Origin of the sequence: Chromobacterium sp. LK1 (assembly GCF_001043555.1) — a bacterium.
GTDB lineage: Bacteria > Pseudomonadota > Gammaproteobacteria > Burkholderiales > Chromobacteriaceae > Chromobacterium > Chromobacterium aquaticum.
Genome location: NZ_LDUI01000014.1, coordinates 1 through 48,772 on the forward strand (window position 1 = coordinate 1; position 48,772 = coordinate 48,772).

51 protein-coding genes are annotated in these 48,772 nt (G+C 65.4%); 31 read left to right on the top strand and 20 right to left on the bottom strand.

Going from position 1 to position 48,772, the window contains the following annotated elements:
• From VI26_RS06710 to VI26_RS06720, 3 genes are all read left to right on the top strand, one after another.
• Window positions 1–338 (top strand): efflux RND transporter periplasmic adaptor subunit (locus VI26_RS06710; protein ID WP_048408981.1); only part of this gene is annotated, 338 nt, incomplete at its 5' end.
• 19 nt (window positions 339–357) lie between these two features.
• Window positions 358–3,504: an efflux RND transporter permease subunit gene (locus VI26_RS06715; protein WP_048408982.1), complete on the top strand. Its 3,147-nt coding sequence runs from the start codon at window positions 358–360 to the stop codon at window positions 3,502–3,504.
• On the top strand, window positions 3,497–4,897 hold the full coding sequence (locus VI26_RS06720) for an efflux transporter outer membrane subunit (protein ID WP_048408983.1): 1,401 nt from the start codon (window positions 3,497–3,499) through the stop codon (window positions 4,895–4,897). Before VI26_RS06715 ends, VI26_RS06720 begins: the two co-directional genes overlap by 8 nt.
• Before the next feature lie 61 nt (window positions 4,898–4,958).
• Here VI26_RS06720 and VI26_RS06725 read toward each other — a convergent pair whose 3' ends face one another.
• The 12 genes from VI26_RS06725 to VI26_RS06780 form a co-directional block, all read right to left on the bottom strand.
• Window positions 4,959–5,252, bottom strand: a complete 294-nt coding sequence (locus tag VI26_RS06725) for a tail fiber assembly protein (RefSeq protein ID WP_048408984.1) — start codon at window positions 5,250–5,252, stop codon at window positions 4,959–4,961.
• A gap of 15 nt (window positions 5,253–5,267) precedes the next feature.
• Complete coding sequence (locus VI26_RS06730) at window positions 5,268–6,011, bottom strand: hypothetical protein (protein WP_048408985.1); 744 nt, start codon at window positions 6,009–6,011, stop codon at window positions 5,268–5,270.
• 254 nt (window positions 6,012–6,265) lie between these two features.
• Window positions 6,266–6,538, bottom strand: coding sequence for a hypothetical protein (locus VI26_RS06735; RefSeq protein WP_197081404.1), 273 nt, complete (start codon window positions 6,536–6,538; stop codon window positions 6,266–6,268).
• 14 nt (window positions 6,539–6,552) lie between these two features.
• Window positions 6,553–7,353, bottom strand: a complete 801-nt coding sequence (locus VI26_RS06740) for a hypothetical protein (protein WP_048408986.1) — start codon at window positions 7,351–7,353, stop codon at window positions 6,553–6,555.
• Between the two features lie 194 nt (window positions 7,354–7,547).
• Window positions 7,548–8,234 (bottom strand): phage tail protein, encoded by a 687-nt coding sequence (locus VI26_RS06745; protein WP_048408987.1) that lies wholly within the window; start codon window positions 8,232–8,234, stop codon window positions 7,548–7,550.
• The gene (locus tag VI26_RS23160) at window positions 8,231–8,887 is read right to left on the bottom strand and encodes a phage tail protein I (protein WP_053074283.1); all 657 of its coding nucleotides are present in this window, start codon (window positions 8,885–8,887) and stop codon (window positions 8,231–8,233) included. The genes VI26_RS06745 and VI26_RS23160 overlap by 4 nt, the downstream gene beginning before the upstream one ends.
• Window positions 8,880–10,025 (bottom strand): baseplate J/gp47 family protein, encoded by a 1,146-nt coding sequence (locus VI26_RS06755; protein ID WP_048408988.1) that lies wholly within the window; start codon window positions 10,023–10,025, stop codon window positions 8,880–8,882. The genes VI26_RS23160 and VI26_RS06755 overlap by 8 nt, the downstream gene beginning before the upstream one ends.
• Before the next feature lie 96 nt (window positions 10,026–10,121).
• The gene (locus VI26_RS06760; protein WP_156183780.1) at window positions 10,122–10,577 is read right to left on the bottom strand and encodes a hypothetical protein; all 456 of its coding nucleotides are present in this window, start codon (window positions 10,575–10,577) and stop codon (window positions 10,122–10,124) included.
• Between the two features lie 163 nt (window positions 10,578–10,740).
• Complete coding sequence (locus tag VI26_RS23165) at window positions 10,741–12,297, bottom strand: phage tail protein (protein WP_053074287.1); 1,557 nt, start codon at window positions 12,295–12,297, stop codon at window positions 10,741–10,743.
• A 30-nt stretch (window positions 12,298–12,327) separates the two neighbouring features.
• Window positions 12,328–12,978 (bottom strand): phage tail protein I, encoded by a 651-nt coding sequence (locus VI26_RS06770; RefSeq protein ID WP_048408989.1) that lies wholly within the window; start codon window positions 12,976–12,978, stop codon window positions 12,328–12,330.
• The gene (locus VI26_RS06775) at window positions 12,975–13,358 is read right to left on the bottom strand and encodes a GPW/gp25 family protein (RefSeq protein WP_048408990.1); all 384 of its coding nucleotides are present in this window, start codon (window positions 13,356–13,358) and stop codon (window positions 12,975–12,977) included. Before VI26_RS06775 ends, VI26_RS06770 begins: the two co-directional genes overlap by 4 nt.
• A 62-nt stretch (window positions 13,359–13,420) precedes the next feature.
• The gene (locus tag VI26_RS06780) at window positions 13,421–14,236 is read right to left on the bottom strand and encodes a nucleotidyltransferase domain-containing protein (protein ID WP_048408991.1); all 816 of its coding nucleotides are present in this window, start codon (window positions 14,234–14,236) and stop codon (window positions 13,421–13,423) included.
• Between the two features lie 203 nt (window positions 14,237–14,439).
• On the opposite strand from VI26_RS06780, the gene VI26_RS06785 reads away from it, so the two are divergent.
• The 9 genes from VI26_RS06785 to VI26_RS06825 all read left to right on the top strand — a co-directional run bounded on the left by VI26_RS06785 (window position 14,440) and on the right by VI26_RS06825 (window position 24,575).
• Entirely contained in the window at window positions 14,440–16,422 is a 1,983-nt protein-coding gene (locus VI26_RS06785) for a methyl-accepting chemotaxis protein (RefSeq protein WP_197081405.1), read from the top strand.
• A 228-nt stretch (window positions 16,423–16,650) separates the two neighbouring features.
• A complete protein-coding gene (locus tag VI26_RS06790; protein ID WP_048408992.1) occupies window positions 16,651–17,301 on the top strand; it encodes an MBL fold metallo-hydrolase in 651 nt (216 codons plus the stop codon).
• Window positions 17,302–17,307: 6 nt separating this feature from the next.
• Window positions 17,308–17,640 carry an MGMT family protein gene (locus VI26_RS06795; RefSeq protein WP_048408993.1) on the top strand — a complete coding sequence of 111 codons (333 nt, stop codon included), beginning with the start codon at window positions 17,308–17,310 and terminating at the stop codon, window positions 17,638–17,640.
• A 191-nt stretch (window positions 17,641–17,831) separates the two neighbouring features.
• Window positions 17,832–18,614, top strand: coding sequence for an outer membrane protein OmpK (locus VI26_RS06800; RefSeq protein ID WP_048408994.1), 783 nt, complete (start codon window positions 17,832–17,834; stop codon window positions 18,612–18,614).
• 230 nt (window positions 18,615–18,844) lie between these two features.
• Complete coding sequence (locus VI26_RS06805; RefSeq protein WP_048409026.1) at window positions 18,845–20,866, top strand: NADPH-dependent 2,4-dienoyl-CoA reductase; 2,022 nt, start codon at window positions 18,845–18,847, stop codon at window positions 20,864–20,866.
• Between the two features lie 470 nt (window positions 20,867–21,336).
• Window positions 21,337–22,071, top strand: a complete 735-nt coding sequence (locus VI26_RS06810) for a GntR family transcriptional regulator (protein ID WP_197081406.1) — start codon at window positions 21,337–21,339, stop codon at window positions 22,069–22,071.
• 75 nt (window positions 22,072–22,146) lie between these two features.
• Window positions 22,147–23,415: an MFS transporter gene (locus tag VI26_RS06815; RefSeq protein WP_048408996.1), complete on the top strand. Its 1,269-nt coding sequence runs from the start codon at window positions 22,147–22,149 to the stop codon at window positions 23,413–23,415.
• A gap of 40 nt (window positions 23,416–23,455) precedes the next feature.
• Entirely contained in the window at window positions 23,456–23,710 is a 255-nt protein-coding gene (locus tag VI26_RS06820; RefSeq protein ID WP_048408997.1) for a hypothetical protein, read from the top strand.
• A 10-nt stretch (window positions 23,711–23,720) separates the two neighbouring features.
• On the top strand, window positions 23,721–24,575 hold the full coding sequence (locus VI26_RS06825; RefSeq protein ID WP_053074292.1) for an amidohydrolase: 855 nt from the start codon (window positions 23,721–23,723) through the stop codon (window positions 24,573–24,575).
• On the opposite strand, the gene VI26_RS06830 is transcribed toward VI26_RS06825, so the two are convergent.
• Entirely contained in the window at window positions 24,529–24,900 is a 372-nt protein-coding gene (locus tag VI26_RS06830) for a cupin domain-containing protein (protein WP_048408999.1), read from the bottom strand. The genes VI26_RS06825 and VI26_RS06830 overlap by 47 nt on opposite strands.
• Window positions 24,901–25,136: 236 nt before the next feature.
• Between VI26_RS06830 and VI26_RS06835 the strand changes: the two genes are divergently transcribed.
• Complete coding sequence (locus tag VI26_RS06835; RefSeq protein ID WP_048409000.1) at window positions 25,137–25,934, top strand: hypothetical protein; 798 nt, start codon at window positions 25,137–25,139, stop codon at window positions 25,932–25,934.
• A 477-nt stretch (window positions 25,935–26,411) separates the two neighbouring features.
• Window positions 26,412–26,696: a hypothetical protein gene (locus VI26_RS06840; RefSeq protein WP_048409001.1), complete on the top strand. Its 285-nt coding sequence runs from the start codon at window positions 26,412–26,414 to the stop codon at window positions 26,694–26,696.
• Between the two features lie 45 nt (window positions 26,697–26,741).
• Here the strand turns inward: VI26_RS06840 and thiE are convergent, their stop codons facing one another.
• Together thiE and VI26_RS06850 are read right to left on the bottom strand one after the other, a co-directional pair.
• Window positions 26,742–27,368, bottom strand: coding sequence for a thiamine phosphate synthase (thiE, locus tag VI26_RS06845; protein ID WP_048409002.1), 627 nt, complete (start codon window positions 27,366–27,368; stop codon window positions 26,742–26,744).
• Window positions 27,352–28,194 carry a hydroxymethylpyrimidine/phosphomethylpyrimidine kinase gene (locus tag VI26_RS06850; protein WP_082150930.1) on the bottom strand — a complete coding sequence of 281 codons (843 nt, stop codon included), beginning with the start codon at window positions 28,192–28,194 and terminating at the stop codon, window positions 27,352–27,354. The genes thiE and VI26_RS06850 overlap by 17 nt, the downstream gene beginning before the upstream one ends.
• Window positions 28,195–28,325: 131 nt before the next feature.
• Here VI26_RS06850 and VI26_RS06855 point away from each other — a divergent pair, with 131 nt between their 5' ends.
• From VI26_RS06855 to VI26_RS06880, 6 genes are all read left to right on the top strand, one after another.
• Window positions 28,326–28,490, top strand: coding sequence for a rubredoxin (locus VI26_RS06855; protein ID WP_039756174.1), 165 nt, complete (start codon window positions 28,326–28,328; stop codon window positions 28,488–28,490).
• 67 nt (window positions 28,491–28,557) lie between these two features.
• Window positions 28,558–29,376, top strand: coding sequence for a M48 family metallopeptidase (locus VI26_RS06860; protein WP_048409028.1), 819 nt, complete (start codon window positions 28,558–28,560; stop codon window positions 29,374–29,376).
• A 2-nt stretch (window positions 29,377–29,378) separates the two neighbouring features.
• Entirely contained in the window at window positions 29,379–29,735 is a 357-nt protein-coding gene (locus tag VI26_RS06865) for an MmcQ/YjbR family DNA-binding protein (RefSeq protein WP_048409003.1), read from the top strand.
• Between the two features lie 73 nt (window positions 29,736–29,808).
• On the top strand, window positions 29,809–30,225 hold the full coding sequence (locus tag VI26_RS06870) for a CopD family protein (protein WP_048409004.1): 417 nt from the start codon (window positions 29,809–29,811) through the stop codon (window positions 30,223–30,225).
• A gap of 13 nt (window positions 30,226–30,238) precedes the next feature.
• Entirely contained in the window at window positions 30,239–30,709 is a 471-nt protein-coding gene (locus tag VI26_RS06875) for a hypothetical protein (RefSeq protein WP_048409005.1), read from the top strand.
• Between the two features lie 55 nt (window positions 30,710–30,764).
• The gene (locus VI26_RS06880) at window positions 30,765–31,226 is read left to right on the top strand and encodes a CYTH domain-containing protein (RefSeq protein ID WP_048409006.1); all 462 of its coding nucleotides are present in this window, start codon (window positions 30,765–30,767) and stop codon (window positions 31,224–31,226) included.
• A 45-nt stretch (window positions 31,227–31,271) separates the two neighbouring features.
• On the opposite strand, the gene VI26_RS06885 is transcribed toward VI26_RS06880, so the two are convergent.
• Entirely contained in the window at window positions 31,272–31,865 is a 594-nt protein-coding gene (locus VI26_RS06885; protein ID WP_048409007.1) for a DJ-1/PfpI family protein, read from the bottom strand.
• A 156-nt stretch (window positions 31,866–32,021) separates the two neighbouring features.
• On the opposite strand from VI26_RS06885, the gene hemL reads away from it, so the two are divergent.
• The 4 genes from hemL to VI26_RS06905 all read left to right on the top strand — a co-directional run bounded on the left by hemL (window position 32,022) and on the right by VI26_RS06905 (window position 37,385).
• Window positions 32,022–33,299 carry a glutamate-1-semialdehyde 2,1-aminomutase gene (gene hemL, locus VI26_RS06890; RefSeq protein ID WP_048409008.1) on the top strand — a complete coding sequence of 426 codons (1,278 nt, stop codon included), beginning with the start codon at window positions 32,022–32,024 and terminating at the stop codon, window positions 33,297–33,299.
• Window positions 33,300–33,339: 40 nt separating this feature from the next.
• The gene (locus VI26_RS06895; RefSeq protein ID WP_053074294.1) at window positions 33,340–36,066 is read left to right on the top strand and encodes a DEAD/DEAH box helicase; all 2,727 of its coding nucleotides are present in this window, start codon (window positions 33,340–33,342) and stop codon (window positions 36,064–36,066) included.
• 61 nt (window positions 36,067–36,127) lie between these two features.
• Window positions 36,128–36,586, top strand: coding sequence for a hypothetical protein (locus VI26_RS24400; RefSeq protein ID WP_048409009.1), 459 nt, complete (start codon window positions 36,128–36,130; stop codon window positions 36,584–36,586).
• Complete coding sequence (locus VI26_RS06905) at window positions 36,573–37,385, top strand: DUF2145 domain-containing protein (RefSeq protein ID WP_231580970.1); 813 nt, start codon at window positions 36,573–36,575, stop codon at window positions 37,383–37,385. The genes VI26_RS24400 and VI26_RS06905 overlap by 14 nt, the downstream gene beginning before the upstream one ends.
• 58 nt (window positions 37,386–37,443) lie before the next feature.
• On the opposite strand, the gene VI26_RS06910 is transcribed toward VI26_RS06905, so the two are convergent.
• A complete protein-coding gene (locus VI26_RS06910; RefSeq protein WP_048409010.1) occupies window positions 37,444–38,352 on the bottom strand; it encodes a DMT family transporter in 909 nt (302 codons plus the stop codon).
• Window positions 38,353–38,449: 97 nt separating this feature from the next.
• Between VI26_RS06910 and VI26_RS06915 the strand changes: the two genes are divergently transcribed.
• Complete coding sequence (locus tag VI26_RS06915) at window positions 38,450–39,313, top strand: LysR family transcriptional regulator (RefSeq protein ID WP_048409011.1); 864 nt, start codon at window positions 38,450–38,452, stop codon at window positions 39,311–39,313.
• Between the two features lie 48 nt (window positions 39,314–39,361).
• On the opposite strand, the gene ppc is transcribed toward VI26_RS06915, so the two are convergent.
• Entirely contained in the window at window positions 39,362–42,061 is a 2,700-nt protein-coding gene (gene ppc, locus VI26_RS06920) for a phosphoenolpyruvate carboxylase (RefSeq protein ID WP_048409012.1), read from the bottom strand.
• A gap of 295 nt (window positions 42,062–42,356) precedes the next feature.
• Between ppc and hemC the strand changes: the two genes are divergently transcribed.
• From hemC to VI26_RS06940, 4 genes are read left to right on the top strand one after another with little or no spacing between them, the layout of a single operon-like run.
• Window positions 42,357–43,286 carry a hydroxymethylbilane synthase gene (hemC, locus tag VI26_RS06925; protein ID WP_048409013.1) on the top strand — a complete coding sequence of 310 codons (930 nt, stop codon included), beginning with the start codon at window positions 42,357–42,359 and terminating at the stop codon, window positions 43,284–43,286.
• A 7-nt stretch (window positions 43,287–43,293) separates the two neighbouring features.
• Complete coding sequence (locus tag VI26_RS06930) at window positions 43,294–44,025, top strand: uroporphyrinogen-III synthase (RefSeq protein WP_048409014.1); 732 nt, start codon at window positions 43,294–43,296, stop codon at window positions 44,023–44,025.
• Entirely contained in the window at window positions 44,022–45,050 is a 1,029-nt protein-coding gene (locus VI26_RS06935) for a uroporphyrinogen-III C-methyltransferase (RefSeq protein ID WP_048409015.1), read from the top strand. The genes VI26_RS06930 and VI26_RS06935 overlap by 4 nt, the downstream gene beginning before the upstream one ends.
• Before the next feature lie 3 nt (window positions 45,051–45,053).
• Window positions 45,054–46,262 (top strand): heme biosynthesis protein HemY, encoded by a 1,209-nt coding sequence (locus tag VI26_RS06940; protein ID WP_048409016.1) that lies wholly within the window; start codon window positions 45,054–45,056, stop codon window positions 46,260–46,262.
• Between the two features lie 69 nt (window positions 46,263–46,331).
• On the opposite strand, the gene VI26_RS06945 is transcribed toward VI26_RS06940, so the two are convergent.
• The gene (locus tag VI26_RS06945) at window positions 46,332–46,739 is read right to left on the bottom strand and encodes a YqaA family protein (protein WP_369799196.1); all 408 of its coding nucleotides are present in this window, start codon (window positions 46,737–46,739) and stop codon (window positions 46,332–46,334) included.
• Window positions 46,740–46,744: 5 nt separating this feature from the next.
• Window positions 46,745–47,062 carry an iron donor protein CyaY gene (cyaY, locus tag VI26_RS06950; RefSeq protein WP_048409018.1) on the bottom strand — a complete coding sequence of 106 codons (318 nt, stop codon included), beginning with the start codon at window positions 47,060–47,062 and terminating at the stop codon, window positions 46,745–46,747.
• 102 nt (window positions 47,063–47,164) lie between these two features.
• On the opposite strand from cyaY, the gene VI26_RS06955 reads away from it, so the two are divergent.
• Together VI26_RS06955 and VI26_RS06960 are read left to right on the top strand one after the other, a co-directional pair.
• Window positions 47,165–47,347, top strand: a complete 183-nt coding sequence (locus VI26_RS06955; RefSeq protein WP_048409019.1) for a lipoprotein — start codon at window positions 47,165–47,167, stop codon at window positions 47,345–47,347.
• A gap of 205 nt (window positions 47,348–47,552) precedes the next feature.
• Entirely contained in the window at window positions 47,553–48,647 is a 1,095-nt protein-coding gene (locus tag VI26_RS06960; RefSeq protein ID WP_048409020.1) for a histidinol-phosphate transaminase, read from the top strand.
• Window positions 48,648–48,772: the final 125 nt, after the last annotated feature.

Here is a 48,772-nt window from a genome sequence, read left to right on the forward strand (position 1 = left end):
CCTTCGCCAACCCGGACGGCAGCATCCTGCCCGGCCAGTTCGTGCGCGTGATCCTGCAAGGCGCCAAGCGCAGCAACGCCATCGCCGTGCCGCAGCGCGCGGTGCTGACCTCGCAGCAGGGCAAGATGGTATGGGTCGTCGGCGCCGACAACAAGGTGCAGCCGCGCCCCATCACCGTGTCCCAGGATGTGGGCCTGGACGTGCTGGTGGAAAGCGGCCTGAAAGCCGGCGACAAGGTGGTGGTGGACAACATCATCAAACTGCGCCCGGGCGCGGACGTGAAACCGCATCCGTTCAAGGCCGACGCCAGCGCGCCCGCAGCTGCGCCCAAACAATAAGGCAAAGGGGTAACCATTCATGTTTTCCGCCTTTTTCATCAGGCGGCCCATTTTCGCGAGTGTGATCTCCATCGTGATCACACTGGCGGGCCTGGCCGCCCTCAAGGCATTGCCCATCGAGCAATACCCGGAAATCGTGCCGCCGATGATCTCGGTGAGCGCGAGCTATCCGGGCGCGTCCGCCGAGGTGATCGCCAATACCGTCGCTTCGCCGCTGGAACAGGCGATCAACGGCGTGGACGACATGCTTTACGTCCAGTCCACCAGCTCCTCCAGCGGCAAGCTGTCGCTGAGCGTGACCTTCAAGATCGGCACCGACGCCGACCAAGCCACCATCAACGTCAACAACCGCGTGCAGTCGGTGTTGTCGCAGCTGCCGGAAGAAGTGCGCCGGCAGGGCGTGAACGTGACCAAGAAATCCTCGGCCTTCCTGCAGGTGATTTCGCTGTTCTCGCCGGACAAGACCTACGACACCCTGTTCATCAGCAACTACGCGCTGCTGAACGTGGTGGACGAACTGAAGCGGGTGCCGGGCGTGGGCGACGTGATCAACTTCGCCGGCCAGGACTACTCGATGCGCGTGTGGCTGAAACCGGATCGTCTGGCCCAGCTCAAGCTGACGCCCAGCGACGTGGCCGCCGCCATCCGCGAGCAGAACGCGCAGTTCGCCGCCGGCAAGGTGGGCGCGGAACCGGTCAAGGGCAAGCAGGACTTCACCTACACCGTGACCACCCAGGGCCGCCTGTCCGAGCCGGAAGAGTTCGAGAACATCATCCTGCGCTCCAACCCGGACGGCTCCGCCGTGCGCTTGAAGGATGTGGCGCGCGTGGAACTGGGCGCCTTGTCCTATGACTTCACCGGCACGCACAACGGCCGCCCGACCATCCCGATCGGCATCTTCCTGGCGCCGGGCGCCAACCAGCTGGCCACCGCGCAAGCCGTGGAACAGACGATGCAGAAGCTGGCGGTGAGCTTCCCCAAAGGCCTGAACTTCGCGATCCCCTACGACACCACCAAGTTCGTGGAAGTGTCGATCAAGGAAGTGTATTCCACGCTGGGCGAAGCCATGGTGCTGGTATTCCTGGTGGTGTTCCTGTTCCTGCAGAACTGGCGCGCGACCCTGATTCCCTGCCTGGCGGTGCCCGTCTCCATCATCGGCACCTTCGCCGGCATGTACGCCTTCGGCTTCACCATCAACACCCTGACGCTGTTCGGCCTGGTGCTGGCCATCGGCATCGTGGTGGACGACGCCATCGTGGTGCTGGAAAACGTCGAACGCCTGATGACGCAGGAAAAGCTATCGCCGCTGCAAGCCAGCTTCAAGGCGATGGACGAGGTATCCGGCGCGCTGGTCGCCATCGTGCTGGTGCTGTGCTCGGTGTTCATCCCGGTCGCCTTCCTCGGCGGCATCGCCGGCCAGATGTACAAGCAGTTCGCCATCACCATCGCGGTGTCGGTGTCGATTTCCGGCCTGGTGGCCCTGACCCTGACCCCGGCGCTGTGCGCGCTGCTGTTGAAGGAAGGCCATCAGCATCCGGCCCGCTTCTTCGTCTGGTTCAACAACTGGTTCGATCGCCTGACCCAGGGCTATTCCCGCGGCGTGGTGTTCCTGATCAAGCGCAGCGCGGTGGGCATCCTGCTGTTCGCCGGCCTGATCGCCATCTGCGTTGGCCTGTTCCGCATGATCCCGTCCAGCCTGGCGCCGGACGAGGACCAGGGCTACATCATCGCCGCCGCCTTCCTGCCGGATGGCGCGTCGATGCAGCGCACCTCGGCCACCATGACCAAGCTGGACGCGATGACCAGCAAGAACCCGGCGGTCAAGGACGTGATGAGCTTCGCCGGCTTCGACATTCTGACAGGCGGCAACAAGACCAATGCCGGCGTGTCCTTCATCACCCTGAAGCCGTGGGATGAGCGCAAGGCGCCCAATCTGTCGTCACAGGCGGTGGTGGGCGATACCTTCGCCAAGGGCATGATGGGCATCACCGACGGCATCGTGCTGGCCTTCAACCCGCCGCCGATCTCCGGCATGTCCAATACCGGCGGTTTCGAGGCCTATGTGCAAAGCCGCGGTGGCGCGAGCTCGGTGGAACTGGGCGAAGTCACCAAGAAACTGGTGGCCGCCGCCGCCAAGCGTCCGGAACTGAAGGGGGTGCAAACCACCTTCTCCGCCAGCGTGCCGCAGATCTACGTCAAGCTGGACCGCGCCAAGGCCAAGTCCCTGGGCGTGCCGGTCAACACCGTGTTCGACACCATGCAGAGCACCTTCGGCGCGCTCTACGTCAACGACTTCAACAAGTTCGGCCGCACCTTCCGCGTGCAGCTGCAATCGGAGGCGGATTTCCGCACCCGGGTTGAAGACCTGCGCAACATCTATGTGCGTTCGCAGGACGGCAATATGATCCCGCTGACGGCGCTGGTGACCATCAAGCACACCACCGGCCCGGAAAGCCTGGAGCGCTTCAACATCTTCCCGGCGGCCAAGCTGGTGGGCGGCCCCGCCCCAGGCTTCAGTTCCGGCGAGGCGCTGAACGTGCTGGAAGCCGTGGCCAAGGAAACCTTGCCGGACGGCTATACGCTGGCGTGGACCGGTTCCGCCTTCCAGGAGAAATCCACCAGCGGCTCTTCCGCCGTGGTGTTCGGCTTCGGCATGATCATGGTGTTCCTGATCCTGGCGGCGCAGTACGAGCGCTGGAGCCTGCCCATCAGCGTGCTGATGGCGGTGCCTTTCGCCATGTTCGGCGCGCTGATGGCCAACTGGCTGCGCGGTCTCGCCAACGACGTCTACTTCCAGGTGGCCTTGGTCACCCTGATCGGCTTGTCGGCCAAGAACGCGATCCTGATCGTGGAGTTCGCCGTCCAGCAAATGGAAGAAGAAGGACTGAGCGTGGTCGAAGCCGCCATCGCCGCCGCCAAGCTGCGTTTCCGTCCTATCGTGATGACTTCGCTGGCCTTCGTGCTGGGTTGTATGCCGCTGGCGATCTCCAGCGGCGCCGGCTCCGCCAGCCGCCACTCGATCGGCACCGGCGTGGTGGGCGGCATGTTGGCCGCCACCTTCATCGCCACCTTCTTCATCCCGATGTTCTTCATGCTCATCATGAAGTTCAGCAAACCGAAACAGCCTCAGCCTACGGCCGAGGCAGGAGACAAGGCCGATGCTTAAACGCGCCCTGATTCCCTCATTGGTGGCGCTGGCGCTGACCGCTTGCGCGGTCGGCCCCGACTACAGCCGCCCCAAGCTGGAGCTGCCGGACAGCGCCCAGGCCCAGAACCCGGCCATCGCCATGGACTGGTGGAAGCAGTTCAACGATCCGGTGCTGGATCAGTTGATCGCCGAAGCGCTGGAACACAACCAGGACCTGGCCGCCGCCGCCGCCCGCGTCGACGAGGCCGCGGCCCAGGCCGGCATCGCCCGGGCCCAGCTGCTGCCGGCGCTGAACGCCAATGCCGGCTACCAGCGCGGCCGCACTTCGGCCACCACAACTACGCCGGGCGCGCCGCTGGTCAGCGACGTACGCAATGCCAACCTCACCGCGTCCTGGGAACTGGACCTGTGGGGCAAGCTGCGCCGCGGTAACGAGGCGGCGCGTGCCGACTTCGCCGCCAGCCGCTTCGCCCGCGACAGCTCCAAACTGGCGATCGCCGCGCAAACCGCGCAGACCTATTTCCAGCTGCGCGCCTACGACGCTCAGCTGGACATCGCCAAGCGCACGCTGCAAAGCCGCGAGGAATCGCTGAAACTGCAGACCAAGCGCTTCAAGGGCGGCCTGATCTCGGAACTGGACCAGCAGCAGGCCGAGGCCGAAGCGGCTTCCGCCCGCGCCAAGGTGCCGCAGATCGCCAGCGCGCTGGAACAGACCGAAAGCGCGCTGGGCGTGCTGCTCGGCCACTCGCCCAAGCAGCTGGTGGCCGGCGGCATCCAGCGCGGCCAAAGCCTGGACGCGCTGTCGGCCCCGCCGGAAGTGCCGGCCGGTCTGTCCTCCAGCCTGCTGGAGCGGCGGCCGGACATCGCCGCCAGCGAGCAGCAGCTGATTGCGGCCAATGCCCGCATCGGCGTGGCGCGCGCGGCCTACTTCCCCAGCATCAGCCTGAGCGGGGCGCTAGGCTCGCAAAGCCTGTCGCTGGACACCCTGTTCACCGGCCCGACGCGGACCTGGAGCTTTGTCGGCAATCTGGCGGCGCCGGTGTTCAACTTCGGCCAGACCGGCTACGCCGTCGACGCGGCCAACGCGCGGCAGAAGCAAGCCTTGGCGCAGTACCAGAAGACGGTGCAGAGCGCGTTCAAGGACGCGCTGGACGCCTTGTCCGGCTACGGCGCGGCGCGCGACATCCAGGCGGCGCAGACCACGCAGTTCCAGGCCTTGAACAAGTCGCTGCGCCTGGCGAACCTGCGCTACGACAACGGTTACGCCAGCTATCTGGACGTGCTGGACGCGCAGCGCAACAGCTTCCAGGCCGAGTTGGGCCTGGTCAGCGCGCGGCTGGACCATCTGAACGCGGTGGTGGGCCTGTACAAGGCGTTGGGCGGCGGCTGGGAAACGCCGGCCAAGTCCTGATCCGCAACGTGCAAAGACAAACCCCGCCTTGGCGGGGTTTTTTATGGTCTGCTAGTCAAGCTTAAGCCGGGCAAGCCGGCCAGATCACGTGATCGATATCGGCTACGGATTCGGGCATGTCGCGCAGTTGCTTGCGATAGGCCTGCCAGGCCGAACGTTGCTCGGCGCTGTAAGGCGCATCCGGCAACTGGGTTTTGTCGGACGCCACCAGCCGGCGGTCGCGCTCAATACGCAACAATTCCAGCTTGGCTGCGCGGATCAAACGGCTCGCTGTAGCCTCATCAATACCCAGTTCTGCCAATTGGTCGGCGGGTACATTAATCATGCCGTTAGGCAGTTTGGCAATCATCAGCATAGGAGTCTCCAAGAGTTAAGCAGTCGGTGCGTCGACAAAGGCGTTCAGGGTCTGCGGCGGCGCGATGCGGCTGGCCAATGCAATAGGGCTGGCCACCCAGCGGGTGTTGACATGCTCATAACGCGCCAATTCCCTCTCCTCCCCTTTCCCATCATGAAAACCAAAGTTCAAGGGCAAATTAGAAATGACTCGATAATTCAAACCGCCGCCACGCAGATAAGCTCCACTCAACACCATATTGCACTCAGCCAACGTTCCCTCCGGAAGGCTGTTGTACGCCGGCTTATTCACATCTATCCGATTTTGCTTGCAATACATCGCATGGGCGACATGCGACACCGTCGGGTTATAGGTTTCGCTGAAGCGCTTGATTTCGAGAAACTTGGCATCCCCACCCCAAGCCACGTCGCTGCCCTCCATTTCCAGCAGCAAGCCCGCCTGATGCACACTACTGGCATTCAACGGCCGCTCCGTCTCGGCGCCATTCCACGCATAATGACGAACGATGGATACCTGATGGACTCCGACATCCCCCGCGGACTGGAAACGCCACCACACCGGATAGAAGAAATCCTTGCTGCCGCCGATGGTGAAATCGATGACGATGCGGCGTTCCGGCGTATTCTCCTTGCGCCAATCCTCCATTTTCTGAATATTGACATCCACGCGCCGATCGATATCGGCAATCTTGCCGTTTACCGTGCCGGTCAAGGCGTTCGACGCCTGTACCAGTTCCGCGATATTACTTTCCAAGCTCATCATGCTCTCCAATAGTTCATCACAGAGTGGATTGAATTAAATTCAACCATGTGTTCGTTCACCGCCCTTCCGGCGTGAACAGCTTCAGCGCTGACATGGAGACATTGTGTCACTTACGGAAAGCCACGGCTTTTAAGCCGCTTTAGCAAAAAAGGCGAAAACCGCGCTCCATGATGCGGAAGCGCGGTTCATTCAGATTTAGCCAAGCCATTTGCTCGGCTCGAGCATGCCATGCTCGGCACGCCGGCTTAATATCACGGCTTGATTTTTTCCAACTCAGCACTCGTAGCAGATTTTTGATTGCTCCAGACCCGGCAGGCATCGATGAAGACACTCATCTTCTTGCGTTCATCTTCCGAGCCGGTCCGCAGCACATTCAACTGCACATGCACAGGGTAATAACGATGGATATAAGCGGCGCAAGCATCACGCGCCCATACCACCGCAGGCCGCTCCAGTCCTTTATCCGTCACGATCAAGCCAATATCATCCTGCACATCGGAATAAAATTTCATTTCAGTACTCATATCAACTCCCTGATTTAACGATTGCTGTTATTGATATTGGCAAATACGCCGCCGAGGCCACTGATCGTGCTATTACCAATCACATCAATAACAGGATCAAAAATATTGTATAGTTGCGGCAAGCGAAGCCCTGGATTCCATAAACCAGGAATAATTTGCGGCAACGCCAGATACAACTGATCACCTACCTGAGCATTGGACAAACCAATATCAACATGGGTATAAGCCCCAGCGTGAGCTGATAGAAAATGATGAGTAGTCTGATTCCAAACTCCTTTTTTACTGTTATCCATCCAGTTCCAGTCTCCTTGACCAATCACCTTGTGATACAGCGCCACACTGGTAAAAGCGCCCATCTTGACGTGTTGATAGGGAACAAAAAAAACATAGGGACCGAAGCCCTCACTGACCTTCTTCACCGTCAAGTGCAGGATATTGAAATTGGCAGAAAAGTGCCGATCATCGCTCTTCATATACTGCAATAACTCGCGAACGATGGGCGGGCGGGATGCCGGCTCTTCTCCCGGCGTCACAGGAATCAATGCCGCATCGAACTTGCCCCAAAAATCCCCACCAGCATGTACACCCAAAGCTAGCGGCAGTTTCTTATCACCTTCGCCCCCCACTGCCGTCATCCGGGCATTGAAATTCACGGCGATGGCCGGATGCTCATTCCAATGACTGGTTCTCCAATTATTCAACTCGGTGATTTTCTGACCGACTTTCTGATCGATTTCACCAATCTTTCCATGAACGGCATCGGTCAAACCATTGGCCGATTTCACCAACTCGGCGATATTGCTCTCCAAACTCATCACACTCTCCTAAAAGTTCTACCGCGATACATGGCCTTGACGACCATCCAAGACAACGCGTCCCCAGGCCTCAGCCTGGAAACGGAAACACATAGCAATGGGGAAGTGCCGGAAGCGGCGCGGGAAAAACAGGGATCACTACGGGGATGGCCATATCGGCCAGGGGGAATGGGGCTGCGACGCAGCCCCGGCGCTCATGCGCCCAGGCGTTGCTTGACGAACAAATGCTGCATATTGACGATGGCCGCCGCATTGGCAGTAGCCAGCTCCAGGCCGGAGCGTTTATCGGCGGCATGTTCCTGTTCCAGCGCCTGGCTGCGGTTTTGCAAGGCGGTCACTTGCGGCTCCAGCGCCTGCAAACGCCCGTCCTGCGCGCGGATGCGCTCGTCGCGCCCCAGGCCGCGGTTGGCTTCGCCGATCTGGGCCGCCGCCAGTTCCGCCAGTTCGCTGGCCAGGCTCAGATTGAGGCCGGCGCCGCTGGACTGGATGGTGACGCTGTCCGGCGGCAGCGCGTTCAAGGCCAGGTCATAGGCCAGCAGCAATTGCACATCCGCCGCCTTGTAGGCCAGCGCCGCCTTCGGGTCGGACCAGACCGCCAGCAAGGTACCGTCCGCCAGGATGAAGCCGATCTCGCGCACCCAGAACGCCTTGGCGTCGTCGGCGATGGCGGTCAGATGGATCTGGGTATTGCCCAGCCGTTCGCCGCCGGCGATGGGATAGCGCGCCTGTTCGCTGCGCAAGGCGGTCTGGCCCTGTGCCGGTGCGTAAGCGCCGTCGCCCAAGGCGATGTGGGTGATCTGCGCGGACACGCCGTCATTGCTGGCGCGCCAGATTGCGGCCAGACCGGCGGCGGTGATAAGAGGTGCTAAAGGGGTGCTCACAACGATGCCTCCATGGTGACGTGGACCACGCTATAGATTTGCGCGGCGGATGAAAGGGCCAACGGCTGCTGCGGCTCCAGCCGCATCGGCGCCGCTTCTGCGCTGCGGCGGATCAGCGCGCGCGCCTGAGCGGCCGAGGCCAGGCCCAGACGGCCGTTGAAACGCGCGCCCAGCTTGAAGCGGTAAGTGCTGCGCGCCGGCTTGGCCAGCTCCACCATGCGCCGCAGCCGGCGGTAGAGATCGGGATTGAGCAAGGCCTGGCCGGGCAGCAGATTGTCATTGGCCCAGGCGGTCAATTCGAAGGTGTAGGGCGCGGCCGGCGGCCGGCGCTGCCACCATTCCTCCAGTTCCACCGTCACGCCGAGGATGCGGAACACTTCGCGCAGCGCCCAGGGCGTACCCTTGTGGCGGTGCAGCTCTATGCTCTGCTTGATCAGGTCGCGGCGTTGTTGCTCGGTCTGGGTCAGCAACCAGCCCTCGTCGCCGTCGATGTGGAACTGTTCGGCCAGCAGCGGCAGCAAGTCCGGCTTGACCGTATCCACCAGATAGACCAGCAGACCGCCGGGATCGATGTCGCCCAGCCGTTCGCTGAGCTTGGCCAGCGGGCCGAAACGCGCGTCGCGCGCCAGCAGATTGGGCGTGATGTCAGCCATCCTGGCCTCCGGTCATTTCCAGCTGGATGCCGGTGCAGTGCGACCAGCCCTGCGGCGGCACCACCCGGGTGGCGGCCGGCTCCAGCAAAACCACTTGGTAGACGCCGGGCACCGACAGCGTGGCGATCAGCTGCGACGGCACGATATCGCGGCCCAGCCGCTCCGCCTGCACCTGCACGAAAGCGCCGACGGCGGCCTGCGCCTGCTGCTGCACCGTCTTGGGGTCGACGTCGCGATACGGCGTCAGCCGCGCGCGCACCTGGTAGCCGTAATCCTCCGGCGCCAGCACCTCCACCAGATCGGTCAGCGGCCGCACCCGGTCGGCGCTGCAAGCGGCGGCCACCACGCTGAGCAGGCTGTCCGGCGGCATGCCGGTCTTGGTCAGCGGATACAGGCGCACCACGCCGGGCGGCACCTGGTTGGCGCTTTGCAATTCGCCGTTCTGCTGTTGCAGGCTGGCGCTGATCACCGCCACGTCGGCGATGTCCTGATGCGCGCGCAGCGCGTGGTGGCGATAGGAGGCGGCGCTGCCGGCCACGCTGAACGACTCCGGCGCCAACCGGATGCGCGCGCGCAGGCGCTCGTCGTCCTCGGCGTCGGCGCCGCCGGCGCTGGTGTCGATATTGACCACGCTGGCGTCCACCTCCAGCTCATCCACCAGGGTGTTGATCTGGCCCGGCACGAAGCCGTTGCCGGCGGCGCCCGCTTCCACCGCGCTGACCGGCACCTCGATGCTGCTGCTGCCGGCCGGCGCGATCTGACTGGCCAAGGACTGGAACTGCACGCCGCCGCCGGCCACCAGGGTCTGCGCCGGAATCAGCTGCGCCAGCGTCAAGGGCTGGGTGAAGGCGATGCGCACCGTGCAGCGCGCGTGCTGGGCCGGCAGCCGGCTGACGCCGACCAGCTCGCCCAGGTAATCCAGCATCGGCGCGCGGGCGAAGGCCACCAGGTTCTGGCGGCCGGCGTCGTTGAAGGCGGCGCGGGCCACGCTTTCGCGGTAGGCGATCAGGTCGATCAGCAAGCGTTCCACCTGACCGGGATAAAGCGTCTTGCCACTCATTTTCTGATAGGCGTCGATCAGCTCGGCGGTGACGGTATGCGGATCGTCATCAATGAACTTGGGCAAATCTGGGGTCATGAAAACACGTCCTTGAATGGAGCGCCGCGGCCGGCACGGAAGGTCGAAGCGGGGGTGGATGGCGGCATGATCCGCCATCAAGCCACCGCCTGGCTTTTAAAGCCGTTTGGAAAAGAACTTGAACAAATTGCCGGCGCGGCCAGCTTCGGCCTCCGGCGCGGCGGCGGCGAAATCGCCGGCGGCCAGTTGCTGCAGCCGGGACAGCGCCTCGTCGGCCGCCACACGCGCCGCCGCCTCGTCCGCGGCCTGGCGCACGGCTTCCTTGCCCTTCAGGCGCGCGTCGCGGATGGTGTACAACGCCTGCTCGCAGGCCGCAGCCTTGGCCAGGATGCTGTCCGCCGCCCGCTGGCCGTCCCAGCCCTTGGCCTCGGCCCAGGAGCGCACCGCCGGCGGCGCCTCGCCCTTGTAGCCGGCGTCCTTGAACGCCTGCGCCTCGGCGGCGGCGCGTTGGTATTCGGCCAGGCGCAGCTCGCTGCCCAAAGCCTCATTGCGCGCGACATCAGTGGCGATATCGATATCTCGCAGTAGTTGTTCTTGTAACTCCCCTAGCACAAACTGCGGCTCCGGTTGATTACCTTGCTGCAACCAGAGTTCATATTCATCCCACCAGCGGTGCCCTTTAGGGATATACGCCCCATCGACAACTCGAATCACTCCATCCGGCTGCTTGGTTAAACGATACATGGCATTCACCTTCACTCCCCCTATAGATTCATTAAATCTCAGCATCCGCCACCCAGTGACATGCAACCCAAGTAATACTTGAGCCAGTAGGGGGAATCATATTTACAAACTTGGTAGAACTGCTCTTAGCTGCGGGAATCACGCCATTTCCATTACTCGTAGCCATTCTATCAACCGCACCCAAACCGTCATAAATCACAATAGCCGGCTCAATCCGTTTCTCTACCATAAACGGAATGGTCATATTAATTTGCTTATCACCAGAAGTGCCGACATTCAAATGAAACATCTTGCTGAAGATAGCCGGTGCGAAAGCGGAATCGGCTCCATAGTTTTTAGCGGGGAAGTCATTTAGCGGATAGCTTTTCTCAAAATACCGCTGACACAAAGTCAGTTCTTCGCCAAAGCTGCGATACTCAAACGGCGTCGCCACTGGGCTCTCCTCCAACTGCACCTGAGCAATATCGAAAGTGCCGGTTTGCGCGCCGGTAATCGCATTCAAGGCTGGGTAGGCATCGCTGTACGACACCCCAAGAAAAACAGCCAGAGAAGCCTCGTTCCCCGGTTCGCGCCCCTGTAGGCTGGGCGAGGAGAAAGAGAAGACAAAGCGTTGCCAGCGGCTGGTCAGCTCCACTGGAACCGCCTCCAGCGCTCTGATCTTGTCGGATGCGGCTGGCGGTCGTTTCAGCCACTGTTCAACATAGGCCACCATCTTGCGCGGCTGATCCGCCTTGGCCCAGAAGCTCAGCGTCATCCGCTTGCCGGTGAAACGCCGCAGGTTTTCCACCGGCTGGCATACCTGGCAGTACTCGTTGACCTTGCTGGCCGGCGGCTTGCTCAGCGTCAGACGCATGAAGCTCGTCGTCGCCCCCAAGGTTTCGGTCTCGGCGATACTGGCCGCCATTCGCGACAAAGTCGCGCCGCCAAGCGGGCCGCCACCCAAATCCAGAAACCAACGGTCCACCGAGCCATAACCGCCCACAGTCTGACTGGCGCCGCGCTGCCAGACGTCAAAACCGCCGTTGATCAGCACATTGCGACGATAAGCTTGCGTCGGAAAGCCTTGTAGAGGATGGAAGTCGCGCGGCTTGGCATCCCGCTTCGCCAACTCCTCGGCGATGCGCTGCTCCACTGCGGAGCGCGTGGCCAGCACCACGCTGGGATCCACCAGCAGCGTTACCGCCGCGGTATTGGACACCTCCAGAATCATGCGCACATAGAGCTGCTTATTGGCGCCGGCCGCCAGCAGCGGCTTGTAGCTCTCCGGAAATTTGCCGATGGCGATCAGATCGCCGCGGCTATCGAACAAGCCCACCTCGCGGATGTAAAAGCCGCCCACCGTATCCGGCAGCACCGCTTCCGCCACCACCCAGTTGGGATTATTCGGGTCCACCGCCAAGTGGTTGAGCGCGCCGCGCCAGGTTTCATGCTTGAGCGCGGTCTGGCTCTCGCTGGGCGTGTAATACCCGCCGTTGTCGCCGTCGCCCACCGCCATCTGACTGATCTGCAGCGGCGCGCCGTTGGCTTGCGCCGCCGCCAGCTTGGCCTTGCCGCTGGCGGTGAGAAGCGTGAAAAACTCATTGGCCATCGATTGCTCCTGGGAAGGGTTCTAGGGATCTCATGCTGCGGGATAAAGCGTGACCATCTCGACGCTGGCGTGCGCCAGCGCCGCGTTCAAGCTGGCGCGCTGTTGCAACGATTCGAGCTGGAACGGGTAGACCGTGGCCAATTCGCCGCCCTGGGTGGCCAGCGCCAGCACCGGCACGGCGCTGCGGTTGCTCAATACCAGCGCCAGCAGCTCCAGCACCGAACGGGCGTTCTTGTATTCGTTGATCATCGCCTCCAGCGCCGTCAGCGTGGCGGCGGCTATGCCGCGCGCGGCCAGGTCGATGTGGATCTTGAAGTGATAGGGCTTGCCGGCGTATTCGAACCATTCGCTGATCTGGCCGGACAAGGCCAGCGTGGCCAACACCTGCTGCAAGGACCAGCGCGTGCCCTTGCTGCGATGCAGATGGATGGACTGCTTGATCAGCTCGCGTTGCTGGCGCGCGCCCTGGCTCAGGCGCCAGCCCTCGTCGCCGGCGACATGGAACTGCTCCGCCAGCGCCGGCAGCCAGCCGGCGTCCACCTGGTCCACCAGATAAACCAGCAGCGTGCTCAGATCGGCGTCGCCCAGCCGGGTAGTGAGCTGTGCCAGATGGCCGAAGCGCGGGTCATTGGCCAGGATATTGGGCGCTACCCCGCCCGCCTTCGCCACGGCGCCGCTCATAGCTGCAGCTCGGTTTCGCGGATCACGCCATCGGCCAGCCGCCACTGCACGGTGAGCCTGGCATCGCCGTTGCCGCCCACGCTGTAGAGCACCCGCGCCACGGTCACCCGCGGCTCGCCGTATAGCGGATGGCTGATCGCCTCCACCGCCTCGCGCACCACGTGCGGCCGGGCGCGGTCCACCGGGTAGTCCAGGTAACGGAACAAATCGCTGCCAAACTCAGGCCGCAGCGGATCGCTGCCCTTGGGCGTGCCCAGGATGATGCGCATGGCCTGATGGATGTCGTCGAGGTTCTCGACGATGTCAGCGGGGGATGCCTGATCGCGGGCCTGCAAGGCCGGCTGCCAGTGCAAGGAGGAGATGTCGGATATTCGGGTCATAGCGACATGATGCCGCAAGGCCCGACGCGGGGCTTTTAAAGCCGGTTAGGGAAACAATTGAATCAAAAGGGAAATTCGCCGACAGCCAGGCGCGCCTGTTCCAGCAAGGCGTCCGCCCGCGTCCAGTCGCTGTGGCGGCGTGGTCGCGCCGCCGCTTCGTAGGCCTGCATCGCGTTATCGATGTAATCCTGCAGGCCGGGCGTGGCCGGGCCGTACTCCGGCGCGCCGCCGGCGGCCTTCAAGGCCAGCAGGCCGGCCAGCTCCGCGCGCAGACCAGCGTCGCCCAGAGTCTGAGCTGCCAGTTCCTCCAGCGCCAACGGCGGCGGGCGGCGCCGCGCCTTCACCCATTGCGCCGCCAACAAGGGCCGCAGCACGTACAGGTATTTTTTCAGCCGCAGTTGTTGCTCCAGCTTGCGGCCGCGGTAATTCTTGCGCGCCACCGCCAGATAATGCCAGTAGGCCGCCTCACCGGCGAAATGAGCCGCCGTCAGGCCACGCAATAGCTCGCAGGCCGCCGCATGCTGGCGGTAGACCTGCGGCGAGGCCAGCCATTCCAGCAGCGCGGCGTTGCCGCCCAGGGTCAGCCGCAAGGCCTTGCGCAGTTCCCAGCCACTGATGTCCAGGCCGTCGGCCAGCGGCAGCTCGATCACATCGCGCTGGCCGCCGGACTCGTACCATGGCGCCGGGTGCAGATAGACGAAACGCACATCGTAATCGCTGTCCGGCGCCGCATAACCCCAGCTGCGGCTGCCGCCTTCGGCCGCGTAAAGAATGCGCACGCCGTGCTCCGCCTCCACGCGCGCCAGCCGCGCCAGGACCATCCGCCGCGCCGCGTCCGCCTTGCCGTCCGCCTCCTGCGGACGGGTCTGCTCTTGCATCGACATCTCCTTGTCCTCGAGGACGCCTCCCATCGTTTGCAAAATTTCCCTTTACCCTTTTTAAGCTATTTAATACAAATGGCGGATGTCATCGGAGATCAGCGCCGCCGGCGGGCCAGAACCATAATAATCGGCCCGGCAGCCGGCGTCCGCTCCCGATGGCGCCACCGGGGAAGAACATACATGAAGCGATGGGGAAAACCATGATCACCACCATCAAGGGCAAGATTCTGGCCGGTTCCGGCCTGTTGATCCTGATCGGTTTTTGCGTGCTGGCCGGCGTCAATATCTATGCCGGTTATCAGAACGCCGAGCAAGCGGTGCTGGACAATGCCAAGTTGCTGGCGGAAAGCGAGGCCGGCCAGGTGCAGCGGCTGCTGGGCAAGACCTACGATTCGGCCCAGGTGGTGGCGGAATCCGCGGTGGCGGTGAAGAACAATCTGCCGCCCAACGCCCGCGCCTTGCTGTCCGACATCGTCAAGGGCCAGTTGCCCAATAATCCGGACGCGGTCGGCTATTGGGCGATCTGGGAGCCCAATGCGCTGGACGGCCGCGACGCGGAGCTGGCCGGCAAGGAGCACAACGACAAGACCGGCCGCAGCGGGGTGTATTGGTATCGCAAGAGCGGCAAGGTCGACGTGGTGTGGGGCGCCGAGGGCGTCGACGACAGCGCCTACTACACCGAGCCGCGCAAGACCGGCAAGCCGATGCTGACCGAACCCTATGTCGATCCCGACATCAAGATCCTGATGGGCACCATTTCCTTTCCGCTGCTGGTCAACGGCAAGGCGCTGGGCGTGGCCGGCTGCGATATCGCGCTGGGCCATCTGCAGGAGCTGGCCGCCAAGGTCCAGCCCTACCAGCGCGGCTTCATGAGCTTGTATTCCAATAGCGGCATGCAATTGGCCGGTCGTGACCCGGCGCTGAACGGCAAGGCCGACGCCACTCTGCCGGCGACGGCCAAGGCGGCGATCAAGAACGGCCAGCCAGCGGAATACGATAGCGACGACGGCTTCCGTCACTTCATCATGCCCGTCACCGTGGGCGAGGCCGGCATGCCATGGGCGGTGCGCATTTCCATTCCGCTGAGCGAGGCGTTCGCGCCGGTACGCGCCGCCAGTTGGCAATCGGCCTTGATCAGCCTGGGCATCCTGGCCTTGATCCTGCTGCTGCTGGGCGCCACGCTCAGCCGCCTGCTGCGTCCGCTGGGCCGCCTGCAGTCGGCGATGAGCGAGCTGGCCTCGGGCAGCGGCGATCTGACCCGGGCGCTGCCCATCTCAAGCCGCGACGAGATCGGCCTGGCCGCCGGCGCCTTCAACACCTTCACCGGCTCGCTGCGCGCGATGATGCTGGACGTGCGCCGCCACGCCGGCGACGTGCTGGGTTCGGTGCGCCAGCTGTCCGGCGACGTGGATCAGATCCGCGGCAGTTCGGCGCGCCAGTCCGAGGCCGCCAACGCCACCGCCGCCAGCGTGGAACAGTTGTCGGTCAGCGTCAGTCATATCGCGGAATCGGCGCGGGTGGCGGAACAGCGCGCGCGCGAGGCGGACACGCTGTCCAACCAGGCCTCGGCCAATGTCGACGCCACCGTGCGCGAGATCGGCCGCATTTCGCAGACGGTGCGCGAACTGGCCGAGGTGCTGGGCGGCATGCAGCAGCGCTCTACCCAGATCAGCGGCATCGTATCGGTGATCCGCGACATCGCCGACCAGACCAATCTCTTGGCGCTGAACGCGGCGATAGAAGCGGCGCGCGCCGGCGAGATGGGCCGCGGCTTCGCGGTGGTGGCGGACGAAGTGCGCAAGCTGGCCGAACGCACCGCCCAGGCCACGCTGGAAATCTCCGGCGTGATCCAGACCATGCAGCAGGACACCAGCAAGGCGGCCGACAGCATGGACGGCGCTTTGCGCCAGGTGGACCAGGGCGTGAAGCTGGCCGAGGACTCCGCGCAGTCCATCCAGCAGATCAGCGGCCATGCGCAGCAGGTGGTGGAATCGGTGGGCGATATCGCCGCTTCCACCTCGGAGCAATCCAGCGCCAGCCAGGAAATCGCCCGCCACATCGAAAACATCCACGGCATGCTGTTGCAAACCGACGAATCCATCAGCCAGGCGCAGCAGGCCACCACCTTGCTGGCGCGCCTGGGCGAGGAGCTGGATACGCTGATCGGCAAGTTCAAGCTGTAAGAGCCTGTTCAAAGTCTCGCGAGCAAGAGTGAGACAAGGCGAAAACCGCTAAGAAAGCGGAATGTACTCGTGGTACATGAGCATTTCGAAGCGGGTTTCAATGCCCTTGTCTAACTATTCCGCCGACGCGCAGCAGATCGTAAACAGCTTCTAAGCTCCGGGCCGGCCTCTCCTCATCGGCGCCGACTCATGCCACAATCCGGCCATCCCCATTGAATCGAGCGCGCCATGTCCCTGCATTTCCACGTGATCCCGGTCACGCCGTTTGCCCAGAACTGTTCCATCCTGTGGTGCGACGCCACCCGCCGCGCCGCGGTGGTGGACGCCGGCGGCGACATCGAACGCATCGCCGATTGGGTGTCCCGCCAGAACCTGACGGTGGAAAAACTGCTGCTGACCCACGGCCATATCGACCACGCCGGCGGCGCCGCGCGGCTGGCGGAGCAACTGGGCGTCAAGATTGAAGGCCCGCAGCGCGCGGAAAGCTTCTGGCTGGACCAGCTGCCGCAACAAGGCCATATGTTCGGCTTTCCGCGCAGCGAGGCGCTGACGCCGGATCGTTGGCTGGAGGAAGGCGACAGCGTCAGCGTGGGCGAGGAAACGCTGAACGTGATTCACTGCCCCGGCCATACCCCGGGCCATGTGGTGTTCCACAGCGCCGGCGCGCGGCTGCTGATCGCCGGCGACGTGCTGTTCCAGGGCTCGATCGGCCGCACCGATTTCCCCATGGGCAATCACCAGCAGCTGATAGACGCGATCCAGCAAAAGCTGTTCCTGCTGCCGGACAACACCACGGTGGTGCCGGGCCACGGCCCCTTGACCACCATAGGCGAGGAAAAACGTAGCAATCCCTACGTCGCCAACCCGCGCTATCGCTGAGCCGCGATGCCGCCCGAATTCGAACGCAAGGTGATCGCGCTATTGCTGGCGCTGCCGCCCGGCCGGGTCACCACCTACGGCGCCTTGGCGGAACAGGCCGGCTATCCGCGCCATTCCCGCCACGTCGGCCGCCTGCTCAGCCATTTGCCGGACGGCGTCAGCGTGCCCTGGTTCCGGGTGCTGGGCGCTGGCGGCCGCATCTCGCGCCCGGGCAGCGAGCAGGCCGACTGGCAGCGTCTGCTGCTGGAAGAAGACGGCGTGGAATTGAGCGCGGCCGGCAAGGTGGATTTGCGGCGTTATGGCTGGCCGGACGCGCATTTTTGTAGCAAAAAGTTGTAGTTCCGCAACATTTAATGTTTCACACCAAATATCTACAGCTCAAAATACATCGCATTTACATAAAATGACAAAAATGCGACAGGCCGATTGTAAATACTTTGCAAACGAATATTTCTGAGCTAGTCTGCGCCCGCGCCGACAGGTCTGTCCGCGCGCACTACACGCTACACGCACAATAATCTGGTGAAACAATGAAAACTCGCAATCTGCTGTTGGCCCTGGCTCTGGTGGGCGGCTGTACCGTGGCGCAAGCCGGTGATTACTCCTTCGGCAATGTCAGCTTCAACCAGCTGAACTGGTCGCCGAGCACCCTGGATCGCACGCAAGCCGGCCCGTTCGGCGCCAAGCGCAACTTCCAGTACCTGGAAGCCGAAGGCGGCATCGGCCGTTCCTGGGGCGATGTTTACGGCTTCTTCGACCTGGAGAACTGGAACCGCAACGACAAGGACATCCCGGCGGGCGATCGTCGTTACACCACCAAAGTAGTTGCGCGTTTCAACCTGGCGGAAGTGGGCGGCGTGCCGGTCAAGCTGTACACCCACGTTTACGACACCCGCGGCCACAACTTCTTTGACCAGAACCGCGTGCTGGGCCTGGGCACCGACCTGAGCTTCGGCAAAGTGTGGTTCAAGCCCTTCCTGGGCGTGCATCAGGAACTGAAATACGGCGTCGGCGCCAATATGAACGGCTATATGGCCGGTTATGTCGCCGGTTTCGACTTCACCGCCTTCGGTCAGCCGTTCTCGGTGACCCAGTGGCACGAAACCGAATTCGACCGCGCCAAGGAATACACCACCCTGGCCAGCCCGACCGGCACGACTCAACGCCGTACCGGCCAGAACGGCGCCATCGGCCTGTGGTGGACCCCGATCAAGTCCATGACCGCTGGTCTGCAATACCGCTACGCCGTCAACAAGCTGGGCGTGGCCGGCAACGAGAACGCCGTCATCTACTCGCTGAAATACAACTTCTAAGCCCCACGGGCCTGGAAACCAAAGCCACCCTTCGCGGTGGCTTTTTTCATATCCGTCATCGTCAGCGGCTGGCTGGATCGCAAGGCCGATTGACACCTTACTTACCAGTAAGTATCTTCAACGCCAACACAGGCAAACCAAGTCAATCAAACACTTGCCCGCCGCGCTGGCGCCGCATGCGCGCCGCGACCACAATGAGCTACGCGAGAAACCAACACGAGGACGAAAACATGACGGCATACCCGCACCTGCTGGCCCCGCTGGACCTGGGCTTCACCACGCTGAAGAACCGCGTGCTGATGGGCTCGATGCACACCGGCCTGGAAGAAGCGCCGCAAGGCTTCGAGAAAATGGCGGCCTTTTACGCGGAGCGCGCCCGCGGCGGCGTGGGTCTGATCGTCACCGGCGGCGTGGGCCCCAACCCGGAAGGCTGTGTCGCCGAAGGCGCTTCCATGCTGGCCGACGAGGCCGAGGTGCCGCACCACAAGCTGGTCACCGACGCGGTGCATGCCGCCGGCGGCAAGATCGCGCTGCAAATCCTGCACTCCGGCCGCTACAGCTTCCAGGAAAAATGCGTGTCCGCCTCGCCGCTGATCGCGCCGATCAACTTCTACAAACCGCGTGAGCTGTCCGATGCCGATGTCTGGCAAACCATCGCCGACTTCGCCCGCTGCGCGCGGCTGGCACAGCAGGCCGGCTACGACGGCGTGGAAGTGATGGGCTCGGAAGGCTATCTGATCAATCAATTCATCGCCCGCGCCACCAATAAGCGCGACGACGATTGGGGCGGCAGCTTCGAAAACCGCATCCGCTTCGCCATCGAAACCGTGAAAGCGGTGCGCGCCGCGGTGGGCAGTGACTTCATCATCATTTACCGGCTGTCCATGCTGGACCTGGTGCAGGACGGCAGCTCCTGGGACGAGGTGGCGCATCTGGCCGGCGAGATCGAAAAAGCCGGCGCCACGCTGATCAACACCGGCATAGGCTGGCACGAGGCGCGGGTGCCCACCATCGCCACCATGGTGCCGCGCGGCGGCTTCGCCTGGGTCACCAAGAAGCTGATGGGCAAGGTGAAGATTCCGCTGATCACCACCAACCGCATCAACACTCCGGAAGTGGCCGAGGAGATTCTGGCCGACGGCTGCGCCGACATGGTGTCGATGGCGCGCCCCTTCCTGGCCGATCCGGACTTCGTCAACAAGGCCGCCGCCGGCCGCGGCGACGAGATCAACACCTGTATCGGCTGCAACCAAGCCTGTCTGGACCACATCTTCCAGGGCAAGCTGACCAGCTGCCTGGTCAACCCGCGCGCCTGCCGCGAAACCGAACTGAACTACGGCCAAGCCGCCCAGGCCAAGAAGCTGGCCATCGTCGGCGCCGGCCCGGCCGGCCTGGCCTGCGCCACGGTGGCGGCGGAACGCGGCCATCAGGTGACGCTGTTCGACGCCGCGGCGGAAATCGGCGGCCAGTTCAATGTGGCCAAGCGCATCCCCGGCAAGGAAGAGTTCTACGAAACCCTGCGCTATTTCAAGCGCAAGCTGGAACTGAGCGGGGTGGAACTGAAGCTGAACACCCGCGTGGCGGCGGCGGACCTGGCCGGCTTCGACGAAGTGGTGCTGGCCACCGGCATCGCGCCGCGCACCCCGCAGATTCCCGGCGTCGATCATCCCAAGGTGCTCAACTACCTGGACGTGCTCAAGCACGGCAAACCGGTGGGCAAGCGCGTCGCCATCATCGGCGCCGGCGGCATCGGCTTCGACACCGCGGAATTCCTGACCCACGAAGGCAAGTCCAGCTCGCTGGACACCGCCGCCTTCATGCGCGAATGGGGCGTGGACATGACGGTGGAGCATCCGGGCGGCCTCAGTCCGCAAGGCCCGCGGCCGCATCCCAGCCCGCGCGAGGTTTACCTGCTGCAGCGCAAGACCAGCAAAGTGGGCGAAGGCCTGGGCAAGACCACCGGCTGGATCCATCGCGCCAGCCTGCAGATGAAACAGGTGCGCATGCTGTCCGGCGTCAGCTACGACAAGATAGACGACGCCGGCCTGCACATCACGGTGAAGGGCGAAACCCAACTGCTGCCGGTGGACAATGTGATCATCTGCGCCGGCCAGGACCCGCTGCGCGAGCTGCAAGCACCGTTGCAGGCCGCCGGCAAACCGGTGCATCTGATCGGCGGCGCCGACGTGGCGGCGGAGCTGGACGCCAAGCGGGCGATAGATCAAGGCTCGCGTCTCGCCGCAGCCCTCTAAGAACCTGTTCATAGTCTGCTGTGCTTCGGCGATACGGCGTTGAAAACGACTGCGAAATGCTCATGTACCGTGTGTACATTCCGCTTTCTCAGCCGTTTTCGCCTTGTCTCGCTCTTGCTCGCGAGATTTTGAACAGCTTCTAAAAACCTGCCACCCGCTCACGATCCTGCTTCCCCGGCCAGCCATGCCATAAATACATGGCTGGCCCACGGCCGGGAACGCGCCGCGCCACGCGTTCAGGCCGATCTCCAGAGCCACGTCCTCTACCAGCCGCCTTTCCCGGTGCGGCGCTTCCTCCGCCTCTCCATCTCCATGCCCGCCCGACGGCCTCGCAAGCCAAGGCGTTGCTTCCATGCCAAAAACACAGTCCTTTAGGACAGATTTACCCTGATAAAACGTTTTAGCTCTTGTTCATTGCACACTTATTTGTCATCGTTGCGCCCATTGCTTTAATTCATATATATGACCATATGACTGACATGCGTCAGGCGGATCTGCGTCTGCCCCTGTACCAGCAAGTCCGCGACGCGCTGGCGCGCGACATCGCCAACCGAGTCTGGAAACCCGGCGAGGCGATTCCCACCGAGGCCGAGCTGGTCGGGCGCTTCCACACCTCCATCGGCACCATCCGCAAGGCGGTGGACCAATTGGTGGCCGACGAGATGGTGGAACGCCGCCAGGGCAAGGGCACCTTCATCAAGCCGGCCAATTTCCAGTCCTCGCTGCTGCGCTTTTTCCGCTTCCACGACGCCGATGGCAAATACCGCATCCCCGAAGCCAGGATTCTGCACCGCGAACAGCTGACGCCGCCGCCGGCCATCGCCGACAGCCTGCAGTTGCCGTCCGGCGGCCAGGCCATCCACCTGACCCGGCTGCGCTACCTGGACCGCGAACCGCTGCTGGCGGAATCGATCTGGCTGCCGGCGACGCGCTTCCAGGCGCTGCTGGCCATTCCGCTGCCCAGCTTCGGCGACCTGCTCTATCCGCTGTACGAGGATTGCTGTCACCAAGTGGTGGCCTCGGCGCGTGAATCGTTGACCGCCGAAGCCATCGCCGCGCCGTACGCCGAACTGCTGCAACTGACGCCCGGCACCCCGGCCATCGTGCTGGAACGCCTGGCCAAGGCCTATGACGGCAGCCCGCTGGAATGGCGCAGCGTGCGCGGCCGCGCCGACAAATTCCGTTACCAGGCGGACATCCGCTGATTCCACGCCGCGCGCGCCATGGCAGTGGCGAGCGCCGCGCATCGACAACAAGCAAAAACCATAAAGGGCAGCACCATGTTGCATTGGTATAAGCAGGTATCGCAGGGCGAGCGCAAGACCTTCTGGGGCTGTTTCGGCGGCTGGGCGCTGGACGCGCTGGACGTGCAGATGTTCAGCCTGGCGATCCCTGCGCTGATCGCCGCCTTCAGCCTGAGCAAGGCCGAGGCCGGCCTGATAGGCAGCGTCACCCTGGTTGCCTCGGCGCTGGGCGGCTGGATCATGGGCGCGGTATCGGACCGCATCGGCCGGGTGCTGGCGCTGCAGATCACCATCATCTGGTTCTCGCTGTTCACCCTGCTGTCCGGTTTCGCCCAGAGCTATGAGCAATTGCTGGTGCTCAAGGCCTTGCAGGGCTTCGGCTTCGGCGGCGAATGGGCGGCCGGCGCGGTGCTGATGGCGGAAATCATCCGGCCGGAACACCGCGGCAAGGCGATGGCCTCGGTGCAAAGCGCCTGGGCGGTGGGCTGGGGCGCGTCGGTGCTGCTGTATTCGGCGATCTTCCTGCTGTTTCCGGCGGAAATCGCCTGGCGCGTGATGTTCGCCATCGGCATCCTGCCGGCCTTCTTCATCATCTATATCCGCCGCCACATCCCCGAGCCGCCGCGCCGCGAGCGCCAGGCGGCGCCCGCGGTGCCGCTGCTGGACATCTTCAAGCCCAGCGTGCTGCGCATGACCTTGATCGGCTCCCTGATCGGCGTCGGCGCGCACGGCGGCTACGCCGCGCTGATGACCTGGCTGCCGATGTTCCTCAAGACCGAGCGCCACCTGTCCATCCTCGGCACCAGCGGCTACCTGGCGGTGATCATCGTCGCCTTCTGGTGCGGCTGCATGGCCAGCGCCTATCTGCTCGACCGCATCGGCCGCCGCCTCAACCTGCTGTTGTTCTCGATCTGCTGCGTGGCCACGGTGCTGATCTATGTGTTCGCACCGCTGAGCAATCAACTGATGCTGGTCCTGGGCTTCCCGCTGGGCTTTTTCTCCGCCGGCATTCCGTCCAGCCTGGGCGCGCTGTTCAATGAACTCTACCCCAGCGGCATGCGCGGCGCGGGCGTGGGCTTCTGCTACAACTTCGGTCGCATCCTGTCCGCCGGCTTCCCGCTGCTGGTCGGCTATCTGAGCGACGGCTGGACACTGGGCGCCTCCATCGGCGTCAGCGCGGCGCTGGCCTACTCCATCGTGGCGCTGGCGGTGTTCTGCCTGCCGGAAACCAAGGGCAAGCCGCTGCAAGACGAGCCCGTCGATTCGCGCGAGCCGCGCGCCCGCGACGCCCAAGCGTCGGCCTGAGCCGAGCGTCGCGCACTTTCACCGTCATTGTGAGTCATCTATGCCACTAAACGACATCGCCAACCGCATCAGCGACGAAGAGTTCGCGCTGGACACCATAGAAGGCGAACGGGTCATCATCACCTCGCCCATCATCCTGGGCACGCAGGGCAGCGAATGGGAAGGCTCGCCGATTTTCCGGCGCGACTATCTGCTGGCCCTGCTCACCCACAGCATCAAGCACCAGGTGCTGGACGCCGCCGACATCGACGCGGCGCTGGATCGCGGCGCGACCGCCTGTCAGGCCTGCGGCTGATGCCAGGCCGATGATAGACGGGCACGCCCACATCTTCCTGCGCCGGCTGGTCGGCACCGCCCCGCTGCGCTACAAGCCCTACCGCGACGCCACGCTGCCGGCCTATCTGTCGCAACTGGACCAATTCGGCATTCGCGGCGGCGTGCTGGTGCAGCCCAGCTTCCTGGGCTGTGACAACGGTTATCTGCTGCAAGGCCTGCGCCGCGGCGCCGGCCGCCTGCGCGGCATCGCGGTGATCGCGCCGGACTGTCCGCTGGCGACGATGCGCGACATGGACGCCGCCGGCGTGGTCGGCCTGCGGCTGAATCTGTTCGGCCGACCGTTGCCGGACCTGAGGTCGCGCGCGTGGCGCCGCTGCCTGGCGCGCGCCGCCAGGCTGGGCTGGCAGGTGGAAGTGCACCGTCCGGCGCAGGATTGGCCCTTGCTGCTGCCGCCGCTGCTGGACGCCGGAGTCAAGGTGGTCATCGACCACTTCGGCCGCCCCCACCCAGCGCTGGGCGTCGACGACCCCGGCTTCCGCTACTTGCTGGACGCCGGCGCCGCCAGCGGCCGCATCTGGGTCAAGATCTCCGCCGCCTACCGCAACGGCCTGGCCGGCCGCGGCGAGGACATCGCCCGCGCCGCGCTGCCGCTGCTCGACGGCGCGCTGGGCCCGGAGCGCATGCTGTGGGGCAGCGATTGGCCGCACACCCAATTCGGCTCCATCCGCTACGCTCGCACGCTGGAACTATTGGAGCAGTGGCTGCCGGACGCCGGGCGCCGCCGGCAAATCACCCACGACACCCCGGCCGAACTGTTCCGTTTCGACGCGCCGGCCGCTACAGAAAATGGCGGTCGTCCGCCAAATGGCTGGCCGGACAGCTGAACATCAACACCAGCGGCGCGGCGCCGGTATTGCTGAGCTGGTGCTGGGTGTTGGCCGGCACCACGAAGGAACACTGCTCCGCCACCGCGTGCTTGCGCGCCGCGCCGGTGGCCACATCCACCAGTCTCATCTCACCGCTGCCGCTGACGATGTGGTAGTGCTCGTCGCCATGACAATGGTAATGGCCGTTGATCGCCACGCCGGGCGCGATTTCGGTCAAATAAGTGCTAAAACCGGCGTCGCCGGCCAATTTAACAATCTTGATGCCGACACTGCCGTCGTATATGCCTTGGTCCAGCTCCGATTTCCAATCAATTACGTTCATTACATTCCTAAATTAAACAGTACTATCGAGCGAAAAAATTCGCGCGCCAAATAAACAAAAAGATGCGAAGCCTATAGCCTATCGGCTAAGTCGCCAATCCCTCGCCCATTTTGCCGGCTCCATCCTTTAGTACAGTTAATCAATTCCAAACAGCCCTTCGCATTGACATTATCGGAACAAAAAACCTATAAGTGCCCAGCACCGACATGACAAACCACTACCCTCTGGCGGCACCTATGGACTACCAACTCGTATCCCCTGAACATTTCTCCGAGGAGCAAAGCGAATTTGTGTCGAAGTTCCGCGAGTCCATCTTCCAGCTCTCCGGTCAAACCGACATGATAGTCGGCGCCAAGGACGTCAACTCGCGCCATCTGGTGGCCAGCGACGCCTACGCCAGGATCGTGGCGCTCGCGCGCGGCGCCGATGTCATCGACCGCCTGGACAAGGAAATGCCCTGCGAAGGCACCGCCCAGTTCGCCGATTGCTATGTGCAGGAAGACCTGGCGCTGATGCGCGGCGGCGACCCCAACGCCAAGGCATCCATCCTCAACGTGCATGAATACGGCGACGGTCTCAAGGCACGGGTGTTTTCCAAGCATCTGCTCCGGCACGAGCCTACGCGCGCCATCCTCGGCACCGTCTATTACGCCCATGAAATCGAAGTCGCCAACTTCATCAGCCTGATGCCCAATTACATTCTGGAGTTCGGCTCCGGCTGCAGCATTGAACAGGTGCAAGGCAAATTCAAACTGCAAGACGTGGAACTGACCGAATACGAACAGGAAGTGAGTTTCCTGCTGCTATTGAATTGGGATTTCAAGCAAATCGCCGATTTCATGAATAAATACCGGCCCAAGCCCAAAACCCGGGTGGCGGATTCCATCATCAAGAGCAAGAACTATATCTGCGAAAAACTGGGTCTGCCGTCGCAACGCCGCGCCGAGCTCTGCGACGCGCTGATCGCCGCCGGCATGCATCGCAAAATGCCGGCCTCGCTGTTCAGCCGCCTGATCGGTTCCAAGCAGCTATGACGCCTTCCCGGCGATTCTCCATTTTCCTGGAGTTACTCAAAAAGCATAAAAAGACTATGCTCTGAGCCTGAAGCGGTAGGCTGCGCGGGCAACGCCCGCGCGGGACAGCCTGCCGCGCGGACGGACTGCCATCCCCCGCCGACATGCCGCCATGCACGCGCGGCGCCCGACAGCGACTAAGAGCCGCTAACAACACCTCGCTGAGAACCTGAGCCAAGGCGCGCCGACGCAGGCAGTACTTGAGTACGACAAGGAGGCGCAACGCAGGATCAGGGGTTTTGTTAGCGGGTCTAAATCAAAACTTCAGCTGCACCCAACACCGACGCCGACAACAGATTGGCGCGGTCAGAAAACGCGACGAGGTATCAGGCCTCCGCGCAGCGGCCAACGGCGCCAAGCCGGCGTCCGCGGCAAGCGCGGGGCCATTTCAAGATCAACGCGGGCCAAAGAGAAACCACGATGCGACAGGAGTCAGCAATGAGCATACGCGCCTTGAATTATGGCAAGCCTTCCGCCAGATCCTTATCCGGCATCGCCAGAAACGTGGAAGCCTTCGCGCTGGACACGATAGACGGCGAGCGCGTGATCATCACCCTGCCCGCCATCCAGGGCGAACAGGGCAGTGAATGGGAAGGGTCCTTGATTTTCCGCCACGACTATCTGCTGGAGCTGCTGGCCTACAGCGTGGAACACGGCATCATCAAGCCAGGGGAAGTGAGCAGGGCCTTGATAGCCGGCAGTTCGCGCCCAGCGCCAGGCTGAGCCTTCCCTCCGCCAACCGCCGCGCCCAGCGCGGCGGTTTTGTTTTCAGCGGCCGGCCCGGCGGCAAGCCTCGGCCAGCTCGCGCGCGGCGGCGGCGGGATCGGGCCGAGCGAACAGGCCGCCGATCACCGCCAGCGCATCCGCCCCCGCCCGCAACACCTGGCCGGCATTGCCGGCGTCTATGCCGCCTATCGCCACCATGGGCGCGCCCAGCGCCCGCGCGGCGGCGAACAGGCTCAGCGGCGCCTGCGCCGCTTGCGGCTTGGTGGCGGATGGAAACACCGCGCCGAAGGCGATATAGCTGGCGCCGGCTTCCACCGCGCGCCGCGCCCGCTCCAGGCTGTCGTAACAAGAAGCGCCAATCACCGCCGCCGCGCCCAGCCGCCGCCGCGCCGCGCTCAGCGCCGCGTCGTCGCGCCCCAGGTGCACGCCATCGGCGCCCGCCTGCGCCGCCAGCTCCACATCGTCGTTGACGATGAAGAGCACGCCATGACGCCGGCACAGATCGGCCAGCGCCCGCGCCTGTTCCAGCCGCAGCGCCGCGTCCTCGCTCTTGTTGCGGTATTGCAGGATGTCGATGTGCGGCGCCACCGCCGCCGCCTGGCTCAGCAAGCTCACGCTGTCCACGGTGTCCGGCGTGACCGCGTACAAGCCCTCAAGCCTGGCCGGCATCGTCTTCGTCCTCGTCGCCGCGCGCCCAGAACATGCGGTCGGGCAGGAACTGGCCCATGCCGGGACGGAAACCGTTGATCAGGGATTGATAGGTGTACTCCTGCGCCTCGCGCACCGCCTCCGGCAGCAACAGGCCGGTGGCCAGCATGCCGGCGATCGCCGAGGCCAGCGTGCAGCCGGAGCCGTGATAACTGCCGGGCAGGCGCTCCCAGGCGTCGGAGCGCACCAGGCCGCCGGGGCCATACAGCTGGTTGACCACTTCCTTGGTGTTTTCATGGGTGCCGGTGATCAGCAGATGCGGGCAGCCCAGCGCCAGGATGCGCTGCGCGCATTGCTCCAGCGTCAGGTCCTCGTCCTCGTCGGCATCGTTGCTGGCGATGCGCCGCGCTTCTATGCTATTGGGCGTCAGGATGGACACCTGCGGAATCAGCATGTCGCGCATCGCCGCGATCAAATCCTCGTCGGCCAGCTCATGCCCGCCGCCGCTGGCCAGCACCGGGTCCAACACCACCGGGATGTCGGGATAATCGGCGATCAGCTGCGCCACCACCGCCACATTCTCCACGCTGCCCAGCATGCCTATCTTGAACGCGGTGACCGGAATGTCTTCCATCAGAAAACGCGCCTGGTCATTGACCCAATCCGCGTCCAGCACCATAAAGTCATTGATGCCGACGGTATCCTGCACCGTGATCGCGGTAATCACCGACAAAGGATGGCATCCCAGGCTGGCCAGCGTCAGAATGTCGGCCTGAATGCCTGCGCCGCCGGAGGGATCCGAGCCCGCCAGGGTAAGGACCACGGGAGGAGTGGGCTGAATGGTCAAGACTGAAACCTCTTCGTTCTGTATAAGGTCGGAGCGGCCGGCGTCTGGCCGCGCGCCATCGCGGCGCGCGCATTGTCAGTGTCGCGGGCCACTCTTAGAATAACTGTTTTACTCGATCACAAGGTGATGCGATGCGTACTTGGATGTGTCTGATCTGCGGCTTTATCTACGATGAGGAAGCCGGCCGTCCGGAAGATGGTATCCCGCCGGGCACCAAGTGGGAAGACATCCCCCCCAACTGGACTTGCCCCGATTGCGACGCGCGCAAGGACGATTTCGAAATGGTGGAAATCTGAGCCGGCGCCAACGCCCGCCGGGATGCTCCGCCGCGCCGCCGACAAGCGGCCACGAGGCCATACCGCAATGAAAAGTTTCTGGAGTCACACCCTGGCCGCCCTGCTGGCCGCAACCACCCTGGCCGGCTGTGCCCAGGTCAACACCACCCAGGGCGGCGCCGTCGGCGTCAGCCGCGGCCAGACCATGCTGCTGTCCAGCCAGGAAGTGGAGCAGATGTCGGCCAAATCCTATGCCCAGCAGTTGGGCAAGGCGCGCGCCGGCGGCCAGCTCAATACCGACGCGGCGATGACGGCGCGGGTGCGCCGGATATCCCAGCGCCTGATCGCCCAGGCGCCGGTATTCCGTCCCGACGCCGCCAAATGGCGCTGGGAAGTCAATGTGATGCGCAATGACGAACCCAATGCCTATGCGATGGCCGGCGGCAAGATCATGGTCTACTCCGGCCTGATCACCAAGCTCAAGCTGAGCGACGCCGAACTGGCCGCCGTCATCGGCCATGAAATCTCGCACGCGCTGCGCGAGCACTCGCGCGAGGGCATGAGCCAGGCTTACGCCCAGCAAGTCGGCCTGTCGCTGGTGGGCGCGGTGGCCGGTCTCAAGCAGAACCAGATGGACATGGCCGCCATGGTCACCGATGTGGCGCTGTCCAAGCCCAATAGCCGCACCATGGAATCCGAGGCCGACATCATGGGCCTGGAACTGATGGCGCGCGCCGGCTACGACCCCAACGCCGCGGTCAATGTGTGGAACAAGATGCAGGCGGCCGGCAATGGCGGCGGCGTGGAATTCCTGTCCACCCATCCGTCCGGCCCCACCCGCATCCGCGACCTGCAGCAGCGCATCCCGCAAGTGATGCCGCTGTACCAGGCGGCGAAGAAAGGCTGAGCATGGCCTTGAGCAAAGAGGATATGGACGCGCTGCTGGCCCAGGCCCGCGCCTTGCCGGGCGCCCAGTTCGACATCAAGTGGGAAACCCGGCGCGTGCTCAGCCTGGAAAGCAAGATGTTCGCGCTGTTCCACGACGACACGGTGATGTACAAGGTGGCCGCCGACGATTTTCTCGTCCTCAGCGGCCTGCCCGGCGTGCGGCCGGCGCCGTATCTGGCGCGGGCGCGCTGGATAGAAGTGTCGTCGCTGGAGGCGCTGAGCCTGGAACAGCTGCACGTCGGCCTCGCCGACGCGCGGCGCCTAGTGCTGGCCAAGCTGCCCAAGGCGCTCAGGCAACGCTACGAGGCGTCGGCGTGAACACCGCCGGCCAGGCCCGGCGCCGCGCGGCGCCGACACCCATGGACAGACCCTCCGCAACGACAAGGACATCGTGAGCTACCTTTATCTGAAAGCCTTCCACATCTTCTTCGTGGTGTCCTGGTTCGCCGGGCTGTTCTACCTGCCGCGCCTCTACGTGAACCTGGCGCTGGCGGAACAGGACGCCGAATACCAGCGCCTGCTGCTGATGGCGCGCAAGCTCTACCGCTTCATGACCCCGCTGGCCGCGCTGGCGCTGGCCACCGGTCTTGGTCTGTGGCTGGGCTTCGGCATCGGCGGCGGCTGGCTGCACGCCAAGCTGACCCTGGTGCTGCTCTTGGTCGGCTACCACGGCTGCTGCGGCAAGCTCTACCGCGACTTCGCCGCCAAAACCAACCGCCGCAGCCATACCTGGTTCCGCGTGTTCAACGAACTGCCGGTGCTGGTATTGCTGGCGGTGGTGATTCTGGTGGTGGCCAAACCGTTCTGAGGAGATGGATCGCATGCGCAAATGGATTGCATTGTGGCTGGGCTGTCTGCCCGCCTGGGCCGCCACCCCGCTGCCGCCCAAGCCGGCGCTGCCGCCGGAAGTGGTGGCCACGCTGCGCCGCGACGGCGCCGAACTGCTGCGGCTGCCGATGTGCGTGGACGCCAAGGGCGCCTTCTCCGGCCAGCGCGAAGTGGGCGACGCCCTGCTCAGCATCGGCGGCAACGTCGCCGCGGTGCGCGCCCAGGCCAAGCCGCTGCTGAGCGCCAGCGCCAGCTGGAGCGACCAGGATGGCAAGCGCATGATCAGCGCCCAGACCCTGATCGGCGCGCAGCCGGAACTGGTGGGCAGCTGGCCGCAGCGCGCCACGCCTTACGGCCAAGCCAGCGGCGTGGTGTCCCAACAAAGCAGCCTATCGCTGTATCTGCAGATTTCGCCGCGCGCGGAAGCCTGCGGCAAACCCAAGGGCGAACAGATCGCCCATTAGAACCGGTTCAATCGCCGCCGCGTGTCGGCATTGAACAGGCTCTCAGGAGCAAGAAATGGCAGTGGAAATCGAACGCCGCTTCGTCGTCATCGGCGACGCCTGGCGCGGCCTGGCCCCCGGCGTGCAATACCGCCAGGGTTATCTATCGGTGGAAAAGGAGCGCACCGTGCGCGTGCGCGTGGTCGGCGACCAAGCCTGGCTGACGCTGAAAAGCAATATCAGCAACGTCAGCCGCCACGAGTTCGAATACCCGGTGCCGCTGGCCGACGCGCAAACCATCATGGGAGCGATGTGCCCGATGGTGGTGGACAAGCTGCGCCACCGCATCGAGCATGGAGGCTTCATCTGGGAAGTCGACGAATTCTTCGGCGAAAACGCCGGCCTGGTCTTGGCAGAAATCGAACTGCCGGATGAAAGCACCCCCTTCGACAAGCCGGAATGGATAGGCGCGGAAGTCACCGAGGACGGCCGCTACACCAACGCCTATCTGTCCAAGAACCCTTATAGCCGCTGGTAGTCTTGCCGGCCTGACGCCATAGATTAGCAAGGGTTCGGATCAAGGCTATGCGAATGGGTTGCCATATTGCAGGACGTAATCATGGTAGCCCATTCTGAATAGCCTATGCTCCATCTCTATTCCCGCCGCATCACCCGCGTGCACAGATTTTAATACGCTTTCCGAAAACTCCATGGCCGCGGTTCCATTCGCCGTGATCAGGTTTCTATCCCGCACCGTTTGCGCTGCGATAAAGCCCGCGTGATGGCGATATTCCGGATATTCCGCCCACAAATGCTGGGCATTGCCGGTGTGGCGATAATCATTCAACAAGCCATTCCGCGCCAAAAAATCCACCGCCCCGCAGATTGCCGCCACGACAACCCCTGTTGCCAAGCAAGCGGCAACCCTATCCCTCAACTCAGGGCTCTCCAGGCCCCAGCCGTTGCCGCCGACTAAAACCAACAGCGCGGTATCGCCGGGAATATCCATCAGAGAGTAGTCAACAACCGTTGTAAAACCGCCCATGGATTTGCACGCGCCGCGCTCCAAGGAGGCCGTGGCCACCGACCACTGCTTGCTCATCGCCAGCCGGCTGGCCAGAAAAGCGCTTTCCCACTCGGCATACTCATCCAACAAGAAAAATACGGCTTTTTTCATGACGCGTTCTCTATCGAAAATGACATGGTCAAAAGCATATATCACTCATAGCCCACCCACGCCAGCCTCGGTTAAAATAGCGGCCAATGGCGGGTCCAGCCCCCGCGCCCAATCCGAACACACCCGCGGCCGCGGCCGCCCGACAAGGAAACGCACATGTCCCGCAATCTGGAACTGTTTGAACGTGGCAAGAAATCCATCCCCGGCGGCGTCAACTCGCCGGTGCGCGCCTTCGGCCAGGTCGGCGGCACGCCGCGCTTCGTCAAGCGCGCCGAAGGCGCCTACTTCTGGGACGCCGACGACAAACAGTATCTGGACTACGTAGGCTCCTGGGGCCCGGCCATCGTCGGCCATGCCCACCCGGACGTGGTGCGCGCGGTGCAGGAAGCGGCCGTTGGCGGCCTGTCCTTCGGCGCGCCCACCGAGGGCGAAGTGCTGATCGCCGAGGAAATCCGCAAGCTGCTGCCCTCGGTCGAGCAAGTGCGCCTGGTCTCCTCCGGCACCGAAGCCACCATGTCGGCGATCCGCCTGGCGCGCGGTTTCACCGGCCGCGACCTCATCGTCAAATTCGAAGGCTGCTACCACGGCCACTCGGACAGCCTGCTGGTCAAGGCCGGCTCCGGCCTGCTCACCTTCGGCAACCCGTCCTCCGGCGGCGTGCCGGCCGACTGCACCAAGCACACCCTGGTGCTGCAGTACAACGACGTCGAACAGCTGGACAAGACCTTCCGCGAAATCGGCGACCAGATCGCCTGCGTGATCCTGGAACCGATCGCCGGCAATATGAACTTGATCCAGCCCTCGGCTGAGTTCGTCCAGGCGCTGCGCAGCCTGACCGAGCAACACGGCGCGGTGCTGATCTACGACGAAGTGATGACCGGCTTCCGCGTGGCGCTGAACTGCGCCCAGGGCCTGCACGGCATCAAGCCGGACCTGACCACGCTGGGCAAGGTGGTGGGCGGCGGCATGCCGCTGGCGGCCTTTGGCGGCCGCGCCGACATCATGGCCTGCATCGCGCCGCTGGGCAACGTCTACCAGGCCGGCACCCTGTCCGGCAATCCGCTGTCGGTGGCCGCCGGCCTCGCCACCCTCAAACTGATCCAGCAGCCGGGCTTCCACGCAGAGCTGGGCCGCCGCACCGCGCGCCTGGCCCAGGGCCTGGCCGACGCCGCGCGCGCGGCCGGCGTGACCATGAGCAGCGACAGCGTGGGCGGCATGTTCGGCTTCTACTTCAGCGAGCACGCGCCCAAGTCCTACGCCGAAGCCACCCGCTGCGATATCGAACGCTTCAAGCGCTTCTTCCACGCGATGCTGGACGAAGGCATCTACCTGGCGCCGTCCGCCTATGAAGCCGGCTTCGTCTCCAGCGCCCACAGCGACGACCTCATCGAGCAAACCCTGGCCGCCGCCGCCCGCGCGCTGAGCCGCGTCTAAGCCTGAACGCCGCCGCTTCCACGCGGCGGCGCCTTCCCGCATGCACATCCCTGTCACCCGCCTGGCCTGGCGGCTGCGCGTCGAAGCCTCCGGCGTCGAACTGCAAGCCTTCGCGCAAACGCGAGGTCCCGACGGCTATGGCCGCGGCCGGCGCCTGCCGCTGGCCAGGCTGCTGGCGGAACAAGAGCAACTGGACTGGCTCAGCGGCCAGGACCGGCTGATCCTGCGCGCGCTGGCCGCCTTGCAGGCCGATATCGCCGCCGACGGCCACGCGGCGCTGGACGCGCTAGCCGCGCTGCCGCTGCTGGTCGGCCACCCGGCGCTGTGCTGGGCCGACGCGCCGGAACAGCCGCTGCGGGTGGAAGCCGGCCAAGTGGCGCTGGAACTGGAGCGCCAGGGCGAACAGATCTCCCTGCGGCTAAGCCCTCCCGGCATCGCCGCCTGCGCCGGCGTGCTGTGGCGCAAGCTGGCGCCGGACCGGCTCGCGGTCTACCGGCTGGACGAGGAAGTGCGCCAGATCGCAGCCCTGCTCGGCCACAGCCTGAGCCTGCCCTGGCACGCCCGCAAGAAAGTGCTGGACGCCATCCGCGACATCGCGCCGGAACTGCCCTTGCACGACGTCAGCGCCAGCTTCGACGACAGCCTGCCCAGCCAGCCGGCCGACGTCACCTTGCGCGCGCTGCTGCGGCTGGACGAGGCCGGCTTGCGGCTGCAGCTGAAAGTGCGCCCGCACCCGGCCAGCGCGCTGTACGCGCCCGGTCGCGGCGCGCCCGGCCTGGTGGTGAGCGTGGACGGCGTCGCGCTGCAGCTCAAGCGCGACCTCGCCGCCGAACGCGCCCGCCAGCGCCAGGTCCACGCCGCCTGCCCGACGCTGGCCGCCGCGCGCCGCGACGGCGACGAATGGGTGGTGGACGGCCAGCAGGCGGCCTTGGACCTGCTGGCCGAACTGCAGACGCTGGACGCGGACATCCTGCAATGCGAATGGCCGTCCGGCCAGCGCCAGCGCATCCGCGCCGGCGTCGGCCTGCCGCAACTGAAACTGAGCGCCAAGCGCAAGGGCGGCTGGCTGGAAGTGGACGGCGAACTGGGGCTGGACGACGGCAACATCCTGGCGCTGCGTCATTTGCTGGAAGCTCTGGCCGGCCAGTCCGGCCGCTATCTGCGCCTGTCCGACGGCGATTGGCTGGCGCTGTCCGACTCCCTCGCCGCCCGGCTGCGTCAGCTGACGCTGCTGGCCGACCACGCCGCGCCCGGCGGCCTGCGCCTGAGCCCGCTGGCCGCGCCGCGGCTGGGCGAACTGGCGGCCGAGGCCGGCGCTTTCGACGGCGACGCGGGCTGGAATGAACAATGGCGGCGGCTGCAATCGCTGCAAAGCTTCGAACCCGAAATACCGGACACCCTGCGCGCCACGCTGCGGCCTTACCAGCAGCAAGGCTACAACTGGCTGGCGCGGCTGGCCCACTGGGGCGCCGGCGCCTGCCTGGCCGACGATATGGGCCTGGGCAAAACCGTGCAGACGCTGGCGCTCTTGCTCAGCCGCGCCGCGCTCGGCCCGCAGCTGGTGGTGGCGCCCACCTCGGTGGCGCTGAACTGGCTGGCCGAGGCCGCCCGCTTCGCGCCCAGCCTGCGGCTGCGGCCCTACCAGCAACAACGGCGGCTGGACAGCGCCGGCCCCGGCGATCTGGTGGTGGCCAGCTACGGCCTGCTGCAACGCGACGCCGACGCCTTCGCCGAGGTGCGCTGGGCCAGCGTGGTGCTGGACGAGGCGCAGGCGATCAAGAACGCCGCCAGCCAGCGCGCCCAGGCCGCCCACGCGCTCTACGCCGATTTCCGCCTGGCCGCCAGCGGCACCCCGGTGGAAAACCATCTGGGCGAATTGTGGAGCCTGTTCCGCTTCGTCGCGCCCGGCCTGCTGGGCAACGAGGACAAATTCCAGCAGCGCTTCGCCCAACCCATCGCCGACGGCGACGAGGACGCCCGCGACGCGCTGAAAGCGCTGATCCGCCCCTATCTGCTGCGCCGCACCAAGCAACAGGTGCTGACCGAACTGCCGCCGCGCACCGACATCACCCGCGCCATCCCGCTGAGCGAGGCGGAAATGGAAGTCTACGAGGCGATGCGCCAGCAGGCGCTGGACAAGCTGGGCCAGCCGGGCGAGGCCGAGGGCGGCGCGATGCAAGTGCTGGCCGAACTGACCCGGCTGCGCCGCTTCTGCTGCCACCCGACGCTGACCCAGCCGGACAGCGCATTGCCCTCCGCCAAGCAGACGCTGTTCCGCGAACTGATGCTGGAACTGCTGGACAACGGCCACAAGGCGCTGGTGTTCAGCCAGTTCGTCGACCACCTCGCCATCGTGCGCCGCTGGCTAGACGAGCAAGGCATCCGCTACCAGTATCTGGACGGCGCGGTGCCCGGCCCGCAGCGCAAGGCGCGCATGGACGCCTTCCAGGCCGGCGACGGCGAGGTGTTCCTGATCAGCCTGAAAGCCGGCGGCACCGGCCTCAATCTGACCGCCGCCGACTACGTGATCCACCTCGACCCCTGGTGGAACCCGGCGGTGGAAGACCAGGCCAGCGACCGCGCCTACCGCATGGGCCAGCAGCGGCCGGTGACGGTGTACCGGCTGGTGGCCCAACACACCATAGAAGAAAAGATCGTGGCGCTGCACGCCAGCAAGCGCGAACTGGCCGACAGCCTGCTGGACGGCGGCGATCTCAGCGCGCGGCTGGACGGCGCGGCGCTGTTGGCACTATTGCGCCAAGGCTGAGCATTGCCCTTTCGTCATAAAATGGGCAAGCTGGCGTCATTTCCCTGATTCCGGATTATCCATGCTCAAAGCCCTCCTGCTGTCCAGCCTGCTGCTGTCCGCGCTGCCCGCCTGGGCCGGCCTGTCCCAGACCGACACCGCCTCCGAGAAAATCTCCGTCGGCACCCTGTCCATCGTCGCCGCGCCGGCAATCAGCGTGGCCGGCAGCGCCCAGGGCAAGGGCGAATCGCTGCTGGCCCCGGTGCTGGCGGTCACCGGCAGCGCCTATGTGATCACCGGTCTGGCCCAGGGCGCCGGCGACACCGTCAAGATGTCGCTGGACGCGGTGCAAGGCGGCGCCAAGCTGGTGGTGGAATTGTCCGGCAAGGCGCTGAAAGCCACCGGCGCCGCGGTCGGCGCCTCGGTGCAAGTGAGCGCGGTGGCCAGCGGCACCATGCTGGTCACCTCCGGCAAAGTGCTGGCCTTCATCCCCAACAAGCTGGGCGAGGCCCTGCTGGAGCATAACCGTGTCCCGTCCTGACGCTCTGCCCGCCCGCCTCGCCGGCCTTGGCCTGGCGCTCTGCCTGCTGCTGCCGCAAGCCGCCCAGGCCGGCCGCAGCTGCGAGGAACAAACCATCACCCCGGCCACCTTCGGCAAGGCGATGGCCGCCGCCGAACAACTGCGGCAAAAGCTGGACGCCAGCGGCGGCGACGTCGCGGTGATAGGCCGCGTCGGCCAGGACCTATCGCGTTTCAAGCTTCGCTACACCCATGTCGGCATCGCCTACCGCCAGCCGGAAGGCCGCTGGCGCGTCGCCCACCTGCTCAACGACTGCGGCAGCGCCAGCTCCGACCTGTGGTACGAGGGCCTGGGCAATTTCTTCCTCGACGATATGTATTCCTTCGAGTCGGTGGCGCTGCTGCCGCCGCCGGCGCTGGCCGCGCGCCTGCGCGAACGGCTGCAGGCGCCGCCGCGGCTGCGCGAACTGCACACCCCGCAATACAGCCTGCTGGCCTACCCCTTCGCCACCCGCTACGAAAACTCCAACACCTGGGTGCTGGAAACGCTGGCGGCCTCGGCCAGTCAGGAAGCGCGCATCGCCAACCGCGAACAGGCGCAGATGTGGCTCAAGCTCAACGGCTACGCGCCGTCGGAACTCAAGCTGGGGCCGCTGACGCGGCTGGGCGGCCGCATGTTCAAGGCCAATGTCGCCTTCGACGACCACCCCAACGAGATGCGCTACGCCGACCGCATCCAGACCGTGACCGTGGATTCGGTGATGAACTTCCTGCAAGCCCGCAAAGAGGGCTGGCAAGTGCTGGAAATCCCCGCGCCCTGACTGGATCGCAGAAGCTGTTCCATGCCTGCTGCGCTTCAGCGAGACCTTGAACAGGTTCTCAGCGCGCGCCGCACGCCGCCGGCACCGCCGCCGCAACGGCGGCCGGCTGGCGCGCCGCCAGCCACGCGCCCAGACTGACGCACGCCAGGCCGGCGGCCAGATAGCCGGTCAGCGCCTCGTGCAGCAAGGGCACCGCCAGCAAGCCGGCCAAGACCGGAATCAGGGCGAACAACATCCCCACCCTCACCGCGCCCAACACCGTGATCGCGCGTAGATACAGCACCATCGCCACGATGGCCGCCGCGCCGCCCTGATAGGCGGCCTGGAATAGCAGCGTCGGCCAGGACGCCGCCGCCAGATGCTTGGGCAGCCACAGCAGATAGATCGGCAGATAAATCAGCGCCGCCATGATGGTGATCGCCCGCGTCAGCGGCCAGGCCGGATAGGCCCAGCGCCGCGCCAGCACGCCGAAAGCCGCCCAGCTCACCGAAGCCAGCAATAGCAGCAGATCGCCCTTCCAGCTATCGCCGCCGGCGCCGCTGAACAGGGGCAGCGCGCTCAAGACCAGTCCGGCGCCTATCAAGGCGTAACCGGGCAGTTTGTGGCGCTGCAAGCGCTCCCCGGCCAACAGCCAGGCGAACAAGGCCACCAGAAAGGGCTGCATGCCCGGCAGCAGCAGGCCGCCATGCGCCGCCGGCGCGTATTTGAAGCCGCTGTAGGCGAACAGGCTGACGCCCAGGCCGCCCAGCAAGGTCAGCAGCCACAGCCGGGCATCGCGCAAGGCGCCGCGCGGCAGGCCGCCGCACAACAGCAGGATCAGCGCGGCGACGCCGACGCGCAGCGCCAGCATGTCGGTGCCGGCCAGCGCGCTCTTGGCGGCGAGGCGCGACACCAGGTTGAAGCCGGTCCAGATGGCGACGGCGCCGAAGGCGGCCAGATAGCCCTGGCGCAGGGAAAGGGTGGACATGTTCACGCTCCGGGAATGGGAATGCTTGCATGCTAGCCCGCGCGCGTCATTCCAAAAAATGAATTATTATGATTCAGATAATCTCTTGGAGAGAACGATGGAATTGGACGAACTGCACATATTCCAGGCCGTGCTGCAGGAAGACGGCGTGACGCGCGCCGCCGCCCGACTGCACCGGGTGCAATCCAATGTCACTACCCGGCTGCGGCAGCTGGAAGACAAACTGGGCGTGCCGCTGTTCCTGCGCGAAGGCAAGAAGCTGATCCCCACCGAGGCCGGCCGCCGGCTGGGCGACTACGCCGAGCGGCTGCTGAGCCTGGCCGAGGAAGCGCGCCAGGCGGTGGCCAGCGCGGAGCCGGCCGGCAGCTTGCGGCTGGGCGCGATGGAAAGCACCGCCGCCTCGCGGCTGGCGCCGGTGCTGGCCGGCTACCACCGCCGCTACCCGGCGGTGCAGCTGGAGCTGAAAGCCGGCGTGTCCAACGACTTGCGGCGCGCGGTGCTGGAAGGCCGGCTGGACGCGGCGCTGATCAGCGGCCCGGCCGGCGACGAACGCCTGGACGAGGCGCTGGTGTTCGAGGAAACCATCGTGCTGGTGGCCGCCGCCGGCCAGCGCGAGCTGTCGCTGCGCCTATTGGGCGAGACCACGCTGCTGACCTTCGGCCACGGCTGCGCCTACCGCCAGCGGCTGGAAGCCTGGATGCAGCGCCAGGGCGTGCAGCCGCGCCGCCTGGTGGAACTGGGCTCCTACCACGCCATGCTCAGCTGCGTCGCCAGCGGCATGGGGCTGGCGCTGCTGCCGCAAAGCCTGCTGGACAGCATGCCGCTGATGGCGGCCCAGGTGTCCACCCATCCGCTGCCGGCGGACCTGGGCCAGGCCCAGACCACGCTGATCCGCCGCCGCGGACTGCGCCAGCCGGCGCTGGACGCCCTGCAGCGGCTGCTGTTGGGCGAGGAAAACTAGAACGGCACGCTGCGCGGCGACGGGCCAGTGCCGCCGCCGCGCCTGGCCTCAACCGCTGTTGCGCAAGCCGGCCGAAGTGCCGTTGATGGTCAGATGGATAGCGTACAAGGCCTCGGCGTCGTCCGGCTGACGGCGCAGCCGGCTCAGCAACTCGGCCTGCAACAGGCCCAGCGCGTCCAGATACGGCAAGCGCGTTTCCAGGCTGCGGTGCAGCGTCGGGTTCTTCTCCAACAGCGCGCTCTGGCCGGTGATGGCGTAGAAAGCGTCCAGCGTCGCCTGCCACTCGGCCTGGATGCGGCCGAACAGCGCCTCGGCCAGCGCGCGGTCCTCCACCAGGCCGGCGAAGCGGCGGGCGATGCCCAGATCCGCCTTGGCCAGCACCTGTTCCATATTGGACAACACCACCTGGAAGAACGGCGAGCTGCGGTACAAGCTTTGCAGGCGCGCGCGGCCGGCTTCGCCGTGGCGCTCGATGAAGGCGCGCACCGCCGAGCCGACGCCGAACCAGCCGGGCAGCATCACCCGTGATTGCGACCAGGAGAACACCCAGGGAATGGCGCGCAAATCCTTGATCGAGGCCAGGCTCTTGCGCGAGGCCGGCCGGCTGCCGATATTGAGCTTGGCGATGGCGTTGATCGGCGTCGCCTCCAGGAAGTACTGCATGAAGCCCGGCGCCTCCACCAGTTCGCGATAGGCGCGGAAGGCGGCGTCCGACAGCTCGTCGAACACGGTCTCGTCGGTCTCGCAGCTGGCGCGGCCGCTGAGGCTGGCCTCCAGCGTCGCCGCCACCAGGGCTTCCAGGTTGCGGCCGCCGATGGCCGGGTCCGAATACTTGGACGCGATCACCTCGCCCTGCTCGGTGATGCGGATGCGGCCGGCCACGCTGCCGGCCGGCTGCGCCATGATGGCCTCGAACGACGGACCGCCGCCGCGGCCCACCGAGCCGCCGCGGCCGTGGAACAGCCGCAGCTTGACCCGGCCGTCGGCGAAACAGCGCACCAGCCGCTTTTCCGCCTGGTAAAGCTGCCATTGGCTGGTCAGATAACCGCCGTCCTTATTGCTGTCGGAATAGCCCAGCATCACTTCCTGCATGCGGCCGCGGCTGTCCAGCAACTGCTGGTACCACGGCAGCGCGAACAACGCCGTCATCACCTGGGCGCTGCGCTCCAGATCGGAAATGGTTTCGAACAGCGGCACCAGGTTGACGCTGGCGCGCGGCTGTCCGTCCACCAGCCGGATCATGCCGGCCTCCTTCAGCAGCAGCGCCAGCGCCAGGATGTCGCTGACCTGGGCGCAGTTGGAGATGATGCTCTGGCCGATGGCGTCGGCGCCGAACTGACGCTGGATCAAGGCCGCCTCGCGGAAGATCGCCAGCTCCTTCTCGGTTTCGGCGCTGTAGTCCAGATAGGGCGAATACAGCAGCCGCGGCGTGGCCAGCTCGCGCAGCAGCACCCGGCTGCGCGCCGCCTCGTCCAGCGCCGCGAACTCCTCCAGCCCGGCGCGGGCGAACAGCTCGCCCACCACCGCCTCGTGGCTGCCGGCGAACTGGCGCAGGTCCAGCGGCATCAGGAAGAAGCCGAACACATCCACCGCGCGGATCAATTCCGCCAGCCGGCCGTCGGCCAGCGTCGCGCTGCCGTGCTCGCGCAGCGAGGCGTCCAGCACCGCGAGATCGGCCTGGAATTCAGCCTGGTCGGCATAGGGCCGGCCCGCCGGCCAGCGCCCGCTCAGGCTCACGCCCAATTGCAGGCCGGTGGCCAGCACCCGCGCCTCCATCGCCGCCAGCGCGCGCCGGTACGGCTCCTCGCGGCGGCTCTCCTCCTGGTCCGGCGTCAACGCCGCCAACTTGGCCAGCGCCGGGCTGACGCCGACCAGGCGCTGCGACAGCGACAGCTCGCGGTACAGCGCCGCCAGCTCGTACAGATAATGTTCGAACGCCACTTGCGCCTGGCGCGTCACCGCGTGGCGCAACACCACGGCGTCGACATTGGGGTTGCCGTCGCGGTCGCCGCCTATCCAGCTGCCGACGCGGATGAAGGACGGCAGCGGCGTCGTCTGGCCCCAGGTGGCCTCGATCTGCCGGTCCAGACGTTGGTACAGCGCCGGCAAGGCCTGGAAGAAGGTCAGCGGATGATAGGCGACGCCGTTTTCGATCTCGTCCTTGACCGCCAGCTTGAAGTGGCGGATTTCCGAGGTCTGCCACAGCGCGACGATCACGCGCTTGAGCTTGGCCTCCAGTTCCTCCTCCTCTTCCGGCGTCAGATCCGCCGCCGCCAGCTTGCCCAGGAAACGGCGCACCGCGCGGTGGCCGTCCAGCACGCTCTGGCGCTGCACCTCGGTGGGGTGGGCGGTGAGGATGGCGCCGACATAGGCGTCGCGCAGGGTGTCGGCCAGCATGGCGATGCTGACGCCGTCCGCCTTCAGCTTGCCCAGCGCGCGCGACAGGCTGCCCTGCTGCGGCGCGGAGCCGGCCTGGCGGTGGGCGCGGCGGCGGCGCACATGGTGCAGATCCTCGGCGATATTGAACAGCTGGGCGTACAGGCCGCAGGCGCGCACCAGCGCCATCGCTGCCGCCGGGCTCAACTCAGCCGCCAAGGGCTGGCTGCGTTCCTCGGCGCTGCGGCCGGCGATGGCGCGCACCTCGGCGTAGACCTCGGGGCCGGCCTGTTCGCTCAACACCTCGGCCAGCGCGCGGTCCAGGCGCGCCAGATCGGCGCGCAGCGGCAAGTCCTTGTCTAAATCGCTCATTCGGTATCCCTTGATGATGACGAGCGGCCGTGGCCGCTCCTAGTTTTGAATCGGCTCAAGTCAGCGCGGTCGCTGACTTCAGACGATTCGTTTCGCATGCAAAACATCATAAGCAGGCTTGCCGCTGTAGTGGCAACACTACTGTCATTTAACCAGTTAGATATTGACCTGACTGCGCATTGCGCAACATCAAGCTTTACGCCGCCGCCTGGACGATACGGCGGCGCTGCGCGCCGGGCCGGCATGCTAGAATGCCCGCCATCCAAGCACATAGCCCGATCGGAAACCGGTTTTCATGGACAAAATCGTCATCGCCAGCCGCGAAAGCCGGCTGGCCATGTGGCAGGCCGAACACATCCAGGCCCGGCTGCAAGCGCTCTATCCCCACCTCAGCGTGGACATCCTGGGCATGACCACCCAGGGCGACCAGATCCTGGACAAAACCCTGTCCAAGATCGGCGGCAAAGGCCTGTTCGTCAAAGAGCTGGAAGTGGCGCTGGCCGAAGGCCGCGCCGATCTGGCGGTGCATTCGATCAAGGACGTGCCGATGGTGCTGCCGGAAGGCTTCGCGCTGGCGGCGATCTGCGAACGCGAAGACCCGCGCGACGCGCTGGTGTCCGCCCGCTACGCCGACCTGTCAGAGCTACCGGACGGCGCGGTGGTGGGCACCTCCAGCCTGCGCCGCGAATCGCAGATCCGCGCCCGCTATCCGCGGCTGGTGGTCAAGCCGCTGCGCGGCAATGTGCAAACCCGGCTGCGCAAGCTGGACGACGGCGAGTACGACGCCATCATCCTGGCCGCCGCCGGCCTCAAGCGCCTGGGCCTCGCCGATCGCATCCGCAAGGAACTGCCACCGTCGGAAAGCCTGCCGGCCGCCGGCCAGGGCGCGCTGGGCATCGAGATCCGCGCCGACCGCGCCGACCTGATGCAACTGCTCGCGCCTCTGAACCACGCCGCCACCCACGCCTGTGTCAGCGCCGAGCGCGCGCTGGCGCGCGAACTGGGCGGCAGCTGCCAAGTGCCGCTGGGCGCCTTCGCCACCCTGGACGAGGGCACGCTGGCGCTGGGCGGCTTCGTCGCCAGCCCGGACGGCTCGGTGATGCTGACCGCCAGCGCCAGCGCGCCGGCCGACTACGCCGACGCGCTGGGCCGCGCCGTGGCCAAGAAGCTGCTGGACGACGGCGCCGGCCCGCTGATCGAAGCGGTGCTGGCCGACCCGCGCTGAGACCGCGATGCCGCGCGTCCTGGTCGCCCGCCCGCAGGCGCAAAGCGCCGAGTTGCTGCGCCTGCTCGCCGCCGCCGGCTTCGACGCCGGCCATCTGCCGCTGATGGAGATCGAAACGCGGCCGGACGCGCTGGCGGCGCTGCCGCAACAGGCGGCGGCGGCGGATTGCCTGGTCTTCGTCAGCCCCAGCGCCATAGACCAGGCCTGGCCGGCGCTGCAAGCGCTGGACCTCGCCGCCAAGCGGCTGATCTGCGTCGGCCGCGCCAGCGCCGCCAAACTGGCCGCGCTCAGCGGCCGGACGGTGCTGCACCCCGCCGAGGGCAGCGACAGCGAAGCGCTGCTGGCGCTGCCGGAACTGGCCGATATGCGCGGCCAGCGCGTGCTGATCGTGCGCGGCGTCGGCGGCAGGCCGCTGCTGGCCCAACAACTGACCGCGCGCGGCGCGGCGGTGGACTTCGCCGAGATCTACCTCAGGCGCGACGGCGCGCCGGATTGGCCGGCTTTCGACCGCGCGCCGCCGGACGCCATCATCGTCACATCCGGCGAAATCGTAGAGCAATTGTTCCGTCTCGCTGGCTCCAGTCGAATCAGGACGTTACAATGCCTGCTATATTGCGTGCCGCATGCGCGCGTGGCCGACCGCCTCGCCGCGCAAGGCGCGACACGCATCATGACAACCCGGGCCGAAGACAGCGCGCTGGTCGCCGGCCTTAAAGAATGGTTCTGTCGTCACCCATGAGCGAATCCCAGATCACCGAAACCGCCAAACCCGAGTCCAAGAAGTCGCTGAGTCCGGCCTTGTTGATCGCCATTGCCGCGCTGGGCGTGTCCGGCTGGCAGTACTACAGCTCGCAGCAAGAGCTGACCGCCGCCCGCCAGGAACTGGCGCGCCGGCTGGCCGAAGGCAGCGGGTCCGCCAAGGAACTGCGCGCGATGACCGAACAGGCCATCAGCGCCAACCGCGCCACCGAAGGCCGCCTGGCGCTGATGGAAGCCCGCGTCAACGAATCCGCCGGCCAGTACGCGACGCTGAACGGCATGTACCAGGAACTGACCAAGAACCGCACCGACTGGCTGCTGTCCGAGGTCGAGCACACCCTGGCCATCGCCAGCCAGCAACTGCAATTGGCCGGCAATGTGCCGGCCGCCGTGTCCGCGCTGGAAATGGTGGACGCGCGCCTGGCCAAATTCGACCGCCCGCAGCTGATCGCGGTGAAAAAATCGGTGGCCACCGATCTGGAAAAACTCAAGGCCCTGCCCTATCTGGACAGCGTGGGCCTCACCGTCAAGCTGGACCGGCTGATGCTGTCCGCCGACAGCCTGCCGCTGGCGGTGGACGCTCACCGCCTGGCCGACCAGAAAACGCAGACCAAGGCCGCCACGCCGGCCAGCGCGCCGCTGTGGGAACGGCTGCTGGCCGATGTCAGCAAGAGCCTGGGCGAACTGATCCACATCCGCCGCATGGACAAGCCGGAAGCGCTGCTGCTGTCGCCGGAGCAAGCCTTCTTCCTGCGTGAAAACCTGAAGATGCGCCTGCTGGACGCGCGCCTGGCGCTGATCCAGCGCGACGGCAAGACCTTCAGCGCCGACATCGTCGCCGCGCGCAGCTATGTGCAGCGCTACTTCGACCGCGACGCGCCGCCGGTCACCCAATGGCTGGGCACGCTGGGCGAGCTGGAAAGCGCGCCGCTGGACGTGACCCTGCCGGACATGAACGCCAGCCTGAAGGCCGTGCGCGACGCCCAAGGCGCGGCAGGAGAATAAACCGTGAAATTCGCCTTGTGGATTACCGGGCTGTTTGCCCTCGCGGTGCTGGTCGGCCTGGCCGCCACCGTCAACACCGGCTACGCCATCCTGTTCCTGCCGCCGTACCGGATGGAAGTGTCGTTCAATCTGCTGATCGTGTCGGTGATCGTGCTGATCTTCGTGGTGCACCTGGTGCTGCGCATGGTGGCGGTGGCCGCCAACCTGCCCGAGGAAGTGCGCCGCTTCCAGCGCCAGAAAAAGCTCAAGGCCGCGCGCCATGCGCTGCGCGAAGCCGGCATCTCCTACTTCGAGGGCCGCTTCCAGAAAGCCGAGCGCGAAGCCAGCAAATCGCTGGACAATGAATACTCGCTGGAAAACAAGGCGCTGGCGTTATTGATCGCCGCCCGCTCCGCCGGCGCCGCCGGCGACCTGGAAAAGCGCGACGGCTACCTGGCGCAGCTGGAAGCGATGCCGCCGCGGCTGCAACTGGCGCGCCACATGCTGGACGCCGAGCTGAAACTGGAAGCCAAGGACCCGCTGGGCGCGCTGGCCGCCATCGAACGCGTGCGCGCGCTGTCGCCCAATCTGACCAACGCGCTGCGGCTGGAACTGAAAGTGCGCCTGCTGCAGAAACAGCCGGAAGCGGTGCTGGCGCTGACCGAAAAACTGCTCAAGGCCGACGCGCTGGAGCCGGAACAGGCGCGCCGCTACCGTCTGGCCGCCTACCAGCAACAACTGGTCACCCTGCTGGGCGGCCAGGAAATCCGCGACTGGCTGCGCCGCATCCCGGAAGCCGAGCGCAGCAACCCGCAGCTGGTGGACCAAGTGGTGGAGCGGCTGATCGTGCTGCAAGACTACGACTACGCCGCCACCCTGCTGGCCGGCGCGCTGGCCAACGACGACCACGACACCCCTGAACTGTCGCGCGAGCTGGGCAAGCTGGCCGAGCACCTGAGCGAGGACAAGCGCCTGGAACTGCTGAAAACCGCGGAAAACTGGCTGAAGAAACGCCCGCGCGACCACTGGCTGCTGATGGCGCTGGGCCGGCTGGCGCTATGCCAGCAACTGTGGGGCAAGGCGCAAAGCTATCTGGAAGCCAGCGCCTCGATCTCGCCGACGCTGTGCGCCCACGCCGAGCTGGCGCGGCTGTTCGAAGCCACCGGCAAGGAAGAGCAAGCGGCCCAGCATTACAACAAGAGCCTGGAACTGGCGCTGAAACAGGGCTGCTGATTCCGCTCCGCTCACCAAAAAAGGACATGCTCGCGCATGTCCTTTTTCATTTCCGTTGTTATTACCGGCTCAACTCGACAACAGCAACACGCCCCAGGCCAAGGCCAGATAACGCGCCGCCTTGCCCAGCGTCAGCCACAGAATGCTGGACCACCACGGCAGACGCAGCCAGCCGGCGGCCAAGGGAATGGCGTCGCCAATCACCGGCAGCCAGGACAAGACCAGCACCGCCGGGCCGAAACGCTGAAACCAGCCGGCCAGCCTCGGCGGCAACGCCTTGCGCGGCGCCAGCCGCCCCAGCCACAAGCTGGTGATGCTGCCGGCGGTATTGGCCACCGTGGCCACCAGCAAGGCCGGCCACAACCACTCCGGCCATTTGTACAGAAAGGCGGACAGCGCCAGTTCGGAATTGCCCGGCAGGATGGTGGCCGAGGTGAAGGCCGACACCGCCAGCCCGCCCAAGCCCAGCCAGACCAGATGGCTCACTCGCCAAAGCCTATGGTTTCACCGCAGGCGGCGGCAATGGCGGCGCTGAGCGTGGCGAAGAATTCGGCGCCGTCGCGCGCGGCGATCCACTGGCCGTTCTGGAAGGCGAAATGGTAGCCGCCGCTCTTGGCCGCGATCCACAACTCCTGATTGGCGGTATGACGGTTGATGATGATCTTGGCGCCGTCGCTGAACTCGAGGTCCAGTACATTGCCCGAAATCAGGTAGTCCACATCGAGATCGTTATCGTCGATCGCGGTTTCGATGCACGCGAAAATGGCGTCGGTCTGTTGCAGGAATTCGGATTCGTTCATTGCGCTATTCCTAAATTTAGGGGTGGGCTCGGCGCGCCGGAGTCACACGATGCGCGCCGGCTTTGCTAGTATCGAGATTTTGCCACATTGGAATCCATCCGTATGCGCACCCTGCTGGCTTGTGCAAGCCTGACCCTGCTCCTGACCGCCTGCGGCTTCAAAGGCCCGCTCTATCTGCCCAAGCCCGCCGCCGCGTCGGCGGCCAAACCCGCGGTCCAAGCGCCGGTCAAATCGGACGCGTCGGCGCCGGCCGCCGGCAAGCAGGCCGCCTCCGCCGCTCGCTAAGCGCCGGCGATAAGATATTGAACCCGCCCCAAGCGGCTCTGGCCGGCCTTGCAAGCAAGGCTGGCACAGAAAATGCCTTAAGCATAACCTTATTCCCGCGCGGTTTTCTGCGCGGCGTTTGAATCCTTTACACTCGTTTGGAGTCACAGCGGCTGAACCGGCGAATACCGCGCCGGCCGCACCTATAGCAGACAAGGAGTTACCGATGCCCCACTTCGCCCGCCACCTGGAACACCACACCATCATCAATCCCTTCCCCGGCATCGCCAAACTGGAAGCGGCATTGGGGCATCGCATCGGCGCGCGCATCGGCTCCAACGAAAGCATGGCCAAGCCGGCCTCGCCGCTGGCGGCGCAGTTTGGCGAAGCGATGGCCGAACTGGCCAGGCTCTATCCCGACCCCTACGCCCACGGCCTGCGCCAGCGCGCGGCGGCCCACAATGGCGTGGACGCCGGCCAAGTGCTGTTCGACACCGGCGCCGACAGCCTGATCCTGCTGGCGCTGCGCCTGTCCTGTAATGTCGGCGACGCCGTGGTCTGCACCGCCGGCACCTACCCCACCTTCCGCTACTTCGCCGAAGGCGTGGGCGCGCGCATCCTGGAAGTGCCCTATCAGCAGCAGGGCGACCGGCTGCAAACCGATCTGCCTCGCCTGGCCGAAGTGGCGCGCGCCGAACGCGCCGCCGTGCTCTACCTGGCCAATCCGGACAATCCCACCGGTCATTACTGGGGCGCGGACGAGCTGCTGTCGCTGCGCGAAATGCTGCCCTCCACCACCCTGCTGATCCTGGACGAGGCCTATGTCGATTTCTGCGTGGACGCGCAAGACGCGCCGCCGCGCGGAGCGCTGCCCAACACCCTGAGGCTGCGCACGCTGTCCAAGGCCTATGCGCTGGCCGGCCTGCGCGTGGGCTACGCCATCGCGCCGCCGGACATCGTCGCCAAGGCGGACCAGATCCGCCCGCAATTCGCGCTGTCCAGCTTCGCCCAGCTGGCGGCGCAGACGGTGATGGACGATCCGGACTACTCGCGGCAGTTGATCGCCGCCACCATCCACCTGCGCGACAAGCTGGCCGACGCGCTGCGCGCGCGCGACCTGGTGGTGATGCCCTCGCACACCAACTTCGTCTGCATCGCCTACCGCGACGCCGCCAGCAGCGAGGCCATCCACCGGCAACTGCTGTCCGACGGCATCGCCGTGCACCGGCCGCCGCACCCAGCGGTGCGCCACCTGCTGCGCGTCACCGCCCAGCCGCAGGCCTTGTCGGCCAAGGTGATGGCGGCGCTGGCGGAAGGCTAGCCGCCGGTTTTCAACGCCGCGCGCCCTTGCTCGACACCCAGCCCCCCGGCTCCGGCGCGCCCACCAAGGCCTGGCGCGCCAGCGCCATATTGCTGAACCCCGCTTGCCGGTAGCACAGCCGCGCG

Excerpts from the sequence above, each read along its gene's own strand:
- VI26_RS06715 (WP_048408982.1), top strand. The coding sequence starts at position 358 with ATGTTTTCCGCCTTTTTCATCAGGCGGCCCATTTTCGCGAGTGTGATC.
- VI26_RS06720 (WP_048408983.1), top strand. The coding sequence starts at position 3,497 with ATGCTTAAACGCGCCCTGATTCCCTCATTGGTGGCGCTGGCGCTGACC.
- VI26_RS06725 (WP_048408984.1), bottom strand. The coding sequence starts at position 5,252 with ATGCTGATGATTGCCAAACTGCCTAACGGCATGATTAATGTACCCGCC.
- VI26_RS06730 (WP_048408985.1), bottom strand. The coding sequence starts at position 6,011 with ATGAGCTTGGAAAGTAATATCGCGGAACTGGTACAGGCGTCGAACGCC.
- VI26_RS06735 (WP_197081404.1), bottom strand. The coding sequence starts at position 6,538 with ATGAGTACTGAAATGAAATTTTATTCCGATGTGCAGGATGATATTGGC.
- VI26_RS06740 (WP_048408986.1), bottom strand. The coding sequence starts at position 7,353 with ATGAGTTTGGAGAGCAATATCGCCGAGTTGGTGAAATCGGCCAATGGT.
- VI26_RS23160 (WP_053074283.1), bottom strand. The coding sequence starts at position 8,887 with ATGGCTGACATCACGCCCAATCTGCTGGCGCGCGACGCGCGTTTCGGC.
- VI26_RS06755 (WP_048408988.1), bottom strand. The coding sequence starts at position 10,025 with ATGACCCCAGATTTGCCCAAGTTCATTGATGACGATCCGCATACCGTC.
- VI26_RS23165 (WP_053074287.1), bottom strand. The coding sequence starts at position 12,297 with ATGGCCAATGAGTTTTTCACGCTTCTCACCGCCAGCGGCAAGGCCAAG.
- VI26_RS06770 (WP_048408989.1), bottom strand. The coding sequence starts at position 12,978 with ATGAGCGGCGCCGTGGCGAAGGCGGGCGGGGTAGCGCCCAATATCCTG.
- VI26_RS06775 (WP_048408990.1), bottom strand. The coding sequence starts at position 13,358 with ATGACCCGAATATCCGACATCTCCTCCTTGCACTGGCAGCCGGCCTTG.
- VI26_RS06780 (WP_048408991.1), bottom strand. The coding sequence starts at position 14,236 with ATGCAAGAGCAGACCCGTCCGCAGGAGGCGGACGGCAAGGCGGACGCG.
- VI26_RS06785 (WP_197081405.1), top strand. The coding sequence starts at position 14,440 with ATGATCACCACCATCAAGGGCAAGATTCTGGCCGGTTCCGGCCTGTTG.
- VI26_RS06790 (WP_048408992.1), top strand. The coding sequence starts at position 16,651 with ATGTCCCTGCATTTCCACGTGATCCCGGTCACGCCGTTTGCCCAGAAC.
- VI26_RS06795 (WP_048408993.1), top strand. The coding sequence starts at position 17,308 with ATGCCGCCCGAATTCGAACGCAAGGTGATCGCGCTATTGCTGGCGCTG.
- VI26_RS06800 (WP_048408994.1), top strand. The coding sequence starts at position 17,832 with ATGAAAACTCGCAATCTGCTGTTGGCCCTGGCTCTGGTGGGCGGCTGT.
- VI26_RS06805 (WP_048409026.1), top strand. The coding sequence starts at position 18,845 with ATGACGGCATACCCGCACCTGCTGGCCCCGCTGGACCTGGGCTTCACC.
- VI26_RS06810 (WP_197081406.1), top strand. The coding sequence starts at position 21,337 with ATGACTGACATGCGTCAGGCGGATCTGCGTCTGCCCCTGTACCAGCAA.
- VI26_RS06815 (WP_048408996.1), top strand. The coding sequence starts at position 22,147 with ATGTTGCATTGGTATAAGCAGGTATCGCAGGGCGAGCGCAAGACCTTC.
- VI26_RS06820 (WP_048408997.1), top strand. The coding sequence starts at position 23,456 with ATGCCACTAAACGACATCGCCAACCGCATCAGCGACGAAGAGTTCGCG.
- VI26_RS06825 (WP_053074292.1), top strand. The coding sequence starts at position 23,721 with ATGATAGACGGGCACGCCCACATCTTCCTGCGCCGGCTGGTCGGCACC.
- VI26_RS06830 (WP_048408999.1), bottom strand. The coding sequence starts at position 24,900 with ATGAACGTAATTGATTGGAAATCGGAGCTGGACCAAGGCATATACGAC.
- VI26_RS06835 (WP_048409000.1), top strand. The coding sequence starts at position 25,137 with ATGGACTACCAACTCGTATCCCCTGAACATTTCTCCGAGGAGCAAAGC.
- VI26_RS06840 (WP_048409001.1), top strand. The coding sequence starts at position 26,412 with ATGAGCATACGCGCCTTGAATTATGGCAAGCCTTCCGCCAGATCCTTA.
- thiE (WP_048409002.1), bottom strand. The coding sequence starts at position 27,368 with ATGCCGGCCAGGCTTGAGGGCTTGTACGCGGTCACGCCGGACACCGTG.
- VI26_RS06855 (WP_039756174.1), top strand. The coding sequence starts at position 28,326 with ATGCGTACTTGGATGTGTCTGATCTGCGGCTTTATCTACGATGAGGAA.
- VI26_RS06860 (WP_048409028.1), top strand. The coding sequence starts at position 28,558 with ATGAAAAGTTTCTGGAGTCACACCCTGGCCGCCCTGCTGGCCGCAACC.
- VI26_RS06865 (WP_048409003.1), top strand. The coding sequence starts at position 29,379 with ATGGCCTTGAGCAAAGAGGATATGGACGCGCTGCTGGCCCAGGCCCGC.
- VI26_RS06875 (WP_048409005.1), top strand. The coding sequence starts at position 30,239 with ATGCGCAAATGGATTGCATTGTGGCTGGGCTGTCTGCCCGCCTGGGCC.
- VI26_RS06880 (WP_048409006.1), top strand. The coding sequence starts at position 30,765 with ATGGCAGTGGAAATCGAACGCCGCTTCGTCGTCATCGGCGACGCCTGG.
- VI26_RS06885 (WP_048409007.1), bottom strand. The coding sequence starts at position 31,865 with ATGAAAAAAGCCGTATTTTTCTTGTTGGATGAGTATGCCGAGTGGGAA.
- hemL (WP_048409008.1), top strand. The coding sequence starts at position 32,022 with ATGTCCCGCAATCTGGAACTGTTTGAACGTGGCAAGAAATCCATCCCC.
- VI26_RS06895 (WP_053074294.1), top strand. The coding sequence starts at position 33,340 with ATGCACATCCCTGTCACCCGCCTGGCCTGGCGGCTGCGCGTCGAAGCC.
- VI26_RS24400 (WP_048409009.1), top strand. The coding sequence starts at position 36,128 with ATGCTCAAAGCCCTCCTGCTGTCCAGCCTGCTGCTGTCCGCGCTGCCC.
- VI26_RS06910 (WP_048409010.1), bottom strand. The coding sequence starts at position 38,352 with ATGTCCACCCTTTCCCTGCGCCAGGGCTATCTGGCCGCCTTCGGCGCC.
- VI26_RS06915 (WP_048409011.1), top strand. The coding sequence starts at position 38,450 with ATGGAATTGGACGAACTGCACATATTCCAGGCCGTGCTGCAGGAAGAC.
- ppc (WP_048409012.1), bottom strand. The coding sequence starts at position 42,061 with ATGAGCGATTTAGACAAGGACTTGCCGCTGCGCGCCGATCTGGCGCGC.
- hemC (WP_048409013.1), top strand. The coding sequence starts at position 42,357 with ATGGACAAAATCGTCATCGCCAGCCGCGAAAGCCGGCTGGCCATGTGG.
- VI26_RS06930 (WP_048409014.1), top strand. The coding sequence starts at position 43,294 with ATGCCGCGCGTCCTGGTCGCCCGCCCGCAGGCGCAAAGCGCCGAGTTG.
- VI26_RS06935 (WP_048409015.1), top strand. The coding sequence starts at position 44,022 with ATGAGCGAATCCCAGATCACCGAAACCGCCAAACCCGAGTCCAAGAAG.
- cyaY (WP_048409018.1), bottom strand. The coding sequence starts at position 47,062 with ATGAACGAATCCGAATTCCTGCAACAGACCGACGCCATTTTCGCGTGC.
- VI26_RS06955 (WP_048409019.1), top strand. The coding sequence starts at position 47,165 with ATGCGCACCCTGCTGGCTTGTGCAAGCCTGACCCTGCTCCTGACCGCC.
- VI26_RS06960 (WP_048409020.1), top strand. The coding sequence starts at position 47,553 with ATGCCCCACTTCGCCCGCCACCTGGAACACCACACCATCATCAATCCC.